This window comes from Martinezella sp. CNPSo 3957 (assembly GCF_057784395.1).
The window spans coordinates 57672-114177 of sequence record NZ_JBXSOU010000006.1 but is presented as its reverse complement, the minus strand read 5'-3'; the positions used below and the strand labels follow the sequence as shown (position 1 = coordinate 114177).

The window sequence follows — 56506 nt, the reverse complement described above, 5'->3', positions numbered from 1 at the left end:
GTCGTGTTTAAACGGCCCCTTCGTTAACGTGCCGAGGGGCAAGGCCGTCCGCTCACGCGCGGACGAACCCTTTGCTGGCGATCATCAGATTGCGCGTATAATCTTCCTTCACGTCGCCTGCCGAAAGCTCCTTTGCCGTCAGCCGCTCGACAACGGCACCATTGCGCATGACGGCCAGACGCTCGCACATGTGGGTAATGACGCCGAGATCGTGGCTCACCATCACGAAGGTCAGATGGCGGTCCTTGCGCACCTGCTCGAGCAGGTTCAGAACTTCGGCCTGCACCGAGGCATCGAGCGCCGAGGTCGGCTCGTCGAGCAGCAGGATCGACGGTTCGACGATCAGCGCGCGGGCAATGGCGACACGCTGGCGTTGGCCGCCGGAGAGCTGGTGCGGGTAGCGGAAGCGGAAGCCCTTTCCGAGGCCGACTTCGTCCAGCGCCCTGGCGATCCGGGTTTCCGTGTCGCCGATCCCATGAATCGATAGAGGCTCCAGCAGCAGCCGATCGATCGTCTGGCGCGGATGCAGGGAGCCATAGGGGTCCTGGAATACCATCTGCACCTGGCGGTAGAAGGCCTTGCTGCGCCTGGCGCCTTTCAGCTGTTCGTCGCCAACCTGGATCTTGCCGTGCGTGACGGGCGCAAGACCGGCAACGGCACGCAGTAGCGTCGATTTGCCGGAACCGGACTCGCCGACCAGACCGAAGGATTCACCCTTGTTCACCTCGACGCCGACGGTATCGAGCGCATAATAGCCGTCATAGACGACGCTGAGATCATCAACTGCGAGTGCTGTCGTCATGCCGCCCACTCCGGCTTGCGATCGAGCACCGGCAGCGGATGCCGGCTTTCCCCGATGACGGGCATGCAGTTCAGCAGGCCGCGCGTATAGGGATGCTGGGCATTGTTCAATTCGGAAGCCTTGAGCTCTTCCACGACCTTACCCGCATACATGACGATCACCCGGTCGCAGAAGGAGGACACCAGCCGCAGATCGTGCGAGACGAAAATCAGCCCCATGCCGCGCTCGGAGACGAGCTTATCCATGATCTTGAGCACGTCCAGCTGCACCGTGACATCGAGCGCCGAGGTCGGCTCGTCTGCGATCAGCAACTCCGGCCCGGCGATCAGCATCATGGCGATCATGACGCGCTGGCCCATGCCGCCCGAGACCTCGTGCGGATGCAGGTCGTAGACACGGCCGGGATCGCGAATCTGCACCGCTTCCAGCATGGCAAGCGCGCGGTCACGCGCTTCGGCCTTGCTCACCTTCTCATGCGTGCGCAGCGTTTCGGTGATCTGCTTGCCAATGGTCATGACCGGGTCGAGCGAATATTTCGGGTCCTGCAGCACCATGGCGATGCGCTTGCCGCGCAGCGACCGGCGTTCCCTGGCCGAAATCGACAGGAGGTTGATGCCGCTGAAATTGAGCGTGTCGGCGGTGACGATGCCATGCGGCGGCGTTAGCCCCATGATGGCGCGGCCGGTCTGCGATTTGCCGGAACCGCTCTCGCCGACAATACCAAGCCGCTCGCGGCCGAGCGTGAAGGAGACGCCGCGCACGGCATCGATGACGCCGGTACGGGTCGGATAGCGAACCATGAGGTTCTCGACGGTCAAAAGTGTCGTCATTGCCCGCTCTCCTTCGGATCGAGCGCATCGCGCAGGCCATCGCCGAGCAGGTTGAAGCCGAGGCTGACGATGAGGATCGCGATACCGGGCATGGCCGCCACCCACCATTGATCGAGATAGTATTTGAAGCCGCTTGCGATCATCACGCCCCACTCCGGCAGCGGCGGCTGCGCGCCGAGACCGAGGAAACCGAGGCCGGCCGCCGTCAGGATGACGCCGGCCATGTCGAGCGTAACGCGGACGATCACCGAGGAGATGCAGAGCGGCATGACATGGCGAAAGATGATACGCAGCGGCGAGGCACCCATAAGCTGCACGGCGGCGATATAGTCCGAACGCCGCACCGTCATCGTCTCGGCCCGCGCCAGGCGCGCATAGGGTGGCCACGAGGTGATGGCGATCGCGATGACGGCGTTCTCGATGCCCGCGCCGAGCGCGCCGGCGAAGGCAAGCGCCAGCACCAGTTTCGGAAAGGCGAGGAAGATATCGGTAATGCGCATCAGAATCACATCGACCCAGCCGCCAAGATAGCCCGACACCATGCCGATGATCAGTCCGATCGGCGCCGAGATGATCGCGACCAGAACGACGATATAAAGCGTCCAGCGCGACCCGTAGATGAGGCGCGAAAGGATATCGCGCCCAAGATCGTCGGTGCCGAGAAGATAGCCTGGCGTCCCGGGGGGCTTCAGATAGGCATTGGTCAGGTCGCCGATAACAGGCGAATGCGGTGCGATGACATCGGCAAGTGCTGCCACCAGCACGAGGGCGATAATGATAAGCAGCCCGATCACGGCCAAACGATTGGCGGAAAACTGCCGCCACGTGACATAGGCGCGCCCAAGTCTCGCCTGCCGGCGCGACTGCGGCCGATCAGAGAGCAGCCAGTCCCTCAAGTTGGGTTGGGTGGTCTCGACAGTCATTTACGTCGCGTCCTTGGGTCGAGCGTCCGATACAGAAGATCGGAAATCAGATTGATGCCGATGAACACTGTGCCGACGACGATCGTGCCGCCGAGAACGGCATTCATGTCGGCATTGCGCAGCGAGCTGGTGATGTAGAAGCCGATGCCCGGCCAGGAGAACACGATCTCCGTCAGCACGGATCCCTCGAGCAGCCCGGCATAGGAAAGCGCGATCACCGTGATCAGCGGCACGGCGGCGCTGCGCAGGGCATGCCCCCAGATTACCCGCGTTTCGGAAAGCCCCTTGGCGCGAGCGGCCACGATATATTCCTGGCCCAGTTCGTTCAGCATGAAGCTGCGGGTCATGCGGCTGATATAGGCAAGCGAGAAATAGCCGAGCAGCGAGGCCGGCAGGATGATGTGGCGGAACACGTCCCAGAAGACATCCCATTGCCCCTGCAGAGCGCTGTCGAGCAGGAAAAAGCCCGTAATCGGCGTGAAACTATATTCATAGGCGATGTCGATGCGGCCGGGATAGGCCACCCAGTTCAGCTTCGCATAGAAAATGACGAGCGAAACCATGGCCAGCCAGAAGACTGGGACGGAATAGCCGACGAGGCCGATCACGCGGACGATCTGGTCGATGAAGCTGTTGCGGCGCACCGCGGCAAGTACGCCGAAGGGAACCCCGAACAGGGCCCCAATGATCGTGCCGACCGTCGCAAGCTCCATTGTCGCTGGAAAGACGCGCCTGATGTCATCCATGACCGGATTGGTTGTCAGAACCGACGTACCGAAATCGCCGCTGAGCGCGCTCACGAGATAATAATAGAACTGCAGATAAAGCGGCTGGTCGAGATGCATCTCGCGCCGCAGGCGCTCCAATATCTGCTGCGGCGCGTGATCGCCGGCAATCGCCAGCGCCGGATCGATCGGTATGACGCGTCCGATGAAGAAGGTGACGGCCAGAAGACCGAGATAGGTGGTGACGGCCACGACCAAAAATCGCAGCAGACCCATGAAGAATGGAGCGGCACGGCCCTTTTTGGGCCGCACCTGCATTTTTCGTTCGACAGTGCTCAAAGACCTAGTCCTGCCGGATCATTACTTGGAGATCGGCCAGACGAAGTTGGTGTCGAAGGTCGGACCGAGCTTGAAGTCCTTCACGTCCTTGCGGTAGCCGGCAACTTCCGTCTGCTGATAGAGGATGACAAAGGGGCTGGCATCCAGGAACTTCTTCTGGATATCCTGGTACATAGCGGCACGCTTGGCGGTATCGACTTCGAAGAGCGCTGCCTTGGTTTCCTTTTCCAGCTCAGGCGATGTCCAGGTGTTGCGCCAGGTAAGCGTCTTGTTGGTGCTGGTATCGGAATTGTCGTCATTGGTCGTGAACGTATCGGCATTGGAATGGGGGTCCCAATAATCGTTGCCCCACTGGCCGAAATAGATGTCGTGATTGCGGGCGCGATACTTCGTCAGCTTCTGCTTGCCATCGCCGGGGATGATCTCCACCTTGATGCCGGCCTGGCCGAGCGTCTGCTGGATCGAGGTCGCCACGCCGGTATCCGGCTCGATGCTGCGCACGTCCATGGTCACGGAGAATCCATCAGGCAGTCCGGCTTTGGCCAGCAGTTCCTTGGCCTTGGCAACATCCAGCTTGAACGGATTTTCATCCAATGCGCCAAGCAGGCCCTTCGGCTCGAAGGTCTGGTGTATCTCGCCGATGCCCTTGATCAGCGTCTTGCCGATGGCGTCGTAATCGACCAGATATTTGAACGCCTGCTGCACTTCCGGCTTGGCAAGGTTCGCATTCTTCTGGTTGAGACTGACGTAGTAGACCGTGCCCTTCGGCGCGCTGGTGGAGGCAAGCGCGGCGTTCTTCTCGATGGCGATGAGATCGTTGGGCGACAGGTTGCGGGCAACGTCGATGTCGCCATTCTCCAACGCCAGGCGTTGCGCCGAGCTTTCCTTCATGAAGCGATAGATGACGCGGTTCAGCTTGGCTTTTTCGCCGTAGTAATTGTCATTGCGCTCCAGCACGACGGCCTCGTTGGCGCGCCATTCACGCAGCTTGAACGGACCGGAACCGGCAAAGCCGGTCTTCAGCCAGCTGTTGCCGAAGTCGTTGTCATATTTGTAATCGGCCGTCGGCGTTGCCGGCTTTACATGCTGCAGAACCAGCTTCTTGTCGACCACTTCGGCGACGGTTGCCGTCAGGCAGTTCAGCACGAAGCTCGGCGCATAGGGCTTGTCGACGGTGAAGGTGAAAGTGTTCGCATCGGTTGCCTTGGCCTTTTCCGTCACGTTGTCGCCCGTGATGCCGAACTGCGTGAGAATGAAGGCCGGGCTCTTGTTGAGCTTGACGACACGCTCGAAGGACCATGCAACGTCTTCTGCCGTGATCGGGTTGCCGGACGCAAACTTCAGGCCTGGCTTCAGCTTGAACGTATAGGTCAGATGATCGTCGGAAACCGACCAGCTTTCGGCGAGATCACCCTGGATCTTGGACGTGTCGTTGATGTCGAGGCGAACCAGCAGGCTATAGGTGTTGCCGGTGATTTCCGCCGCCGACAGTTCATAGGCTTCGGCCGGATCCATGCTCAGAATATCATCGAAGGCAAAGCCCTCGACCAGCGTGTCCTTTGGCGTCGCAGCATATGCGTTCGGCGCCGCCATCAGCAGAAGCGAGAGAGCCACGCCGGCAGACAGCGCGCGCAAACCGCGGTTCATCTTGGTCATCATCATTGTTTTCATTCCCCTTTTTTAAACTCAACGCAATATTCAGGACGCACTCTAACGGCTGCCTTCCTTCCAAGCGGACGCGAGGACGCGAAGCCAGTTCTCCCTGCACAGCTTTACAAGATCGGCCTCACCATAACCAGCGTTGCGAAGGGCTTCAATCAGCTTCTGATTGCCTGCCGCATCGCCGATCTCAGCCGGTATCGTGGCGCCGTCGAAATCCGATCCGAGGCCCACGCAATCGATGCCAAGGCGGCCGACGAGATGATCGACATGCCGCACCATCGCCTCGAGCGACGTATCGGCATCCGAACGCGCATCGTCGCGCAGCATGGCCGTCGCATAGTTGAGGCCGACGATGCCGCGGCTCTCCTTGATGGCATCGAGCTGCTTGTCGGTGAGGTTGCGCGCGACAGGCGTCAGCGCATGCGCATTGGAGTGGCTCGCGACCAGCGGCTGATCCGAGGTCTTCGCCACATCCCAGAAGCCTTTCTCGGTGATGTGGGCGAGATCGACGAGGATGCCGAGTTGGTTGCAGGCGCGGACCAGCGCAAAGCCGGCGTCGGTCAGGCCAGGTCCTGTGTCCGGGGAGCTCGGATAGGCGAAGGGCACACCATGGGCAAAGATGTTGTTGCGGCTCCAGACGGGGCCGAGCGAACGCAGGCCGGCCGCATAGAAGGTTTCAAGTGCGACGAGATCGGCGTCGATCGCTTCGCAGCCTTCCATATGCATCACGGCCGCGAAAATTCTTTTCTCCATGCAATCGCGAATCTCGGCGGTGGAATGGCAGAGCTTCCAGGCGCCGGCGCGGTCGAGCCGGAGCGCGATCGCCGCCATTTCGAGAGCGATATCCAGCGAAGGCGCACGCTCCAGCGGAGCCGCCAAAGGCGTGGCATAGTGGCCATTGCTATCGGGATCGGCAAAGACGAGATCGCCCGACGGGATGTAAATGGCGCAAAGACCTCCGGCGAGGGCGCCCGCACGCGCCCGCGGAGCATCGATATGGCCGCTCGACGTCCCATCCCTGAATTCGGCAACCGGATCGGCGCCATCGCGCGCGTGATGCCAGAGCCTCAAGAGAACGTCGTTGTGACCATCGAATACGGCTTGCATTGTCTATCCCGGATGAAGCGCTCGAGTGAGCGAATGGAAAGCGGCCAGAATAGAAAAGCTGACAGGATTCGCCATACCCAAATGAAAAAAATTTGCATTTGCATGGAACGGCATATTCGAATGGAAAAAGGCGGGGCAAACACCCCGCCTTGAAGGCATGCTTTACGACGCTGATGATGTGTCGGGCATTTCAGCGCTTGGCCCGCTTCTTCTGGCGGTAGACGTCGATGGCAACGGCCGCGACGATGATGAAGCCCTTGGCGATTTCCTGGTAATAGGCATCGACGTTGAGGAAGGTAAAGCCGGAGATCATCACGCCGAGAATGACGGTGCCGATGACGGTGCCGGCGATGCGGCCGACGCCGCCGGTCAGCGACGTGCCGCCGATGACAGCAGCTGCGATCGCATCCAGCTCATAGTTCACACCCATGCCGGCCTGCGCCGTCTGCACACGGGCGGCGGTGATGATGCCGGCAAGGCCCGCCAGAAGCCCGGCTATCGCATAGACCTTGACCAGATGCGCCTCGACATTGATGCCCGAGACGCGCGCCGCCTGCACATTGGCGCCGATCGCGTAGGTGAACTTACCGTAGCGCGTGTAGCGCAGCACGATGTGGAAGAGGACGGCAATGATGAGGAAGACGACGACCGGCCAGATGCCGGAACCGATGAAATTGAACTGGTCGGTGAGGCCCGAAATCGGCTGGCCCTTGGTATAGAGCTTCGACAGGCCACGGGCCGAGACCATCATGCCGAGCGTCGCGATAAAGGGCGGGATCTTCGTCTTGGTGATCAGTTGCCCGTTGATGAAACCGGCAAGGAGGCCGATCAGCAGGCCGATGCCGATCGGCACGAAGAAGGGCATGTCGGTCAGCGCAGGATAGACGGCCCTCGCCCAGGTCGACGACTGGGCGAAGCTCGCGGCGACCATTGCCGTCAGGCCGACGACGGAGCCGGACGAGAGGTCGATACCGCCTGTGATGATGACCTGCGTCACGCCGACCGAGATGATGCCGATGACCGAGACCTGCAGGATCATGATCTTCAGGCGCTGCAGGTTCATCAGGAAGCTCTGGCCGACGAAGATCCAGCCGAGGATTTCGCACAGAAGCGCAATGCCGATCAGCACCAGGAAGATGCCGAGTTCGGGCGGCACGCGGCGACGTCTGGGCCGTGTGACTGCCGGGGCGGTCGCCTCTGCAACTTTGCTAACCATGGTTCAATCCTCCCTTGCGATGATTGGCGGCGTCACTGCGCAGCCAGCTCCATCACCTTCACTTGAGTTGCGTCCGCGCGATCCAGGAATCCCGTGACCCGTCCTTCATGCATCACCATGATGCGGTCGCTCATGCCGAGCACCTCGGGCATTTCCGAGGAGATCATGATGACGGCGACGCCGTTGCGCGCCATTTCGGTGACGAGACGGTGGATTTCCGCCTTGGCGCCGACATCGATGCCGCGCGTGGGCTCATCCAGGATCAGAATGCGGGGATTGGTGAGCATCCACCGGCCGATCAGCGCCTTCTGCTGATTGCCGCCAGACAGGTTTTCGATGCGTTCGTCGAGGTTCGGCGTCTTGACGCGCAGCTTCCTCGCCATCTCCTCGCAGGCCTCTTCGATCGCGCCTTCCTGCACGAAGCCACCCCGCACGAACTGGTCATGCAGCACCGCAACCTGCATGTTCTCCAGCACGCTGAGGATGAGAAGACAGCCCGTATCCTTGCGGTCCTCCGTCAGAAAGGCCATGCCGTGGCGGATGGCGGCGGCCGGCGAGGAAATCTCTGTCTTCACGCCGAAAAGCTCGATGGTGCCGGACGAGGCGGGCGTCACGCCGAAGATGGTCTCCGCGACATTGGACCGGCCCGATCCGACAAGCCCGGCCACGCCGAGAATTTCGCCGGCCCTGACGTCGAAGGACACGTTGGAGAAGACGCCGTCGAGGCTCAAATCCTTGACCGAAAGGACGGTCTCGCCGATCGGCACCTCTTCCTTCGGGAACATCTGCGTGATCTCGCGGCCGACCATCATGCGGATGATATCGTCGCGGGTCACATCGGTCGAAGCGTGCGTGCCGATATATTTGCCGTCGCGGAAAACCGAGAATTCGTCGGCGATCTCGAACAGCTCATTCATCTTGTGGGTGATATAGACGATGCCGATGCCCTGGGCGCGCAGGTCGCGGATGATCTGGAAGAGATGCGCAACCTCACGCTCGGTGAGCGCCGAGGTCGGCTCATCCATGATCAGCACGTCGGAATTATAGGAGACCGCCTTGGCGATTTCGACCATCTGCCGGCTCGCGACCGAAAGCTCGCGTACCTGGATCTCGGGATCGATGGAAATGTTGAGGCGCTGGAAGAGCTCCTCGGTCTTGCGGCTCATCTCCGCGTGATCGACGAGACCGAACCGGTTCTTCGGCTCACGTCGGATCCAGATATTCTCGGCAACGGTCATGAAGGGCATCAGGTTCAGCTCCTGATGGATCATGGCAATACCGTTTTCCAGTGCGTCAAGCGGCGATTTCAGCCGGATCTCGACGCCCTTGAGGCGCACTTCCCCCTGATCGGGAATATAGATGCCGGCAAGGATCTTCATCAGGGTCGATTTGCCCGCACCGTTTTCACCCATCAGCGCATGCACCGTCCCGCGCTTCAGGCGGAAGGAAACGTCGTCGAGGGCGACCACGCCGGGAAATTCCTTGCGAATGCCTTCAGCGCTCAACAGATAGGTGGCATTGGGAACAACGCCGCTGGCGCGCACCGCCGCCATGGTGGATGGGCTCACAACCATTTTTCCCTCCCGGGCAGATCGGATTTCAAAGGATGCGGGCTTTCAAGCCCGCATCCGTCGATCATTTTCGTCCTCAGTTCTTCTTGACGAAGTCCTTGACGTTGGTCGGGGTGACGAGCTGGAAGGGGATATAGACCTTCTTCTCAACCTTATCGCCCTTGGCGAGCTTGAGTGCGGCGTCCACGGCACCCTTGCCCTGACCGGCAGCATCCTGGAACACGGTGACCTTCAGGTCGCCGGCCTGCATGGCGGCAAGCGCGTCCTGCGTCGCATCGACGCCGGCAACGATGATCTTGTCGAGCGACTTGCCGGACGCCTTCAGTGCCTGGATGGCGCCGATCGCCATTTCGTCGTTGTTAGAGATGACGGCATCGAATTCGATGCCGCTGGAGAGCCAGTTGGTCATCAGGTCGGCACCCTGGGTGCGCTGCCAGTTGGCGGTCTGCTCCTGAACGATCTTGATGCCCTTGCACTCATCGGTCGCCACGACATCATGGACGTCCTTGGTGCGCATGCGGGCAGCCTGGTTGGAAAGCTCGCCCATCATAATGACGGCCTTGCCCTTGCCACCCAGCAACCGGCAGACTTCCTTGGCTTCCAGCGTACCGGATTCCTGTTCGTTGGAGGCGACGAAAGCTTGCTTGTCCGGAAGGCTGTCGACGTTTGCCGGCTCGCGGTTGACGTAGACGAGCGGGATCTTGGCATCGGCGGCAAGCTTGGAAATCGCTGCCGTCGCGTCGGTGTCGACCGGATTCACGATGATGGCGTCGACCTTACTGGCGATGAAGTTCTGGATCTGGCTCTGCTGCTTGGCGATATCGTTCTGCGCGTCTTCAACCTGCAGGGTGACGCCCTTATCCTTTGCGTAATCCTGCATGCCGTTGCGCAGAACCGTCAGGAAGTTGTCGTCGAAGAGCGCCATAGAAACGCCGATGGTTTCGGCATGAGCAGCAGTAGACAGCATAAGCGCCATCGCAGAGCCAAGGATAAATTTCTTCATGTTTTCCTCCCAGATACGGTGCCCGGCCACACCCCTCCTGAATGCCGGAGCCCCCGGTTTCGACCGCGGGGCCTTTATTCAATCGGCTGTCACTCCCATGGCAGCCATATCGAAAACGGAACAAACAAACCGTAAAATTCTTTATCCGGAATATTCATTCCATTTTTCAGGACAAAGGTCAACAGCAAATTCTCGCCCCCCGAAAGGGCGCGGGCGACGACGAGTTTCTCGTCTCTGCTGCTGTAAGAAACGGCGGCCAAACGCTACATACGGGCGCCGGCATCGTGGAACGGTTATTCCATCGACATGGGATTGGAATAGAATGTCGGCGAACCAACCGGCCGCGCCGCGGCCCCGCAATGGAGAATAAGCATGCCCTCGATGTACAGTTTCTCGGTCCCGATCTTTCAGCGCGGCCTGCAAAACCTTTCGGTCTATCTCGACAAGATCGAAGCCTATGCGGCAGAAAAAGACGTTGCGACGGAGGAACTCGTTTCCGCGCGGCTGATCGACGACATGCTGCCGCTCTCCGGCCAGTACCAGCGCGCCTCCGATACGGCGAAACTCGCCATCGCCCGTCTTGCCGGCATCGATGCGCCGCGTTTCGAGGACAATGAAGTTACCGTCGCAGACCTGCGCGAACGTCTGAAGAAAACGCAGGATTTCCTGGCGACGATCACCCCTGCCACGATGGAAGGCAGTGACACGCGGGAAGTGACGATCACGCCCGGAGGCAACAAGATCGTTTTCAAAGGTGAAGATTACCTGGCGAAATTTGCGCTGCCGAACTTCTTCTTCCATGTCACGACGGCGCACGACATTCTGCGCAGCCGCGGCTTAGCGGTGGGTAAGATGAACTACCTCGGTGCACTCGGCTAAAATTATTCAGGGCCGGCGCGACACCGGCCCTTTTTCCGTCAGCTCCGTATAGGCAAGCGTCTGGTCCAGATGCTCCGCCCGAAGAGAAAGCAGCTTTTCGGCATAGGCAAGCCTGGTTGCCGTATAGGCGCTGTCATTGGCGACATTGGAAAGCTCGGCCGGATCCTTCGCCAGATCGAAGAGCAGCGGCGGAAGACCGGCGCAATGGACGTATTTGAAATGCTCGTCACGCACGACGGCCAGATTGCAGGCATTGGACCGCAGGCCGAAATGCCGCTCCGGAATGCCTTCGGCGATATCGCGGAAATCCAACTCCCAGAAGGCCGCGTCGCGCCAGTTTTCCGGTTCGGAGCCAGCGAGGAACGGCAGCAGACTTTCGCCATCGACATGGTTTGCCGGCGCGATGCCAAGCCGGTCGCACAGGCTCGGGAAAATATCCGCGGCACTCGTGAAACGCTCCACCTGCCGGCCATGCGTGGCGGATTGGCGGGGATCGCGGATGACGAGCGGCACATGATAGCTGCCATCGAAGAAGCCGCCCTTGCCGAGCATCCAGTGATCGCCCATCATCTCGGCGTGGTCCGAGGTGAAGACGATGACAGTGTCGTCCCAGGCGCCGGCATCCTTCAGGGCCTGCCAGATCCGGCCAAGCTGCGCATCGACTTCGGCGATCATGCCGTAATAAATGGCGCGGATCGCTGAAAAATCCTCAGACGTCCACTCGTTGATGGAGCCTTTGCCGCCATACATGAAGCTGCCCTTGCCGATCAGCGGCAGGCCGAAAGCGAGCAGCGGATGCGCTGCCATTTCTGTCTCACGATCAACGGCACGCGCAAAAGCCGGGCCGTCGGCGGCCGAAAACATGCGGTTATAGGGTTCTGGCACCGAGAAAGGCGGATGCGGCCGCAGGAACGAAACATGCGCGAACCAGGGCTGATCCTGTTCGCCGAGCCAGCGGATGAACTCGCCGGCCAGAAAGGCCGTCTGCGTCTCGTCCTTGGAATAGGCAGGCGCATTGCTCGAAATCTCGCCGGGCGCGGCCCCGACTGGAATATGAATATTGCGGCTGATGGCATTGGCATGGCCGCACGACCGTAGCCAGGAGAGCCATTGTTTCTCATGTTCGGGCAGAAGCTGTCGCGCCGTGAAACCCGGCAATACGCCCTCATAGGTCGTCAGATGCGGATCGTGGGGGTCACGGCCACGCGGATCCGGCGCCGTATCCGTATAGCCGAACAGCGTCGGCTCGTAGCCGGCCCGGCGTGCAGCAAGCGCGACATTGTCGAAACGGGCATCCAGCGGCGAACCATTGCGGCAAACACGATGGTTCATCTGGTAAAGGCCGGTATAGAGCGTCGCCCGCGCCGGCGAACAGGGCGCTGTACCGGCATAGTGCCGCCGAAACAGCACACCTTCCCGCGCCAACGCATCGACATTCGGCGTCTGGACGCATTGATGACCGACGGCGGAGAGGCAATCTCCCCGCCATTGATCGGCTGAGATCAGCAGGACGTTCGGGCGTTTACTCCCAACACCGGCGACAGAACGCCGTTCAGTGCTGGTTGGACTTGGCATGCCAGTTCCAGGCCGATTGGATGATCTCGGTCAGATCATATTGCGGCGACCAGCCGAGAATATCACGAGCTTTGTCGTTATTGGCGACCAGCGTCGTCGAATCGCCCTCGCGGCGGCCGACATATTCGACCGGGAACGGCCGGTTCGAGACAGTCTCGATCGTCCCAAGCAGTTCCTTCACCGTCGTTCCCGTGCCTGTGCCGAGATTGAGCGCGACGGAATCTCCGCCATCAAGCAGATATTGCACGGCGCGCACGTGGGCGTCGGCGAGATCCAGCACATGGATGTAATCGCGGACGCAAGTGCCGTCGCGCGTATCATAATCGCTGCCGAACACCTTGAAGCCCTGACGGCGGCCGAGGGCGGCGTCGATGGCAAGCGGGATTGCATGGGTTTCCGGCGTATGCCATTCGCCGATGCGCCCCTCGAAATCGGCGCCGGCAGCATTGAAATAGCGCAATATGACGGAGCGCAGCCCCTTGTATTGGTCGTAATCGGCCAGCGCCTGCTCGACGATATATTTCGTGCGGCCATAGGGGTTGATCGGCATCTGCTGGTGGCTTTCGTCGAGCGGCACACTCTGTGGCAGGCCGTAGGTCGCGCAGGTCGAGGAAAAGACAAAAGCCTTCACGCCGGCCGCCTGGGCTGCCGAAAGCAGGGTCAGCGTACCGATGACATTGTTCTCATAGAAAGAAACGGGATCCTTGACCGACTCGCCGACCTCGATCAACGCGGCGAAATGCAAGATCGCGGCAGGTTTGTGCTTGGCCAGCACCTCATCGAGGCGGGCCCGATCGCGGATATCGCCTTCCTCGGCCGGACCCCATTTGACGAATTCGCGATGACCGTTGGAGAAATTGTCGTAGACGACCGGCTTGAACCCCTTGTTCGCCAGATCCAGACAAGTGTGCGAACCGATATATCCGGCTCCGCCGACCACAAGCACCGTTTCTCCTGCCATGATCATCCTTTCTTGAGTCACAAGGATTTGCCGCCTCAAACGCGACGGACCTGTTCGGTCCGAGGCGTACACTTAGAGAGCTGTAGCCGACTTGCAAGACGGGAGAAAGGAGCAAGATTGGTCGTATCGAGAACAGGTCAATGCGAAAAGCTAAGCCGGCTTCACCTCCGCCTTGCTGATATGCGTGAGAATTCCGGCAAGCGCCAGAACCGGCGGGACGAGAAAACAGGCCATGCCGACGAGCAGGAAAAGCGCTGCCGCCACGGCACAGCCGAGCGCAAAGCCGCCGACTGCAGCTCCCATGCGGGAAAGCCGCGCCTTCATCGCCGCCCTATCCTCCGGCTTGGCGCCACGCAGCAGATCGGCAATGTCGATCATGATCTGCGTCGTCGTGCCCGTCATCATGGTCGTGGGTGGTGTCGAACCGAGATGAATGCGATGTGCCGTCGTCTGGATGGCCATGGCGGCGACAAGGATCATGCCGGTCAGGATGGCCTGCCAGCCATCCCCATCGCCAAACGGACCGAAGCGCATGGCGAGGATCGCCGCAAGCGCGAGCAGCAGTAATTTCAGCGAGAGGATGATCTGCAACGTCGGCAGATTGCGCCGCGAGAGATCGCCGCCAATGAGACGGGCGAGGATGACGACGACGCAGAAGACCGGCAGCGCCAGAAGCTTGGCCAGCGCACCCGAGGTTCCGAGTGCCAGGGAAGCGCCGAGCGTGACGAAATTGCCTGTCACATGCGCCGTGAACAGGCCATGCAGGGCCAGAAACCCGGCGGTATCCACATAGCCGCCATTGATGCTCAGAAGGGTGGGCAGGCTCGGCTTCATCGCTTTCTCGCTCGCTTTTATCGTCTCCGATCTTATCGCGCCGAATAGCTGCCGTTGTCGAGATGGTTGCGTGGCGGGAAACGAAACATCGCCGTGCAACGCCGATCGGACAGCGGCGGCATACTGCAGATCAAAGTTGCATCCACGTGCCCAACTGGTCGTCTGTCACAAAGACGGTAGGAGGCAGCGCTTCACGATTCCAGCAGTTTTCTCGCGTCTTGTGCACCTCCTCGTCCAAGCCCGTCGGATAAGGGCCGCAGCAGGACTATCGATTCAACTGGGTCGTCGTGGCTTGTTGAACACGTTGAATTTCGCAACCAACTGCGGCGCGGCCTCATAAACACTGTTCATGTGCGCCGAAATTTCACCCAACTTTGCGTTTCATCGTGACCCTGGCTGGATTCCAATATCGCAATTTCGTCAACGGCATCTTCGCGACAGACCGGATCAGCCTCAAATGCAAATCTGGGTCAAGGCATCGCGAAACTGGCAGACCTAAGCACGTTGCGGCATCTTCGTTGGTATCTTTGATTGAGAAATGGGCGGCGTTATACTAGATTTGCAAAATAGTATAACGGAGCTTCCGATGAACCGCCTCGACACAATGTATCAAACGATCCTAGCCGAACTTGGTCAACGGGTTTTCGATGCCAGCTTCGTTTCCGACTTCCCGGCCGACGGCCGTTTTGTCTCCGTCACGGTGAAAGATCGCAAATATTGGTATTTCGATCAACCCGATGGGCAGGGCGGCCAAACTCGCCGCTATGTCGGTCCTGCTGATGATGCCGCGATCACTGAAAGGGTTACGCAATTCAAGGCGCTAAAGAATGATTTCACGTCACGCCGCAAGCTCGTTCGGACGTTGATCCGTGAAGGTGGACTTCCTAGACCTGAGAATAGGGCCGGGGACATCATTGAAGTTCTCGCCAATGCGGGTTTCTTCCGGCTGCGTGGCGTCCTCATCGGCACAGTCGCGTATCAATGCTACTCCGGCCTCCTCGGTGTCCGTCTGCCTTCCGCTTCCATGGTGACGGGTGACGCTGATCTCGCGCAAGATTTTGCAATCTCCAACGAAGTGCAAGACAGCCTTCCCCCTATCCTCGATCTGCTACGATCGGTAGACGAGACATTCCAGCCGATCCCGCATCACTCGGGCTCGCCGCGATCGTCGGCCTTCCGGACGCTGGACGGCTACCGCGTCGAATTCCTGACCGGGAATCGAGGATCAGACGATTATCTGGACAAGCCTGCCGAAATGCCCGCCCTTGGCGGTGCCTCGGCTGATCCGCTCCGGTTTCTCGATTTCCTGATCTACGAGCCGGTGCGGACGGTCTTGCTGCATCAAGCCGGGGTGTCAGTCCTCATACCCGACCCGGCTCGGTATGCCATTCATAAGCTGATCATCGCCACGCGGCGGATTAAGACGGCCGATAGCTTTCTGAAGCAGCAGAAAGACCTCGATCAGGCGACAGCACTGATCGAGGCCATGGCGCAAGTGCGCCGATTCAACGATATGAAGGATGCTCTTCAAGAGGCTTGGGCGAGAGGACCGGCTTGGCGAGAGGCGATTACCGAAGCGCTTTCCATGATCCCCAATGAAACGGCTAATCGGCTGATGAAAGTCATCGATGAAAATGACGCGGGATAGGGGAAAGGGCAGCTGCCGGCTCTGATGGGGACGGCCCCGACGGCATCTGTGTGCCGGAATGGAGACGTTGGTCACCATTTAGAGGAAGCGTCGATGACAGAAGTTAGTATTATCGGACTGGATCTGGCCAAGAATGTGTTTCAGGTCCATTGCTCTGATAGAACTGGCAGCGCGCTTTTGCGCAAGAATCTTCGGCGTGATCAGCTGCTTGGATTTTTTGATCTGAACCGAAAGCGCGGCCCGTCCGTGGCCGGCACTAGGCTTCGATCCTGCCCGAACGAACAGCCGCTCCTAGGCGACAGCTGATGCGCCGGCGCGAAAGGCACCCTCTATTCCACTAGCGCCCGACGCTCCTCCAAAACCCGCATTCAGGTCTGTCGCCATCTCGCCACTACTCATTACCAGCCGAACAACCCGCATCTTCGTTTCTGTTGGACGACCAAAAGGCGGCTCCACGATACGGACTCGGGTATAGCCTGTCGTTTTCCTTTCAAATCTTTGGACGTTCTCAGCGATCAATACCACGGGCACGGTTGATCGTTCGACGTTGGCGCTCAGCGACAATCTCTTCTGTCCTATCTATAGCGACGGCACGCTGGATCGTGCGCAATTGCCCAAGGATGGATTTGAAAACCGTTTGCTGAACGAGAAGTCTTTGCGGCCGAGATCGGCGGGCTTAGTCCGTACCTTGCCGGTCGGTTCTCCGGCCTGCTCGAACGAACGGAGCAGACAGGGCCAGTTCGTTCGTCAGGTGCTTCCGATGGTCGTCGTAGATTGTGGGAGATCACCGGGTAAGCGTCCGAGGGGTAAGGTGGGACCCCACTCGGCTAACTGTCATTGAATGACCAAAATATCGACAGAGGGAGTGCGAATATGTTCTCGCCGAAACTGAGCACGCGCTCCCCCATGTAGATAACGATGCCGACGAAGGGACGGTTCATACCTGGGCCTTCGTCTCGAAACCAGCGCAGATGTTGAAAGTCCTTTGCTTCAACCGTAGTCGATGTCTTCATCTCGAAGCCGATAATCGTTCTGTCTGACTCAGCAAGGATGTCTATCTCGCGCGCCCTTTGCCTCCAATGATAAAGCCGCCATTGACGCATCTGATGGGGGAGCGATTTCCACATTTCATTGAAAACGAAATTTTCGAACAAGCCGCCGAGTGCTGTGGGATTCGCGCCAATATTGAAGCTCTGAGCGTTCATACTCCTCAATGCCGCGACGATCCCAGTATCCACAAGATGGATTTTTGGTTGGCGTATGTCGCGCTTGGACTCTCCAGAGGTCCACGCAGGCAATCGTCGCAATAGAGAGAGCTTAGTTAGAATATCGAGATAGGTCTCGGTGGTATTTCTTTGTAAGCTGATGTTTGAACATAGTTCGTCTATATTCAGCTCGTTTCCGACACGCGTCGCTAGTTGATCGATCATGCGCCTCATGGCGTCTGATTTTCGTATTTTTAAGATGTACGCAACGTCGCGCTCCACGACACTGTCAACGTAGTCTGTGTACCGATTTTGCCTCCAGCGCTCTTCCAGAGTTCGTATCTCGGGGAAACCGCCTGCGACTATCAAGTCGATGTATTGTACCCTGGACAACGTTTCTGGTTTAGGCAGGTCTAGCGGATCGGGATGGTCGTTCATCGATGCCCAGTCGAGAATTTTCGCTGGCCCCATGCGCTTTGTTTCGGCGACACTCATTGGAAGCATCGTCATTGTATGAACCCGGCCCGCCAACGAGTCCGCCACGTGCGCGGAAATGAAAACGTTGGATGAGCCTGTCAGGACGAACTGACCCATTGCTCGGTTTTCGTCCACGATTCTCTTCAACGCCAAAGCTAATTTCGTTGATCGTTGGGCTTCGTCGATAATGAGGGGGCCTGCTTTCGTCTCAGCCAAAAGGGCATCCAGCTGTCCTTTTGGATCAGCCTCAATAGCAGCAAGCACACCTTCGTCATCTAAGGTGATAAATTTTCCAACGGTCAGTAGATCACGTACCAGTGTCGTCTTTCCGACCTGACGCGGTCCAATAATATTTACCACCCGCGCCGATGTAAGTGCGGCTCTAAGTTGGGGCTGCAGATGACGCGGGAGAAGACTCTCGTCCATAACGCTTCTTTTTCTCAGTGAACCGATACGGCGAAAGTTGTAATAGCGTAATGGCAAAAGTGTCAATAGATATCTGGTGAAAGTATCAATATGGCCATGGTAAAAATATCAATAGGATGCTGGTGGAATCGTCGATAGTGCCATGGTGGAGTTGTCTGTACGCGTTGGACTTCTCGGTCCAGACTTGCGCCTCGATGCGCTCTGCCGCGCCCTGCCAGTAGCCGCACAGGTTCTCCGACGTCGTGCGGTGGGTGACGGTGCACAGCACGTCGGCAAGCTGCCAATGCAACCCTATATAGCGAGTGGCCTCCTTCCAGGCGACCATGGCCATGTACCAGGTACTTCACCGAAAAAAGGTAGTGAATGCCTACATACGAGCGCTCCGCGCGGGAGAAGAAGCTTTCGATCAGGTTTGTGTCGATCCCGTCCTCGGCATAATAGGCCCTGCTATGGTTTACCCGTCGGGGATCGCCAATCCTGAGCTTGTCGTTTCCCTTTAAAATCTCTGGACATTCTTAACGATCAACACCACGGGCGCGGTTGATCGTTCGACGTTGGCGCTCAGCGATAATCTCTTCTGTCCTATCTATAGCGACGGCACGCTGGATTGTGCGCAATTGGCCGAGGATGGATTTGAAGACAGTTTGCTGAGACTTCAGGACCATGTTGGCAACATCAGCCTCGTTGCGCAAAATTGCACCCGGTCCGAAGCGAGCATCAAGTGCCTTACTGACCACAGAAAATTCGCGTCGGACATCTGGCGACAAAGACCGGACCAATCGTGCCAGCTCGCGCGGGTTCTTCTCAGCCTCAGACGTGATGTGCCGCAGCTCATTCTGGGCAATTCTCGTCAACCCAGGAATAGCTATTGCCATCCGTTGCCGCTCGATGACGACCGCCGATTTTTCGGTCTCAAAAGCGCTCAGGTAATATCGACCAAGAGAGTGAATGTCGGCACCAACAGCGTTAACCGCCTGCAGTGCTTTCCTGCGCTCCCGGCCACCAGCGAGCAGCCTGTCCATCGTTCTGCCGCTACCGCGCAAAGGGCCATAGGCCGTTGGCTCTGTGGCGACGGCACGCCCAATACGCTCAGGGTCGATCTGCTTGCGCACCAGATCTTCGATCATCGTCACGGCGGCCGCGGGATCGCGCCAGATCACGGATCCCGTCGCGGCGAGTGCTGCTCTTTTTTGTTTGTAATGCTCAGTCTCGGTCACGCGCATTCGCGCCTCCTCGTCGAGGCTTGCATTGAATTTCGTGACCGCCGGCAACATCGCAGGAGATGCGAGTTGGGCGAGACGCCCATCTTCCGCAATTGATCGGCTAAAGGATTTCCCAGCGGGCAATAGACTAGAAGCATCTGCGACTGACGCGGGCAACGCGTCTTTGTCGTGGGTTGCGTGAATAGCAGCATTCCGCCCTGAAGTTTCGACTGCGACCCGGAAGGGCACGTTCGCCCGTTGCCAGAGCCGCGCCACCTGATCACGTTGTACGGTGAACCAATTGGATAGGCGCTCCGCCTGTGCCTCGACGGCGTGACTATAATCCGCGATAGCGTCGATGCCGCGCCGCCTTGCGAAATCGAAAGCCACGGATCGATAAGACGGCTCATTCTCGAAATCGAGCGTCGTCGTCTTTTCGCCGGGGCGCGACAGCCTCACAATCAGTTGCGCAAAGAGCGTCGGGGGGCGATGTTCGGCGGCAAGTTGATCCATCCGAGCCTCGGTCTTATCAATTGAATATGCCGTCCAAATATTGCGGTCGACAACACGATCCTCAAGGTGCCTCGCGCCCCTTTCCTCATCCATAACAGGCACTTTCACGGTAACTTTTTCAGTCCCCTCCTTGCGCATGGTCACTTTATCCCCGACACCGACGCCAGCCGCCTCAATCGCCTTTGGCAGATTGACGCCCCAAAGGCGATGCGTGGTTCCATCGTTCGTTCTGACGTCAACATACGGAGAAGGATCAGCGTCGTCCCGCTTGCGAAACTTCGCAAGTCCGATTTCAACAAGCTCGCCGGTAATGCCAACGGCATGTTCGGCGCGTGCCGTCTTGCCCCATTCGAACCTGGGCTGAAAATCTTCCCTTGTCGCATAAAGATCGACACGCTCGCGATGACGCGTCATGGCAACATATGTCAGGTGTCGGTCCATCATGCCGGTTGCCAGCACGAAAGTGCGGTCGAAGGTCGATCCTTGGGTCTTGTGAATCGTTGCGGCGTAGCCATGGTCGACATTGCGATAAGTGTCTTCGGAGAACAGGACATCCCGACCACTGTCCAACCGAACAAAAAGAAATGGTTCCCCTCCTCGACCCGCTGTCGATATGACCGTTCCAAACATGCCGTTCTTGACATGCTGAACGGTAAGGTGAGGGGCTTTGGGTTCGACGAACCGCGCATTTTCCAGGAAGATGATCCGGTCTCCCTCGCTAAACTCACGCATGCCGCGCTCTGTGCGAAACGACCTACCCTCCCCAAGCGCATCCTGGTGCAACATGACCGCACGGACCGCATCGTTGAGGCGTCTCACATCGCTATTGGTGTGGGCGAGAACCATCAACTCGTCGCCACGCAACTTACGGCCTTCGACTTCAGCCTTTGCAATGGCATCAAGGCGAGCGCTGGCCCAATCGGAGACGATGCGCTGAACTGCATCATTGCGCGTGTCACTTTCTCGGAGATGGCCATGGGCGCGATAGGCCCTCAAGGCTTCCTCAACATTTCCACGGGCAAACAGACGGGACGCCTCTCGCGCCCATTCGTGTCTCTGGCGGCGAACGCCGACCAATTCGGCAAAGCCGATGCGCTCAACGATGGCACGGAAGGAAGCCCCCGCCTGAATCGGCTGAAGTTGCATCGCGTCGCCGACAAGAACCGCTTTCGCGCCGGCATCCTCGACGCGTTTGAGAAGACGCGCCATCTGTTCCGACGAAACCATGCCAGCTTCGTCCAGAACCAGCACGTCGCCCTTCCGAAGCAGGTCATAGTCGTTTTTCCAGGCAAGCTCCCAAGCGGCAATCGTACGCGAACGGATCCCGGAACTATCAGTCAATGCCTCCGCCGCCTTGCCGGCGAGCGCTGCTCCGAGAACGCGCCTGCCGTCTCCTTCCCAGGCGAGACGTGCCACACTCAGCAATGTCGATTTGCCAGCGCCCGCAATACCGACGACTGCGGCAATGCCGCTATCGGCCGTGATATGTCGAACCGCATCGACCTGCTCAGGGTCGAGGCGAATGGCCTTGTCTGGCGCTGCCTCAATCTCACCTATCGCAGCATCAACCTGGGATGACGATACCGCGAAGCCACCTATGTTCGAGAGATTGAATGCTGACCGCGCCATGTGAAATTCGGTTCTGATCGTCGCGCGCGTCGTGAAGACTGCCGGCAGCTCGACCCCACCAGTTTCCGCACTGACCTGCTGCGGTCGCAGCGTTACCAAATCATCCGACGCCATCAGTTTCGCGCGGATATTGGCAAAGACGATTGGATCATCAACGTGGCGGTGGAGCGCACGGGCGATCTCGGCCTCATCGAAAGTCGAGCGCTCGTTGCTGAGTTGCCTAAGCAATAGACCGGGGTCGGCAGCGAGGCGATCCGCAGCCTCGTAACGCTGCGCCAATGCCGCAGGGGCGAAATGGATATCGGCACCTTTGCGTAGAAGGGCCGTGCGTGCAGGACCGACATGGCGCTGCCCCATTCCCCGCAACCCCTGCTCCTCGTAGGAGCGACCGTCTATGCGAATATCGTGACCGGCAAGCGCTAGGTGGTGCGTTACCGTTTCAGCCCAGGCAAGTTTCCACTCCTCCATCGTTTCCTTGTTGCCTGCCCACGGACGGTAAACAATTGCTCCTTTCGGCCTATCGGGGGTTTTGAGGCGCAGCGGCTCACCCCGGTCGTCGACGACAGCGACGTGCTTTGGCCCAAATCCTTCCGCGGTCAGTGGACGCAGCGTGGTCATAACATGGACGTGCGGATTGCCCTTCTTGTCGTGATAGACCCAGTCTGCCACCATTCCACGCGACAGCAGGTTCTCGCGAACGAAGTCGCGCACGAGAGCGATATTCTCCTTACTGCTGAGCTCGTTTGGAAGCGCAAGGATGATCTCGCGGGCTAACTGTGCATCACGCCGGTTCTCGAAACAATCGACAGCATTCCAGAGCGCTTCGCTGGCGCCGGCAACCGATCGTCCGTCAATTAAAACTCGCAACCATGCCGGCGTATCGTCGGGCAGAGCGAGTTCCTCATGGATAAGTTCGTCCGCCCTTGCCGAGTAGCGGAATTTAATCCCCACCTGCTCATCCATCATCTTGGTCCGATGACGATAGGCCGCAGCCGAGACAATGCTCTGCCCCGCTCCGCGGCTGATCAATTTCGCTCTCAAAAACATAATAGCCAAATTTGACTCTATCCTTTCTGGCACCTCGGTACCGGGCAGATATCAAGACACTTGGCGAAAAGGCCTCGAAAGAGACCCATTTTCCGAGGTGAATTCCACTTTCCTATATTATTTCAGCCGATTTGACTACCGTATTTAATTCAGTATAAAAGGTGCCGGCGGACTCGACTCTGATGAAAGGAAGGGCAGGTATGCGTGCAAGAACCACAGTCTCCGAGATCGGCACACAGATCGAGCTGCTCAGAGAGAAACGAAAGAACATGGTCGCCAAGGCCAATGAACGTTTCGCTAGCGCGGCACGGAGGGCCGGTCTCGCCGAACTGGACATTTCCGACGCCGAGCTCAATGAGGTTCTCGCCGAGATCACAGCGCGATTTCGCGACGGCGAAAAAAGGACAGCGGGCGAATCCGCTTAAGAGGCTCGATCAGCGGATTATGCTTCTCGAACGAAGGCGGCAGCGCGATATGACAAACGATCGCAAGCGCGAATCGCGCGAAAAGATGATCTTCGGCGGATTGATCATCAAGGCTGGCTTGAGAAAAGCCGATCGCGCGTTCCTGCTCGGCGCCTTGATCGAGGCCAGCCGGATCCCGCCAGATACTGCGCAGTATCGCGAGCTTCACAAGATTGGTATGGAAGCGTTCCGAGCCGATGCACGCATGAATAATTCGGAGAGCAAGGATCTAGATGTTTGACCCAGGCTTTGATCCCGCCGACGATACCCCCTCTGACATGTTCATCTTTACATCGAGGCCTTCAGCGTCACGGAATTTCGCGATTACCAACGTCGAAGGCAACAAGGAGCAAACAAAGAAGCGGCTGCGTACGGATGTTGCTCGTCTCCTGCAATTTATACATTGCGTAACTAAACTACGACTGAATGATCGATCCGTGGGAGCCGTTTGACGGACAGATCTCATCAATAATCGTGGCCAAGAATTGTCACTAAGCCACTTCTCGCGTCAGGAACTGATCAAACAGCGGGGCGGGAGTGGCTCTCTTGCGAAACCACCGATTTGTGCGGTTTTGGCCATCAAAGCCTCCTGATGCGCATTTGGCGGACGCGATGGATTTAATGCCTACCCTTGTCGGAAGGCGCGCTCTATGGCTCTCGGTTTTGATCGTAAAACACTTTGAGAACCGCTTGTAAGCCGAAAGATATGTCGATAAATTTGCATTTCATCGACATAATTTGCCAATGTGTCGATGCCGTCGACATATTACCCGCTGCATGTCGATGAAATGAGGAATCATCGACATGACGTTTCGCCCTGACCGCCCTTACAACGATCTTCCCGCATTGCCCCCGCGTTCAGACGTTGAAACGAAGGAAATACTCAAGGCCTGCATCGCCGCTCGAGCCGCTCTCGCGGAATTGCGGGTGTCAGGACAGCTTATTCCCAACCAGTCGATCCTGATCAACTCGATCCCGCTACTCGAGGCGCAAGCAAGCTCCGAAATCGAGAACATCGTCACCACAACAGACAGGCTCTTCCGTTTTGCAAACGAAGTCGGCAATCACGCCGACCCGGCGACAAAGGAAGCGCTTCGTTATCGCACGGCTCTCAGCGAAGGATTTCAATCGCTCCGGAACCGGCCGGTCTCGACGTCTACTGCAGTTGCTGTCTGCCGAACGATCAAGGGCGTCGATCTCGACATTCGGTCAACGCCAGGCACGGCCCTAATGAACGAGATAACCGGCGCAGTAATTTACACGCCCCCTGAAGGGCAGGCGCTGCTACGCGAAAAGCTCAGCAACTGGGAGCGCTACATCCACGAGGCCGAGGATATCGATCCGCTGATCCGCCTTGCGGTAATGCACTATCAGTTCGAAGCAATTCACCCATTTACCGATGGCAATGGCCGCACCGGACGCGTTTTGAACCTGCTCTATCTCGTCGACAAAGGACTACTCGACATCCCAGTGCTCTACCTTAGCCGCTACATCATTGGCAATAAAAGAGCCTATTATGACCGGCTATTGGCCGTGACAACGGAGGGCGCCTGGGAGGACTGGATACTCTATATGCTGGAAGCAGTTCGCGACACAGCGGAATGGTCGACAGCTCGCATTCGTGCTATTCGCGATCTTCTCAACGAGACGGCAGAAAGCATTCGGCGGGATATACCGAGGATTTATTCGCGAGAACTCGCAGAAGTAATCTTTGTGAACCCTTATTGCCGGATCGGCGACCTCGTTGAGGCGCAGATCGCCAAGCGGCAATCCGCATCAGTCTATCTTAAGCTTCTCGTCGAAGCCGGCCTACTCCAAGAAATCAAAGCCGGACGAGAAAATCTCTATATCAATCCGGCGTTACTCGCCCTCCTCCGTGATCAAGCCATAGCACGGCATGATCAATGAGGCACAGGAACGGCAAGTTTCCCCTGATCGGCTATCTAGCGTTTCCACAGGAGAGCAGACAACGGATGCCCAAGAAGTTGAACTGCGCTCGGCCGGCTGCGAGATCATTGTTCAAGAACAGGGTTCAGTCCAATCCCTTGCCCGGGCGGCACTACCCTGGCAAAGCGCCTGCGCAACGTTGATACCGGAGACGCGCTCGTTGCCGTACGCCTCAATCGTTCGGCTCATTCGCTGAGCCATCTATTCGAGGTCATCGAGGATCTCTCGGTCGGAGGGGGCGCATTTCCGATTGCTACAAGATCCGATCGACAGTTCTACAACGCAGCGCATGTTTTCGCGCCAAGTGCTTGGCGGCGTTGCGCAGCTCGAACGCGCGCTGATCTCCGAACGAGCAAAAGGCATCAAGGCCGCGAGAACAAAGGGCGGACTTCCAGTCGACCCCGCCTCCGAGAAAGAACCCGGAGGCCTTACCAAAAATGACTGCGGTGCGGAAAGCGGCTATTGCCAAAGCCCATGCCGAGTGGCGTCGTCATATGGTTACGTGGCAAAACGCGTAGCCAAGCATGCGGTCGAAACGCTAGCGCGAGATCGGCAACTGTTGTGGGATCGAGCTTCACAGTTTCAGCCGAAATCACGCTCGGCCGCGGCAAGGACCTCGTCCAGACGGCCGCTTTTCATGATATTCAGCGGCGAGCCGCCTATATCAGGCTTTGTCTGGATCAACCACTGCCATGCAACACGGGAATTGCGGATGATCCGCGTCACCTGAGCCATGCCCTCCACCGGGCGTCCATCGACAAACTGCGCCAATGGAAAGACATGCTTGCGCTCGCCCTTCAGCAGGCCAATCACCGCGCCACGTCTCTGCCAGTCGTGCAGGGTCGACCGTTTCGTACCAAATGTCTTTTCGATCTCGGCAGGTCCCGCGACAGGCCCGGCCCAGTCTTCGAGACGTGTCGGCTCGGCAAAAGCTGCGAGGCGGCGCCTTCCTTCATCGAGATTGATGGGCGCGGGAAGACCGGCACCCTGGCTAGCCTCGACGGACTTGCCAACTGCAAGCGGCGCGAGGCGGACGCCAGGTTCCGCGACGAGGCCAGCGACCGCGATCTCGACAGCTTGCGCCAGCTCGCGTTCGTCGGCAACGATCCGGCGTTGCTGGTCGGCGGCAAGACGTGCGGTTGCTGCGATGACTGCGGCGACGACACGCCCCGTCGCGGCAAGCGCCGTCTTGGAAAGACGTGGATTATGACGGGCGAGGACCTCGACGACATCGGCAATGGCCGCCGGGTTCAACCCGGACAGAGAGGCTGCTGACGACTTTCTGACGGATGTAACCACGTTCTTGCTCCTATCATCCGCGGTGATAGATAGTACAGATTGTCCAGATTGTCCAGATTGCTGGATATATTAAAACACTGCAAAACAGGTCCGCGGCACTGAAGCCGATGAGCCGAAATGAACGCGACTTTCGCTTTCTCACGAGTCGTGCACGGCAGCATTAAAACTTCCGAGAACATTGTGTCAGCGGTCGTGACAGGCGAAGACAAAACCGGCAAGAATCGCCGCCACCGGCTTTGCTATTTTGTAAGCGTTAAAACCGATCCGGACAGCTCGAGGCAGCTCGAACCTGCCGCGCGCAAATCTTACTCCCCGCGCTCGGCCTCGAGAGCCGCAATCTCGTCTGAGATTTCCTCGATCCGTTGCCGGAGCTCCGCTTCGGTACCGTCGTCCACCTCGCCTTCGCCGAAACAATAGCGCGCTATATGCAGCTCAAGCCTGGCTTCGAGCTGCTCGCGCTGGGTGCGCAGTTGTTTAAGATAGCTGTTTCGCATCGCGAGCCACGCTTTCAGAGAAATTGGGTCTTACCCTGATAAATGGGATCGAAGCCCGAAAATTTCGATAGGCATCCCCTGCATCTGCGCCAACGCTGCGGCCAAACCTGCGACAAGGCCGTATTTCGGGCCATTGCAAGGTGGCTAATCGGTCATCACATTCATGGGATTCACACCTGAAATGATCCGCAAGGCAAATATTAGGCGCTGACATCGGCTTGGAATTCGGGCTAATTCAGGCGGAATGTTCGAGGTAATGTTGTGTTGAACGAAAAAATTGCCGTTATCGGCCTCGGTTATGTGGGCCTGCCTGTCGCGATTGCGCTTGCCGAAAAATTCCAGGATGTGGTCGGCTTTGACATCAAGGCGTCCCGCGTCGCCGCGCTGAAAGCAGGCGAGGACGATACCCGGGAGGTTTCTGCCGAGAGGCTACGGTCAAGCGGGTTGCGCATCAGCAGCGAGATCGAGGATATTCGCGATCGCGATATCTTTATCGTCGCCGTGCCGACGCCAATCGACCGAAACCGTCAGCCGGATCTCAGGCCGATGATTTCCGCCTCCCGTGCGGTCGGTAAGGTTTTGCGCAAAGGTTCGATCGTCGTCTATGAATCGACGGTCTATCCGGGCGTCACCGAAGAGGTCTGCGGCCCAGTGCTGGCGGAGGTTTCCGGACTGCGCCAGGGCAACGATTTCCATGTCGGCTATTCGCCGGAACGCATCAATCCCGGCGACAAGGAGCACACCTTCGAGCGCATCGTGAAGGTCGTCGCCGGCGATGATGCGGAAACGCTGGAAAGGATCGCCGCCATCTATGGCGCCGTAGTCGAGGCCGGCATCCACCGTGCCCCCAGCATCAAGGTGGCCGAAGCCGCCAAGGTGATCGAAAATACCCAGCGCGACGTCAATATTGCATTGATGAACGAGCTTTCGATCATTTTCGAGAAAATGGATATCCGCACGGCCGACGTGCTGAAGGCAGCGCGGACGAAATGGAACTTCCTGCCCTTCACCCCGGGCCTTGTCGGCGGCCACTGCATCGGCGTCGACCCCTATTATCTAACGGCCAAGGCTGAAGAGCTCGGCTATCACCCGGAAGTCATCCTCTCCGGCCGCCGCATCAATGATGGGATGGGCGCTTTCATTGCCCAGAAGCTCATCAAGATGCTGGTCGCGGCGAAAAAGCCGATCAATGGCGCCCGGATCGGCATATTCGGCCTGACCTTCAAGGAAAACGTGCCCGACCTGCGCAACAGCCGCGTTCCCGACATTATAAGCGAACTGCACCAATTCGGCCTGGAACCGCTGGTGCACGACCCGATGGCGAGCACCTCGGAGGCGGAGGGGGAATACGGCATAAAGCTCAGGGAATTGCAGGACTTCGGCAAGCTTGATGCCGTCGTGCTTGCCGTTCCTCACCAAGCCTATCTGGCCGAAGGTGCCGCAGAGATCCTCGATCTCTTGAGCGAAAACGGCGTCGTCATCGACGTGAAGGCAGCTCTCGATCGGAGCAATCCTCTGCTGGAAGGTCATTCGGTCTGGAGCCTATAAGGCCGAAAGGCCAGCTCAACTCGCCCCCGCACCAGCGACCGTGGCCGCCAATCCTTCTTCGACCGAGTAAGGCGGCGACCAGCCGGTGAGCGCCCGCGTCTCGCCGATATCGACCTGAAGCGAGCCAAGCAACCGCTGCGCGGCGGCTCGGCGTCCCAGAAGTGCGGCAAGTCCTTCGAGCAGCGCAGGCGGCACCGGCAGCATCCAAGCATTGCGCCCGGCGGCCAGAGATAGTTTGGCGATCAGCTGGCCGATCGAAAGATCTTCGCCGTCGCTGATCAGGAATATGCGGTTTCCAACGGATGAATGGTTGGCGCAGAGCAGCATGAAATCGACCAGATTGCCGACATAAACGAGCGACCTGCGGTTTCGAACCGCCCCAAACGGCCAGGGAAGCGGCCGCGCAGCCCACCTCATCAGGCTTGCGAAATTCGCCTTGACGCCGGGACCATAGACGAGAGGCGGCCGGATGATGACGACCTCCATGCCCGTTTCCGCTGATATCGCGAACAAGGCCGCCTCCGCCTCCAGTTTCGAGCGGCCATAGGCATCTTCCGGATGCGGCACGTCCGAGGCCCTGAAGGGCTTACCCACCGACGTCCCTTCGCCGTTGACCTTGATCGAACTCAGGAAAATGAAGCGTTTCACGCCCGCAGCCGCTGCCTGCCGCGCCAGGTTTACCGTTGCATCCACATTGACGGCGCGAAACGCGGCCAATGGATCGGCGGCGCTCTCGTTCATAACGTGGACACGGGCGGCAAGATGCATGACGACATCGATGCCGGCAAGCGCATCGGACCAGTCCGTCTGGCTATCCATCGCCCCGATGGCAACGAAGCCCGGGCGGAAGCTACGGCTGACCGGGCGATAATCCATCCGCCGGCGGGAAAGCTCCGCGCACAGAGCCTGTCCGACAAAACCCGTCGCACCCGTTACCAGGATCATCCGCGCACTGCCTCCGCTTTTTCCGCACCATGATTAGCTGAGACATGCTTTGCACGGGATATCCGCTCGGAACAAGGGCGGGGAATCTTGTCGCGGATGGTTGTGCTTGAAATCGCGATATGAGATGGACGGAGCATTGACGACCTTGATCACCCTCAGAACAGAGGGCGATGCAACGATAAGAGACGATGCTTTATACGATCGCCAAGCGCCTTTTCGATTTTCTCGCCGCTCTAGCCGCGACCATCGTCTTTTTTATTCCGATCCTGATCGTTGCTCTGGCAGTGCGCCTGACCTCGCCAGGTCCGATCCTCTATTGGTCCGATCGGATCGGCCGGAAAAATAAGATCTTCCGCATGCCGAAATTCCGCAGCATGCGCACCGACACGCCGGCGGTCGCGACCCATCTGCTGAAGGACCCGAATATCTATCTGACGCCGATCGGCTCCTTCCTGCGCAAATCGAGCCTCGACGAGCTGCCGCAGCTTTGGTGCATCCTCAAGGGTGAGATGAGCATCGTCGGCCCGCGCCCTGCCCTTTTTAATCAGCACGACCTCATAGCCCTGCGCACGGAGCGCGGCGTCGATGCTTTGCAGCCTGGCCTAACCGGCTGGGCGCAGGTCAACGGCCGCGACGAACTGCCGATCCCCCAGAAGGTAGCGCTGGACGAAGAGTATATGCGTCGACGCTCTTTTTTCTTCGACTTAAAGGTTATTTTCCTGACGGCATTGAAAGTGGTCAAACGCGACGGAGTTGCGCATTAACAAACATTCGGCGAAATCGACATTATCGACACAACGGCGTGGGAGAATTGCCGTATATCCGCCCCTTTGCGACCATAGGGGCCGTGGTGGGAGCGAGAGATGCCGGATGATGAACCGAACCTGGACGAAGGCCGACGACATTGGATGACTCGCGCATGAACAAGCCCCATGGTGACCTTGCAGCCGAACCGATCGGCGTCATGAAGGCAGGAAGCAGCATGACGAAACCGGTCGCCATCATCGGCGGCATTCTCTGGCTGCTGGTTGCCTCCCCGACCGTGGTCGAGAGCGACGCCTATCGCTATGCGACGGCGCTTCTCTCCCTGATCGCCCTCTATTATTACATGAAGGCGCCCATACGGCCGCGCACGGACTGGATCGGCTGGCTCTGCATGGGATGGGCCTTTTATGTCATGGCGCGATTCTTCATCACCTTCTGGCTGACGCCACAACACGATATCGGCGCCTCGGACTGGCTCTACGCCTTTCCCTTCTTCTTTCCTATCATGGGCGTCGCCTTCCTGCTCTATGAAGAGCTGATGGAGAAGATCGTCGCGGCTTATTTCGCGGTAGTCCTCATCATGCTGGTCGCCACCCAGCATCTGCGCGAGGTCTTTGCCGGCGAGACCATCCGGCCCTTGATCATGAACAACCAGATCCACGGCGCCGTCGCCTGCGGCATGATCGTTATCTTCACCCTGTTCTGGCTCTTGCATTACCTGACGGACAAATCCAGTGACCGCCGGATCGCCCGCTTCGCCTATATCGCTTCGCCCTTCATCTTCGCGCTCTGTTTCATCGCCATTTACGGCGCCAAATCGAAAGGCGTCTGGCTGGCACTCGGCATAACACTGCCGGTGCTGGCGCTGATCACGCTCACCTACCTGCGCCTGAAGAGCGGCGTGATCATCATCATCGCCGTCGCAGCCCTGTTGATCGCGGGTATCTATGGCGTCAGGCACAATCTCGACAAGACGGCTGGCCCGACTTTGTCGGCAGCCATTTCCATGGTCGAAAATGTGGCCAACGGCCATGAGATGGGCGGCGTGGTTTCGAACGCCATCAGTTCCAGCAATACGCCGGTATCGATGGACGAACGCCTGCAGCTCTGGTCGAACAGCTGGGAGGTCTTTTCCTCGGCGCCGATCTTCGGCTGGGGCAACCGGTGGCTCGAACGCTGGGCCGAGACGCGTTACTCGCATGTCCAGTACACGCTGCTGCACAACGGCTACCTGGAAATCCTGGTGCGCTACGGCCTGTTCGGTGCGGCAATCATGGGCTTCATGCTCGCCACCTTCATCCGCGCCGTCTGGCGCGCCCGCAAGGCCGGCATCATCCCGCGCGCGGCATGGCACGCCTATATCGCCTGCCTGTTCTTCTTCTCATTGACGCTCCTCAGCAACTCCAACAACCGCCTGGCGATCGGCGAAAGCCTTGCCTTCGCAAGCTCCGCCTTCGCCTGCTGGTGCCACATGCGACTGAAGGGGGAGTATTTGGCGATGTCGAAGGTGGAAAGGAAAGAAGCGGAGTTGAGAGCGCGATCATGATAGTTGCACGACCTCGATAGCAACAAAGAGAACCCCACGATCGAATCTAGGATGGTTTGTCCTTCCTGAAGCATTGATTGTGATGTTCGTCGTTTCGAAGGATGAGTGCGACCGTTGTATGCAAGTAGACCGCACGACGCTCGCTCAATGCCTGACCAAGCGCTATAAGCCAGCGTAGCACCGAACCCCGACAGAGGGTTTGGTTCGTCCCCCCTCGCACAACTGGCGGGGCAAGGCGTATGCAACGTGCCTACAGAAAGGACATATTGCCGCTATCGGGGGCTGTCGAGCCTATTTTCTTCGGACTGATCGCCACCCTCATTCGACAGGCCGATGTCGAAGGCGTCGCGAACCACCGCCTCCACTGACTTTACCTCCTCGTCGGTCATCTTTTCGAACTCACGGCCGCGCCGTTTCTTGGAAAGCGCACCATTGTTCTGACGGATGAAATTAACGAGGCTGGAGATCATCGCGTCCGGCATCTCAAGGAAATCCTGAATGCGTCGCTTCGCCTCATCGAAACGCGAGAGGTAATCGATCTCGTTTGGCAGGTCGTGCCTGATCGTCTGTACGACGCAAGCATAGAGAAATTCGGTCAACTCCGTGTAATCTCCAAACCTGTAGAGATCGGTGGTGTCGTTGACGACACGCACGTTTTTCTCCGGTGTCGGCACCCATTCGATAAAGGGCAACAGCGATCCGGTGTAACTACGCAAGCGCGCGCCATACTCCTCCTGGCGTTCAAGAAGTACAGAAGAAATGGGAAAGATCATACCGGCGGGCGTATATCCGCGCTCGGACAGAACATGGTGTATGAGGTACCGATGCAGGCGTCCGTTTCCGTCTTCGAAGGGATGGACGAACACGAAGGCGAAGGCCATGACGGAGGCTTGAAGTACGGCATCGACCCCACTCGATGCCATCCTGCTTCCTGCGGCTATGATCCCTCCGAGAAGATCGTTAATGTCTTCGTGCCGGGCTGAAACGAATTCTGGGAGAGGATCGTCGTTCCAGTCGCGATCGCCAATAAAGCCGCCGGCGTCTCGCAACCCGCGCTTGATGAACCGGTTCTCCTCGATGACAATGTGCTGGAGACGCACGAGTTCGTCCACTGTGATCGGCCGCTTTCCAGATTGGGCGACGGCCCTCATCCAACGCTCGAGGCGGCTTCGCGGCGGGCGCTCGCCTTCGATCTGATAGGATGCCTGGCTATCCGACAGAAGGAGGAAGCTTGCCGCTCGGGCGATGATCCCTTTTCCGATCCTTCCGATGAGCTCTTTGGCTTCGGCGTCCCAGCGGCGGGTGACCGTTTCGACAAGGTATTCGGTACGCCTTAAAACAGGGCAGAATGTGGGTGTGCCGAGAAGATTGTCTCGCACGCGGTGGCGGGGTGAATTCACAGGGATCGATGTGAAGTAGCTCGCAGTGTCAAGCGCTTCAACATAGTTCCCCCGTTCCGCGTCTGGAATGTCAAGGCGTGTACCTGTCAGCCATTCATAGAAGAACCAGATCCGGCGCGTCGCGCTGCTCGTCGGCTCGGCTTCGATCAGCGCCGTGATCTCACTTGCTGGAACGATTTGAAATAGCCTTTTTAGGATCAACAGATCGATTGTCTCGTGCCTCAGCGCGAAAGTCAGATGTCCAAGCAAGCTGTCTTCTGGGGCAAAGCGCTTGTCGAAGATCGTCCAATCCTCATGTGCTCTCCTCGAGCCATAGACGAAGCCCTTCGCGACACACGAGGGGAGACGAACAGGGGCGGCAATCCCGTATTTCTGGACGAGAGTTGCATACCCAACGGGAACCGTATCCGTTGGCACGATACGCTCTTGGAAGACCGCCGGATTTGCGGGATTGACTGTCATGCCCAGCTTCCTTCCTCATCGAAAAACAAGTTACATCATCGAAGGACGATTATTTTCGAGACATGATATCGAAAATCGCTTACATCGGAAATCAATTATCTTTATCGAAAATCGCTTATACAAGATTGATCATATCGAAAATTGATTAATAGTAGGCACAGCCTCATCGAAACGGCAAGTTTCGCATCGAAAATCGATTAGTGACGGAAGCCGATATAGAAAACCAATTAGAATCCCTCATCGACCCGACGAAATCGCCTTTTCGCTCAACAATGCGCTAAATGCGTCATTGCCAAGTTGATGACGCTGCGACCAACCGGTCCACCACCGCGAAATTCAAATATTTGTACGCCGATGCTCTCTATTTTCGTCGCATAATCCACGGGCAACTACGAGGCCGCGCGACGAAGGACGGCATGCGGCCCTGGAGAGCGCTTACGTACCCCGAATTTCGCATTCACATCGGCCATTTTCCGGCTCAGTTTTCCGATGAACGAGGCGGTTCGCCCGAAGCCGAGGAAGACGAAGCACCGGATAAATCTGGCTAGACCTGTTTTCCGTTTACAAGAAACCTCGGCTGAAGCGAACAAAGCAAAATACAGGAACTAATCATTTCTCCGCTCGATCACGGCTTAAAATAAATCTCGCTCACCCGAAACCGCCCATCAATCCGCTTGCACTGGACAATGATATCGATCGCGACGTCGAGCAAACTACGAATATCGCTGCGCTCAAGGTCACGACCACCTTCCGACTCTTTCACGAGCAATGTCAGTTGCTCAAATGCCAGCGCCGCAGAATCGGCATGCACCGTTGTGATCGATCCGGGGTGTCCTGAATTGACATTCCGGATGTAGTAGAAGGCCGAACCGTCGCGCAGCTCCTGTAGAAGAATGCGATCGGGTCGCATCCTTAAGCACGATTCGAGCAAATCTTTCGCGCTGATTTTCGCCAGCCCCTGTTCTCCTTTCGAATAGAAAAGCCTGACGTGATTAGGCTGCGAGATGACCAGCTCCGGCGTATCCTCGATCGATATTATCCGCTCATGCTCCGGGATATGCCGGATCAATGCCTTCGACAGGGTTGTCTTGCCCGATCCGGTCGCGCCTGAGATGATGATGTTTTTGCGCGCAAGAACCGCCGCACGCAGAAACGTCGCGTAATTGCCTGCCTTAAGGATCTTGTCCAACCTCGTATCCGAGGGTTCGACATCACAGTTCGGCGAGGAGACATTGGAAAATAATCCACCCCTTTCGAGATCATCCAACGTCAGCATCACCGACGACGGCTTTCTGATTGTGATGCTGACCGTGCCCTTGGTCGTTGCCGGCGGAACAACGATCTGAATCCGCTCTTCATCTGGCAAAGAGGCCGACAAGACCGGCCGGACCTCATCGATTGCCTGGTTCGAATAGCTTGCAATGGCCCGGGCCAGACGCATCAGCTTCTCGAAACTAAGATCCGGCAGTGCATGATGCTGCCATCCCTCCGTTCCCTCAGTCAGCACTTCACCCGGGCGGTTGACGACGATCTCATAGAGCGACGTATCCTTCAGGAAGCGAGATAGCGGCATAAGCAATTCACGCACGACACCAGCATCTGAAGCTTCCGCCATCTTCCGCCCTACTTCGTCACGTGCGTCGATCGAGGCCTGAAATCTCCCGACACCGCCCGATCGAGGATCCTGTTGCGGGGTTCGGTGACACGCAGACTATAGACGTCGGAAAATTCGAGATCGCGGGCTACAAAAATTGAGACGAGTTCGCCCTGATGCTTTGTCAATGTCGGCACAATATTGATGGATTGCTCGACGGCGATCGCTGCTGCCTGCTGGCCAGCGGTCGTCGTATTCTGCGCCTGAACGTCACTATCCTGCAGCCGGCTGCCGGCATAGGTCGTCGCGTCGCCAACGATGGAGAGCAGGATGGCGCTGCCGAAACGCTCCCACCAATGCGTGTCGACATAGCCATCCATGCCCGCCCGCCCTAGTGCGTCGGTTGCGGGTGAGGCGAGTGTAATAATCACACCTTTTGGCGTCTTTGCCCGGTTCCAAAGCACGAATAGACGCTTCTGGCCCCGGTTTAAGCCGCCTCGATATTCTCCAACGATCTGAGTTCCTTTCTCCATCAGAACGACGCGGCCATTGTCCGAGAGCACATCGCGGTTGATGACGCAGCTGGCGAAGCCCCGCTGATCGGAGGCGAGCGCCGTCTCCAGCACACAGGGAATCGAAGTTCCCATCGCCACGATGAAGTCGCGATTGCCGAGCGTGCCGGCGCGTGATCCTTCCAGATGGGTCGGCGTCAACATCCTGTTGAAGCGCTGATCCTCAGTTTCAGGTTGGGCACTCCCAAGGCTGCCTGGAACAGGGAGATAGTTGGAGGCAGCGTCTTGCGACATGGCGGCTGGTATGTCGCGGCGTTGCGACGAGGACTGCTGTCCATTATAGGCCATCACCGGCGCGCGGCGGGCAGAATCCAACAAAGTGTCCTCGGCAGGTGTGACCTGCTCCTTTGGCGCAGGCGTCGGTAGCAGCACCTCGGGAAGCGGTGCAGGCGGCTTTACCTCTTCCTTCGCTGGCTCGAAGTCAGCCGTCTGGCGAATAACGACCTGGTCGGGCCTTGTCGTCTCTGTCTTTTGCCGGTCACGCATCGACCACAACGAAAACCCAACAAAAGCAACCATCGCCAGAACCACGGCACCACGCTTCAGGAATGGACTGGCCTCGGTTCGCGAATTGACATCAGTCTCGGCGCGCTCACCTGGAATACGGTCTTCCACCTCATCGGCCATCGGCTCCTCCCGCTGCGGCACTTCTCGCCGACACTTTCATGACGCGCTCAACCGAAGGCGATGTGGTGTTGGTGTTCGGATCGATACCGGTCGGATCGTAGGCTTCGTTAAAGATGCAGAGCACGTCGCCTCCCCGCCGCAGGATGAATTTGCGGCCGATCGCATGAACGAGCACGAGATCACCGGCCACCGACTTAGGTACCAGGCTCTCGGTGCCGTCAGAGTTTTCCATATAGATTGCCGGGATTTCCTGATTACCGGTGAAGGCAATGGTCGTGATCTTGCCGTTGTCATAAACGGCGTTCGGTTCCAAGGCTCCTGATCCCTGTGCGGAATAGTGCCAGTTGCGTGGTCCGTATTGCTCATGCAAAGCCAGCACTGAGTCGGCTTGTCCAGCTTGTGCTGCCTGGGTTCGCGCGAGCGCCTCCTGACGACGGCGTTCCGCATCATCGGCCGGATAGCGATACTTGACATAGAAGTAAGTGTCCTGGCCGGCGGCAACCGGACCGTCACGGACCGTCAACTCCATCTGGTAACTGCGCGTCGAACCATCACGACGTGTCGTGACCACGGAGATGTTCGTGACCGGCTGGTTCTCTCGCGCCTTCAGGAAGAGGATATTGCCGGCCGGCGCCACTTCCCAGGCGACCGTGTTACCAAGCGCCACATGGGCAATTTCCTCGTCGGCGGCAAACTCCACCTGGACGGAGGAACGCAGCGAGCCCACGATCCTGGTAATATTGTAAGGCTGATAGTCGACGAAGCGGACCCGACTGTCCTGGGACGCGCCGCGCGGCGTTTCCAGCGCAAGGGCTGCCCATGGCCAGCTAGCAGTCAGGAGCAGTGCAATCAAACAATGATGTTTCAGATGTTTCAATTGATGGCCTCCGGATCGGATCGATAGTCGCTGACGGCGAAGCCGAGCGGATTTATCAGCCGATCGGTCGAGGACATTGGAGCATTCACATAGGAGAAGGTAAGCGTTGCCACCCAATGGGTCGTATGGGTCTCGTCTCCGCGGGTGATGGTACGCATATAGCGGACAGACAGTACATTGGCGTTGATCAGCGAGATGGAAACGATGTTGATCCGCGATGCGGCGCCGCGACCGTAGATATTTTGCGGGGAATCCGGATTGCCGCCGCGATAAATAGCAGCAAAGCGGGTCTGTTCCGGGGCTGTTGAGAGCAGCGAGACCGTGCGAAAATTCTCCTCTGCCTCGCTCCAGACATAACCCTCGCGAGCACGAACATAGCGGGCGGCAAAATATTTAGTCACCGCTTCGTCGTAGGTGCCAGCAGTCGAGGTGAGTGCCGAAACGACATCGACAATACCGGTGGAATTATCGACTCTCACGACAAAAGGCTCGACCGTCTTTAGCGGTGTCAAGCCTACGATGGCGACGATCGAAATTGCCGCAAGCACGCCGGCCGCAGTGGCTACGAACCAGGCAATCCGCGCCGAACGTTCCATCTGGATCATGCGGTCCTGATCGAAGCGCCTGGCCTTATCGAAATAATCCTTGAGACTGTCCCTCGTCACCATCACCGCGGCCCTCCGCATCGGCGATAGGAGTAGCCGACATCAAAATGCACGAAGGCGGCGGGAACGATATCGGGCTTTACCTCGACATAGGCGGGCGGCTCGCCACCGGACTGTGCCGGTGAGGAGGGAGGAGCTTGCGGCGTCGACCGGCTGTCGCCGTCCCTTTGCCACATGGCGCGATTGAGCGGCCGGCGCGAATAGCCGTCGCATTTGGGTGGGGGATAGGAATGTGACGCGCAGCCACCGAGCGTTGATACTACACAAAAAAACACGAATATTCGGATCATCGTGAACCAGCCATCTTGTTTTTGTTTGAAGTTCCACATCAGCCGGTTCTTTCGGAACGAAAGTTGCGGCCAATGGCCCGCGCACTCCGACCAGTCGCTCGCGCCATGTAGGTAGCACCTCGGGCAAGCGTGCCTTCATGCGCGTCGCGTGCCGCGCCATAGCCGTAGGTGAGCGAAGCTCCGCCCGCGGCAAGTGCCGAAGCGATGCCCGGAAGCTGGTAAAAGACGTAGAGGGAGGCAAGGCAAATGGCGCCGAGCGCAACGGGTCGCATCAGTACTTCCCTGTAGCTCTCGATCACTGTGAAGGTGGAATCGATACAGGTAATAAGCAGAGAGCCGACCGCCACAACCAGTACCTGCAGGATCACGAAGTTGGCGAGTTGCCCGATCCACGCTTCGGTGAAGCGGCGTGTCGAGCGGAACATAGCGAGCGCTACGAAAATCGGGCCGATAGCGAGCACGATCGCCAGCGCTAGGCGGGCATAGAGCGAAACGATATAACCGATCGCGGCAACCACGAAGCTTGCTAGGATGACCAGCATGCCACCGAGACCGGTAACGATATCGACACCCCATGAGGCACGCGACCAGATCTCTTTCGCGCATTTCTGGCCTTTATCCAGTAGGCTGTCGAAGGTCGAGGCGCTTGGTATCGTACCGGAGTTCAACGCCTGTGAAATCTCCTTGGGCAAGGTGTCGAAGAAGATGCTGCCGATATAAGTCTGGTACTCGCGAGCATTCGTGACCAGCATCAGGATGATGGCAAGTTTCATTGCCCGAAAGGCGAAATCCATGATCGGTTCGTCGACTGATCCACGCAGGATCAAGAAGCCGTAGAGAATGACATAAAGGGTCAATGCCGCCGTCAATGGCCCCGTAACCCAACTGGCGATATTCGACGTACCTGACGATATGAAATTCTCCAGCGGCGCCTTGAACTGCCCATCGACGAAGGCAAAGATCTGATACATGCCTCAGCCTCCGAGTGCTTTGCCCATGCGTTCCATGCGCGATTTCCAATCAGCCGCCTCGGCATTCACGCAATTCGGCGTCGCTCGCAATTCGCCGGGATTGCTTTTGCACTTGGCGATGAGATCCGACAGCAGCGTCTGGTTTGCCATCAGCTCGTCGACCGAATAGGTGCGTTCGGGCTGCTTCGAGCAGCCGAACAAGGAGACACCAAGTGTGAGGAGAACAAGAAACTTCATTGAAGGGCCGCTCCCATTGTATCCATGCGCTTGCGCCAATCCTCGGCCCTGCGCTGCTCATCGACCTGAACCTGGGCCTGCTGCACCATCTGCAACCCCTGCATCCTGAGCATATCGGTCTGGAGAAAGGCCGTTTCGGCTTGCAGCCGCGCCTGCAGATCGGCGATGTCCTTGGCGTCGCTCGCCGAAGAGATTTGCCGGCGTAATTGATCAATCCCGTCAATCCGTTTGGTCGCAGCGTCGTAGATTTGCTGGCCGAGGCTCATCTGCCCGGCATTCTTGTTCTGAAGACGCGACAGTTCCTGAGCGTAAAAGTCATTGGCGCTCGTTTTGTAGGTCGAATTGTCGGTCAAGAACTTTGAGGCGGCATCGCCAATCGCGCCTGAACCTGAGCCCTTGAGCAGGCTTTCGACGGCAGAAAAGTCCCCTGGCAATGCCTTGCGGATCGCCGGATCGTTCAACAGGCTGGCGACGTCGGCCATATTGGTCAGCTTGTTTAGCGAGCCGTAGAGCTGCTGGGCCTGCTGGAGTTGCTGGTTCAGCGCGCCAAGCTGCGATTTCAGTTGGGTTATGCTTTCGATCTGCTTGGCAATCGCCGTCTGGTCGATAACAGGGATACCCTGTGCGTCGGCTGCATACGAAGAAAGGAACAGTACTAACGCTGTCATAGGAAGCATTCTGCTCTGCGCCATCAGCTTGCACTCCTTGTCTGTTGGAATATCCGCAGCCATTCGTCCCGGTCATCGCCAAGCTCCGCCCGGATCGCCTCGGCAAGTTCCACGTTTGCCGTTCGCCCCGACAGGATTGCGAGCTCATCGTCGAAACCGTTGAGATTGAGTTCGGCGACAACACTGTTGTGACCCTGTTTAACAATGAAGCGCCGGCTTTCAGCGGAGAGCTCGCGGGCAACCAACTCGAATTCGCGTTCGGTGAGCTTGAAGCCACCGACATAGTCGTCTCGATTACCGCGGGAATTCGGCAGGAAAACCTGTGTTGGGCACTGCTCGATGATCGTATGCGCGATTGGTGAGTTAATGGCGTCGCGCGGGCTTTGCGTGGCAAACAGCATCAAGCCGTTCTGCTTGCGAATGGTCTTGAGCTTGTTCTGGGCAAGGTCAAGAAAGCTCTCGTCCTGCAACGCCTTCCAGAACTCGTCGATGACGATGATAATCCGTCGGCCATCGATCAATTGTTCGACGCGATAGAAAAGATAAGCCATCAAGGGATTACGGATTTCCTCATTGTCGAGAAAATCGGTCATATCGTAGCCGAGAAATTTAGCGCCGATACCGATCTCATCGGCCTCGTTGTCGAAGACCCAACCAAGCGGTCCGCCTCTTTCCCACCGACGCAGGCGCGCGGCGATCCCTTCCGGATCGGTATTGTTGAGAAAGGTGCGCAAAGCGCCGATCGTGCGCTGCTCTTTCGGAAGATCGGCAAGACCATCGATCGCCAGCGCGATATCGCTGACATCGCTGACCGAAAAATTACGCACCGCCGTACCGGCTAGCTTGGCGATAAATCGTGCCAGGAATATCTTGTTCTCCGGTGTCAGCTCTAAGGCTTTCAGCGGTGCACATCCGGTCGGAAGCCCGTTCTTCAGCGGCAAATAGGTCCCGCCGGCAGCACGGACGAAGAGGTCGGCGCCGCGATCCTTGTCGAAGAAGACCATGTGCGGGTCATGCTTTTCGAGTTGCGACAGCATGAAATTGAGAAGTACGGTCTTGCCAGCACCCGACGGACCGCAGACGAAGGTGTTGCCGAGATCGCCATAGTGGAAATTGAAATAGAACGGCGAGCCCGACGCCGTCTTCAGCATGGCGACGGCTGGTCCCCATTCGTTGCCGTCCTTCCTACCCATAGGATAGGAATGAAACGGAGAAAGTGCTGCAAAATTCCGCGAGGTGATCGCACCGGAACGGGCCCGATACCGAAAATTACCGGGCAATTGTGCCCACCATGCAGCTTCGAGCCCTAGATCCTCGCGCGCCACGACAGCGCCACCATTGGTCAGATGTGAGCGCGCCTTCGCGAGATTGTCAGCAAGGCCTTTGACAGATGAAGCGAAGACCCCGAGGGTCAGATGGTGCTCGCCGAGCACGAAACGGTTCGATTCCAGCTCGTCCATTGCCGCATCGAGCTCTTCTATCTGAGAGGCCGCCTTGTCGACCGCACTCACCATTTGGTTCTGCTTGCGGCCCATGACGGTGCGGGCATCGGTTTTGGACCTGAACGCGAAGGACTGAGTGAGGATCAGTTCGAAAGGTGCCGTCAGAATGCCGTCCAGCATACCGCCGCGTGTTCGTGCCGGATATTCCTTGAAACCGAACATGCCGGCGTAACGGCTTGTCCCTTCATCGCGGATCTCGACGGTCTCGCGCCCGAAGATCACACGATCAGAATAGATCGCCGAGGAGATCTTGCCTTCAGTCAATGGTACGGGTTCTCGGCGGCCGCCGATCAACTGATGCAGCACCTCGCTCGGTTCGGAAAACAGGATGCCGTTCTGATCGTAAAGCGACAGCACGCGCGGCGCAAAGCGTCTCAGTCCCGCAATGACATCGGTTACCTTGTCCCGGAGATGCTTCAGACTGTCCTCATCGAGCTCGACTGCGGCTCGTTGGGCCTTGCGAAGTCGTGACAGCAGATTTGCGAGCCGTTCAGCCGGATCGCGTCCGGGATGCCAAAGCAGGGTGAGATAGAGATCGTTGCGGAACAGGTCCTCGCTCACCATCCGCTCGCGATACTTGCCATTCAACGTTGCCGAGAAGGAATTGGTGAACTCGCCGTCGGGATAAGAGTTGTCGCGCCGGCGGATGAGATGGGTCCAGATTGCCAGACGCTCGTCCGCAATGTTGCGGTAGAGCGTGTTGAGATCGCGCTGCAGACTGTTCAGATCGATAGCATCGATTGTCTCGAACGATACGCCCTCCAAAGCGATCATCGCTAGCAACGCCCGGGAATCGAGTGCGATCACGGTCTCATCCACGTGGCGGACATAGGGGATGAACGTTTCCGGCTCGAGTTCACGGAATTTGAGACGGGACACATTAGGCATGGCCAAGGTCCCTTTCGTCATAGTGTCGCACTAGCCTCAACGGTGTCAGCGAAGCACCACTCCAGTAGGCGCCGTTGCGCGAACGACCACGGGTTTCGATCCAGGCCAGCAGAATGCGGAACATGTTGTGGTCATGCTTGACGAGCGAGCGAAAAATGAAATGAAAGACCACACCGACAAGCCCATAGGCAATCGAGCCAGCTACAATGTAGAGGATGGTCGTCAGTATAATGTTGACGCCCATGGCCTCCATCGTCACCCCGGCGATCATTGCTGGCCGGGTGCAGGCCAGGAAAAGGGTGTCTTCCTCAAGCGAAACCTTCTCCAGCATCATCTTCAACCCCCGGAAATCGTGCTGACGATCTGCGAGGCGCCAAAGAGAATGCCGATACCAAGCACGACATAGGCGGCCTTGCGAAGATCGAGGTAACCGAACATCCAGGCGATGCCGACGATGATGACAGCGATCGTTGCCAAGAGCTTCGCGACGTTGCCGGTGAGCAAGGTGACGATATTCTGCAGAACCGTCTCGATCCCGCCGGCGCCCTGTGCGAAGGCTGGCTCGATCATGGCGGTCGAAAGGACAATTGCCATCGCAACGGCGACGCCAAATGCACGAATATTTATCCTCGACATCATTCAGACTGCTCCGGTTGATCATTTTGGAAGACCAGCGCAGATGATTGCCGCGCTGCGTGGAAGACATCCCAAGGCGGTGGTTTCGCCGACAGGTCGGGCAAAGGCCTTTCTTCACCGTTCAAGGATGGATCATTGGTCTGGGGTTCGGGTACCGTCGGCCGCCCGACGCTCTGCCCTATCGCAATGGCGGATAGCGTTTTCGAAAGCCGTTTGGCCTCGCTTTGGACCTGATCGTCATACTGCGCCATCTTTCCGACTGAAGGATCGGACCGCCCGTAGTAGGATTGCAGCATCACGCGCTCCGCTTGCTGCAATGTCGCGCCGGCATGCACGGCCAAACGATAATAACCATCGAGCAGTGTCGCCGTTGCCTTGAGGTTGAGGCATGGATCGAAGGCGTCTGAGATGCTGAGATCAAACTTGCGCAATTCGGCGATGCCAATGCCGCCAAGCCCTAGCTGGACATCTTTATGCTCCGCCATCAGCGACGTTGCGGTTTCGATCGCCTCAGCCTTGCTCTTCGGCTGCTCATGAAGAGATGAGCTCCCCCGCACGCGAATATCAAAAGGCTGGAACTGGCTTTCGAGACTGACAACCGCTGCAAGCGTTTCGATCGCGATCGCCGGCGCACAGGTCTGGGCAAGATCGGTGAAGGAGACGGCCATGATCAGTACCACACGCGCTGGCTTCCCGCGCCGTCGATGGTCACATCGACATAATGGGGTTGTGATCGCACATTCGGCCGCGCCGTCGGATAACCCATGCACTGCATGTGGCGGCCATCCCGTTGCCAGCGCGCCGATACCACCAGCCCATCGTCTCTAGCGCCACTATTACGACCGGAGGCGCAATAGCCGCCGTCAACCTTGGAAAGGGTTCGCGAAACGCAGGTCTGCTGTTGGCCGCGCTCGCCATAACGTGTCGTCAGGCGATAGCTGCCACTGCAGAAATAGGGCTCGTAACCAGGACGCGATGCCCGGAAGCCGACACCGCTGCAGGTGGGAAAGGAATGCCCCTTTGCAAGCTCCTGCCAGAGCTTGCTGATAGGCGGACGGCAAGCAGCATATTGTGTAGGTCCACCCGGATTGGAAAGACACAGGATAACCTGACATCCCCAGTCATCGGCGCGCGCATACCGCTCGGAAATGAGGTATAAAGGGATGCAGCCGGTAATGGCTAAGATTGTTCCAACCAGAAGGCGTTTCATCAGCATGATCCTTCGATGTGGCGATATCAAACGATCCGTTCGGCGACGAATCTGGCGCTGCTCGTAATTTATACTGATTTATATAATGCAGTTAAAAAGATGACAAGTACCCTAACCACCCAGTGGAACAGTCTTTCGTTTGCAGCATTCATCCTGCATGAGATCATGGATCATCCGCAGGAGGACGAGACACCGCAATCCCGGCTAAAACAGGTCGGCATGATGAGTGTTCTTTACATCATGAACCAAGCTCATCAGGCACTAACTATCTCAAATATAGTTGAAATTACGAAGCTCACGCGTATGGGCGTGACGGAGACAATCGAACCGTTGTTGAAACGTGGGATCCTGACGGAGACGTTCGTGAAAAATTCGATGGGCCGCGGTAAGGCCCGTCAATTTGAGATCGCGCCGGAGATTTTCGAGAAGCTTAGGAGCTTTCAGGCGCGGTGATCGATCATCTCAGCGGCCGAATCAAACTGAATTAAAATAACCAATAAAAACCCAGAAGCGCGCAAACAGAGCGACTATGCTAATGTCCTTGAGCCACTCTTTCGCAAGCCCAGTGGCTTGAACACATAACCAGCTGCATGGACGGTGCGAATGGCAGCACGACATCCGGGCAATTCTCCCAGCGCCTTGCGTAAGCGGCCAATGTGAACGTCCACCGTTCGCGGCGTGACTTCGGCGGAAGCCGGCCAAGCCGAGGCAATGAGCTCGGACCGGCTGCAGAGCTGTCCCTGCCTGTTCATCAGATGACATAAAATATTGAACTCGATTGGCGGCAGCGCAAAATCGCGACCGTTGCATTGTATTCGGCGGCTGTCGACGTCGACTTCCAGGTCGGCAAAACCCAGCGACGCAGCCATTTTAGAGTTGGCCGTTTCCATGACTTGTCCCGTCGCCTGCCTGAGAGATGTCAGCAACTTCTCCGGTGAAAGCGGCCTGAAGAGGAAGTCATCAACACCGGCTTGCAGCAAGGCCAGATGAAGCGGCTGCGCGTCGCCTCGCAAGAGCGCAATCAGACGGACCTCGTTGTCATGTGTGGTGGATCGCCTGATTTCGCCACATATGGAAACGGCATCCTGGGTTTCCTGAGTGCAATCGAAAAGGACTGCACGCGGTAAGCGGTTCGCGCAGGAAGCCAGAACATCCTTGGCGCTGCAAGCCAAAGAGGGGATAAAGCCTTCCGTCTTCAGAATATAGCTAAACGGCAGGAACAGCTCTGCATCGGAGGTCCAGATAATGACTTCGTTGCAGGCCACCACTTCGCGCTTCACTGCCGCGTGGGAGCGCTTGAAGTTGGACGCGCCGGACCGTGTGAGGGCTCTAGGCTGGCGCATATTCGCCCCCGTTGATATCGAGGATAGCCCCATTCACGAAACCCGCCTCCTCCGACGCCAGGAAGGCAACGGCAGCAGCAATGTCCTCCGGCGTCCCCAATCTGGCAGAAGGAATGCGTGCAACCGCTTCCCGATTGGCTGGCGTATTGGGATCCCCAATCAAGGGCGTCAAGATCCTGCCGGGCGCCACGAGATTAACCGTTATGCCGAAAGGACCGCACGACCCGACAAGCGCTCGCATCAGGCCGGCCAGTGCTGCCTTGCTGGCGGCGTAAGCGCCACCGGCGATGCGAGGGCGTGTGCGCCCAGCGAGCGATCCGATCAAAATGATGCGTCCGAATCCCGCCTGTCGCATTCCTCGAAGGACCGCCTGACAACATAACATGGTGCCGGTCAGATTAACGGCTAGCACTTCGTTCCATTCCTCCAGCGCGATATCCTCGAACTGCCGAGGACCAGCGAGGCCTTTGGGCGATATCCCCGCATTGCAGACGAGAATTTCGGCATCTCCCCAGCTGGATGAGAGCTCTTCGAAGAAGTTGGCAACAGCCACAGGATCCGACAGATCGACCACTCGGCCCGAGACGCGTCCAGATCCGAACTCCGCGGATAGCGTGGCAGTTGCGTCAGTCACAGTTTTAGCGCTGTGACTGAAGACGGCGACGCGATGCCCAGCCGCCAGTAGCTTTCGCGCCGTCGCCAATCCGATACCGCTCGTCCCTCCTGTCACGACGGCGATGCGAGACGGCTCTGGCATCATGCAGCCTCATCCAGGCCGGTAAACAAGGACAACGCGGGATGAGCCTCAGGATCTGTCGTGACCTCGATAAACAGCGGTCCCTTGCCTGCCAGTCCACCCTGTAGATGAGCCGTGAGCTCGGCTGGATCCTCAACGCGCACTGCCGGGCATCCGCAGGCTTGAGCGATCTTCATATGATCGACAGGCGCAAAATGGCACGCCGATGTGAAGCGCCCGAACTTCACGGTCTCGGCATCCCGCTGGAAACCGAGGATACCGTTATTGAGAAGGATGATGGTTACGGGAAGATCGGAGCGAACCATGGTTTCCATCTCCGCCCAGCTATGGGCGAACCCGCCGTCGCCAATGATGGCGACCACCGGATGCTCGGGTCTAGCTGCCTTTGCGCCAAGAGCCAGGGGCAGGCCCCATCCCAGCCCCGCAAGACCGCGCGGCGTCAGGAACCGCATTCCTGAAGCAAGCGATCGCAGTTGGCCAACAACCCACATCGACGAATAGCTTGCATCCGCAACGACGGTCGTCTGCGGTGTCAATGCTGCCTGCAGTTCTGCCATGATGCGTTCCGGTCGGATCGGCGACGCGGTGGCATGGATGAGCTGATGCCGATCCTCATCGAACCGCCGCCAGCACTCGGCTATGCGGCTGGTAACAGCAGCCCGTTGGTCCCGGCGTTGGGATAGATCTTGCCCGTTCAGGGCATGAACAAGCTCTCTAAGCGTCTCACGCGCGTCCCCGACCAGGCGCAGCGCTTGATAATTGCGGCCGATTTCCTGAGGGTCGACATCGATGTGGATCACCTGAGCACCAGTAGGAATTTGCCGCCAGCTATCCGTGCCGTTCTGATTGGTTCGCGTTCCAATCAGAATGACAAGGTCCGCGTCAGCGACCAGAGCAGCCGTGTGGCGCCCGAGTGACCGCGGACCCACGAGTGATCCTAAGACGCCGGCCGAAAGCGGATGATATTCATTAACCGCACCCTTGCCCATGTTGGTGGTCAAAATTGGGAGTACAGCCAGATCCTGCAACATGGCCAGTTCATGGCAGGCATCGCTGCCGAGGACACCCCCACCCGCGATTGCCACGGGAGTGTGGGCGTTCGCGATCAACTGCGCTGCCTTTTGCAAACTCACGCGATCAGGGGACGACCGATCAAGCGGCCAATGGCCAAGATTCAAAGATCGTGATGGCGTTTTGAGACCAAGCTCCGAGCGCAACAGATCGGCAGGTAACAGCAACGCAACCGGCCCGGGTCGACCGGAGGCAGCGGCGGTGAAGGCGGCATCAACATAGTCCTCGATTCGCTCCGGGACCATGATCCTGCGCACCCATTTCGTGCAAGATTGGAAGAGGGCGATATGATCGAGCTCCTGGAACGCGTTCCGATCCATCTGATCGCGCTCGACCTCCTGCACAAGTGCCACGACCGGAACGCTCGCCTTGAGCGCTTCGGCCATGGGGGGCACCAGCAGCGTGGCAGCCGGACCATTCTGGGCAGCCACCACGCCGATCTTTCCGGATCGTCGAGCATAGCCATCAGCCATGGCGCCGCCCATATTCTCCTGCCGGTAAGCGATCTGGCGAATGCCTGCCGCTTCGGCAGCCAGGATGAGGGCTGATGGTAAGCTCTGGGCAAATATATGGGTGACGTCATGGCGCACCAGCGAGCGAGCTAGGCATTCGGCGACAGTTTCCAGGGAATTCGTGCTCATGCGATTGCTCCAGCAAAATCGGCTTCGTAGGTTTCGAGGAAATCGCCGAAGACTTCGACGATCAAATCAAGATCGGTATTCGTCATGGCCGTGGAGAGGCAGGCAGCGGCGCCAAAGGGCAGGAGGATATCGAGCTGACGAAAATGGCTTGTCAGATTGGTCATCCAACTGTTCTGTTCCGGTGTCGGGAAAGCCTGCCGATAGTCACGGGGCACCTGCCGCTTGGGGTGGATGCGAAAAAGCGAAGCCGATCCGGTGACGACAAATGGAGCGTTATGACGCGCGATGGCAGCAGAAAGGCCGTCGCGCACATGCGCACCCATCTCATCAAGACGCTCGAAGCTTGCCGATGTCAGTGCCTCCATAGCCACCCTTCCCGCGACCATCGACACAGGATTGGCCGAAAAGGTGCCGCCCTGTGGCACCGCCGGCCTTGCGCCCGAGCCTGAAAACACCCCCATCACCTCCTTGCGGCCACCAACCGCGCCGACCGGAAAGCCGCCGCCGATGATCTTTCCGGCAGCAATAAGATCCGGCACGAGCCCGAAACGCGCCGATGCACCGCGATATCCCTGTCGAAGATTCAGCACTTCATCGGCTACGACGAGAATGCCATATTGTCGGGCCAGATCGGAAACGGCTTCGATGAAGGCTGGCTCAGGGGTGAGCAAACCCGCCCTGCTTGGCATGGGATCAATTAAGATGCAGGCAAGGTCGCCACCCGACGCGGCCAATCTTCGCTCCAGGCCTTCAACATCGTTGAAACGGATCACATCGACCTCATCGGCAACACTTTTGGGCGCGCCGGCATAAGAGGTTGTGGATGCAGGGCCGTCGGCTGGTCCCCAGGATGCAGGCGACGCGCCCTGGCTTACCTCGGCCCAATCATAGGCGCCGTGATAGGCTCCTTCGACGCGGGCAATGCGCGACCGCCCTGTAAAGGCGCGTGCCGCCTTGATAGCGAACATGACGGCCTCAGTGCCGCTATTGACGAAGCGAATCTGCTCGATCGCGGGAATGCGCTGCACGAGCAATTCCGCCAATCCAAGCTCGTGCTCCGTTGGATTGGAAAAGCAGGTTCCTTTCTGCAGGAGATCTGCGATCGCGTCGGCAACGGGCAGGTAACCGTGACCATGAATCAGGGTCGTGAAATTGTTATTGAGGTCGAGGAGCCGATTGCCATCGACATCAATCAGATAGGCACCCTCGCCACGGGAAATATACGTCGGCAGGGGATCGCGTTCGACGGTGACACGCGTGGTTCCATCGGGGAACACGATCTGCCCTCGCTCGAAAAAATACTGCGAGCGCGATCTGAGCGCTGCGCGCCGAAATGATGGAAAATCCTGATGAAGCATGCCTTGCCCTCTCCATGCAGAGATGCGCGTTCGCATCCCGTTCACATTTTTGTTGCAACAAAAAAACACGGAGAGAAGGAAAGTGCAACATAATTATTCAGCGACGGGAGAGATTCCTTTGATCGCGGTCTGCGTTGATTTTTTTCATCTGCCGAAATCCGTCGCGAATGTCGTTCTCGATAGCGGCGCGGGCAGCGGCGGCATCCTTTTCAACAAGTGCCTCTATCGCGGCACGATGATTGCGAGCACCGTGGCGCGTCTCGGAAAATTCTGGGTAGAGGCCATTAAATGACGCCCCAACGCGCAGCCACAGTGTCTCGATCACCTGTAAGAGATGGGGCATACCGCTCAGACGGTAAATCGTAAAATGGAACTCCTTATTATGCCAAAGGGCGTCAAAATACCGCTTTTCATCCAATGCAGCATCAATTTTCGCCTGAAGTAGCTCAAGCTCTTCGATCGTCGCCTCACCTGCGCCCTTGACGGAGAGCGCGGCCGCAAGTCCTTCCAAGGCCAGGCGCATCTGCGTAATCTCCTCGAGATCCGACAATCTTAAATGGGGTACGATGACGGTTTTGGGGCCTGAATAAATCAGCGCCCCGTCGATCACCAGGCGATTGATGGCATCACGAGCGGGCGTGGTGCTGACATCGAGCATTTCCGAAACCGCGCGAATTGTCAGCTTGTCTCCAGGCGAAAAAGTGCCTCGGATCAGTCGCTCCTTCATGTTGCGATACGCCATTTCGCCCAATCGATTGGGCTGATGCTGCTGGTGTTCTTCGTCTTCCGGTGCCGTTTCCATTAAAAATTTCTCCAATTTCCTTTGACAAGCGCGTATTTTGTTGCAACAAAAATGAAAAGCGACGTGCTTGCAAACATTATGTGACATTAAAAGTCATAGCACTTTCGCAAATTTCCGTCTTCCCAAAGTTCAACTCGGGAACCGGACCAGAAGCCAAGCGATCGGTGAACAACTCGCTACGCCGTCGCAAACGACCACGTTTCATAACGACAACAATAAGGAGAGGAACTTTGATTGGTGAAGCACTCACGCTGCAAGGACTTGAAAAGCGATATGACACGTCGCTGGCCGTGGATGGGATTTCATTGGCCATCCGGGCGGGTGAATTCCTGTCGATCCTTGGTCCTTCGGGCTCCGGCAAGACGACGCTACTGACGATGATCGCCGGCTTCGAGAGCCCGAGCAACGGCCAGATCATGATCGGCCGTCGCGACGTCACCTACATGGCGCCAAACAGGCGTAACATCGGTATGGTGTTCCAGCGCTATGCCCTTTTTCCGCATCTCACGGTGGCGGCCAACATCGCTTTTCCGTTACGCATGCGCCGAATGGATAAAGATCTCATCAGCCGCAAGGTCGAGGCGGTACTGGCGCAGGTACATCTCGACGGCTATGGCGATCGATATCCCCATCAACTCTCCGGAGGTCAGCAGCAACGCGTCGCCGTCGCTCGGGCAATCGTCTTCGAGCCGCCCGTTCTCTTGATGGACGAACCACTTGGGGCCCTGGACAAGAAACTGCGCGAGGCGCTGCAATTGGAAATCAAGAGCTTGCAGCAACGCCTTGGGGCGACCGTCGTCTATGTGACGCATGATCAGGAGGAAGCACTCACCATGTCTGATCGCGTTGCGGTGGTGGCAGAAGGCCGGCTGGCTCAAGTGGGATCGCCGCTCGATCTTTACCGTTCGCCAGCCTCAGCCTTTGTCGGAGACTTCATTGGTCGCATGAACTTTCTCGACGGCGAATATCTTGGTCAAGATAACGGGAAGTACATGGTACGGCCAAAAGGCGGCAACATCATTGCCACGGCGGCTGCCGAAGACGGGGACAGTCCCGTTGCCTCTCGCCAAGCTGTCACTATCGCGGTTCGCCCCGAACGGTTGTCGCTAGCGCCTCATGGTCGCGACCGCGGCGCCATTCTGACGGGCACCATAGATGCAACCGTTTTCGCCGGTTCGTTTTTCCTCTTCTTCGTGCGAACCCAGAACAGCGATGACCGTTTGGTCCAGATCCAGATGCCCGTCGGGAATGTGGCGGCAGGCCTTCATCAGGGAGACTTGGTTGACGTCATCCCAGAGGCGAACTCCTTGCGGCTGTTTGCAAAAGCGGAGATCTAATCCATGGCATCATCCCTCGCGAGACAATCGATCAGCACTTTCCGCAACTGGATCCTCACAGGATCGAGCCAACATTATTCGCCACTATTGGCCATCTTGCTGATCCTGCCACTGCTCCTCCTCTTGGCGGGAGGCTTCGTCTATCCGGTGGTCAGGCTTGTCGGCATCAGCCTTTCCGGGGAAGTTCCGCTTGCCCCCTACCAGCGTGTCTTCGACAGTCCACTTTATATTCAAGTCCTGCTCAGAACCTTCCGCATCGCGGCGATCGTAACCGTTGCCTGTTTTGCAATCGGATATCCGACCGCCTATGCGATCGCGCGCATGCGCGGCAAGTTTCTAAAGCTCGGAACGGCGTGCTTATTCATTCCGCTATGGACCTCGGTGCTTGTCCGCTCCTATGCCTGGATCGTGCTGCTAGGTCGAAACGGCATCATCAACGACGGGCTGATCCAGCTCGGTGTTATCTCGACACCCTTGAAAATGCTCTATACGGAGGGCGCTGTCATTCTCGCGATGACGCATGTGCTGATGCCCTTCATGATCCTGCCGATCCATTCGGCCTTGCGTTCGGTGCCGAGCGCGTATGAGCAGGCCGCACGAAATCTCGGCGCCAGCCGGATCGTCGCCTTTTGGCGCGTGACCTTTCCACTCAGCCTATCCGGCGTCTTCGCCGGCTGTGTGATCTGCTTCATTCTCGCCATTGGTTTTTACATCACGCCCGCCCTAGTCGGTGGACCCGGCGCGCTGATGATGGCGACCCTGATCGGCCAGCAGACGATCGTCCTTCTGGATTGGCCATTTGCGGCCGCCCTGTCAGTCATCCTGCTTACCGCGACGTTGCTGCTGGTGCTTCTCTTTCGTCGCGCACTTTCTTTCAGCAAAGGTTTGAACAGTGTCCATTGAATCTGAACCCTTTACGCAGCGATTGGCAACACCGTCGTCCGAGGTTCGCCGGTATCGTTCAGTCTGGCCATGGATGGCACGACATGCATCCAATCTAGTGATTGCGGCGGTGCTGTTCTTTCTCGTCCTTCCGACGCTGCTGGTGATACCGCTGGCACTCAGCGACGCCTCCTATATCACCTTCCCGCCGCAGGGACTGACCCTACGCTGGTTCGAGGCGTATCTGTCCGATCCCGACTGGCTGCGCTCGACGATTTTCAGCCTGCAGATCGCCGCACTAACCACTGTGATAGCGACGATCATCGGGACGATGGCGGCGGTTGCTCTTGTACGTGGCAAACTACCGGGCAAGGCACTCTTGCAGGCCCTCTGCCTGGGGCCGATGATCGTGCCGGCAATCGTCTTCGGCGTGGCGCTCTATCTGGTCTTCTCGCCTTTGCAACTGACAGGAAATCTGACGGGATTCGTCCTTGCCCATTCGGTACTGGCGGTACCTTTTGTCGTCATCATCGTTTCCGCAGCATTGGAAAGAATGGACCCGTTGCTGGAACTGGCGGCCTTGAGCTGCGGAGCGGGGCGGCTCAGAGCCTTCTTTGCCGTGACACTTCCAAATCTGGCGCCGGCCGTCGCGACCGCCGCGGTCTTTGCTTTCCTGACCTCCTTCGACGAAGCGACCGTGGCATTCTTCATCTCTGATACCGGCGGGAAGACGATCAGCCGGAAAATGTTTGAGGACATCGATTTTAACCTGACGCCTGTCATTGCCGCCGTCTCGGTCATCATTGTTGCCGTTTCGCTGCTTTTGATGGGCTCTATACATCTCCTGAACAGCCGCCGGGAGCAGCACTAGCGGCGAAAACACCCGCTGCAGGCGGGACAAAATGAGGGAAACATTGATGACAATAAGAGCAGCCATCCGGCTGAGCGGCGTTGCTATGTTTTGCGCAGCCATTCTTCTGGGAGAAACGCCCAATCCAGCACTTGCCAGTGAGCAGGTCGTAATCGCCACGACTGGCGGCGCCTATGATGCGGCGCTACGCAAATGGTGGTTCGAGCCGTTCACGGCTAAGACTGGTATCCAGGTCGTTTCCGTGGCAGCAACCAACGCGGAGATGCGCGCCAAGGCGACCGCGATGGTGAAAACCGGCAATGTCAGCTGGGATCTCTACCCCGATGGAGAAATCCAGGTGAGCTCAAAGGATCATCTTGCGATTTCCGAACCGCTTGACAGTTTTTGCACACAATTTAGGGATCGTCAGGATCTCGTTTCCGATGCCTGCATCCCGGCCGGCGTGCGGCTGTTTTCGACAGCCACATTGATGGCCTACGATCCGCAAGCCTTCAAAGGCAACCAGCCCGTGACCTGGGCGGATATGTGGGATACTTCAAAGTTTCCGGGCGGACGCTCGTTTCCGAATTTCGACGATCCGTGGCGTGTCATGGCGGCTGCCCTTTTGGCAGATGGGGTCAAGCGCGAGAACCTGTTTCCGCTCGACGTCGATCGCGCCCTTAAGAAACTTGACGCATTGCGGCCGTCCATCTCGCTCTGGTGGAAAACCGGAGATCAAAGCGTCCAGGGGTTTCGTGAGAACGACTACAGCATTGGGCAGATCTGGCTAACGAGGGCAAGCGCGCTCAAGGCAGAAGGACGCTCGATCGCCTGGTCGAACAAGGCGGCATTTCTGGTGGGCGATCGTCTCACGGTTATCAAAGGGGCGCCCAATCGCGACAATGCTCTGAAGCTCATCGCCTTCTGGTTGGATTCCCCAGACATTCAGGCCAAGGTGTGCGAGGCATTATTGTGCACGCCGCCTAGCAGCAAGGCGATTATGATTATGCCGCAGGCAGTTCGCGACCAGATGCCGAGCGCCGAAGAGGTGCGCGACAGTATCGTCATTCCAGATGCCAAATGGATAAACGAGCATGCCTCGGAGCTGTTGGAGCGGTGGAACAGCTGGGTTCGCTAAAGCAGGATGACGACGTGAAAACATCGTGCATGATCATAGGGTGCCATTACGTTTGGAAGATGAGTGTTCAGCGATCGTTCACTGAATGAACGCTTGACGCCGACGCACCCCAATACACCTCCGTAGGAGGTCCGCCTGCGAGCAGAAATGCTCGAAGTTGAGGCGGGCCTCTCTTACCCCATGAGGGCTCAGAAGGATGCAGAAATTGCCCCTTAGCCGCGCGCCGCTATCTTCTCGTTTGGGATTTGCGTTTATCCAAGGGCGCGGCTTGCGATCGGGAGGGCCTCCGGACACGACAAACGAAGATATTGAAGATTGGAATTTCGCTGATCGTTGCCTCGATCGCGTTGACGACGCCTGCGATGCAGCGGTTGAAATCCCACGACTAAACGCCTCCGCCCGTGGAGCCTTGAGACAATCCATCAGTGGTTGCCGAAAAACTAGAAGACTCGTCGAATGGACATTTCGCAAAGGCATTGGCGCCTGCAGCCTCTGAGGGGGAATGTCCGCAAGCTAATTGGTGTAAATCGGCGGTATATAATGAGACGAACCACTACCTTAATGCTCTGAAATCAAACTTGACTTATCAGTTGCTTTACAAGAACATAAAGGGAACATGCGCAGTTCACTGTGATCTATGCAGAGCAAGTTATTGAACAGGCGCCATCGAATCCAAATTCGACTTAAGGGCTGAAAAGTCTCCTCTGCTCCGCCATCCGGCTGGCATAGATTTGATATCGGACTGGCATTGTAACCGGATCGTACCTAGAACTGGAATCATCAGAAAGGGTCCCGCTCTCCATGAAGTTCAGCCTCGATCATCTGCCAGAACGCAAACGACTCGAATTGTCGCGAATTGTCGAGATTGTGCATGAGGAGTTCGAGGATGCGCTGAAGGAAGGCACGGCCGATTTCAAGAAGAAGGGTCGCATCCTCAAGATTATTCTTTTCGGCTCCTATGCTCGTGGCAATTGGGTCGATGAAGAGCATACCGGTAAAGGCTATAAGTCTGACTACGATCTGCTGGTGATCGTCAACAATCGCAAGCTTACCGACTTCGGTTCATACTGGCGCAAGGCGGCCGACCGTTTTCCACGCATCGTCAAGCCGCCGGTGAGCCTTGCCGTGCATTCGCTGCGTGAGGTCAACACAGCACTGAAGCTCGGCAATTATTTCTTCAGCGAAATCCGTCGCGACGGTATCGTTCTTTACGAACTCGACGACGAGGAACTTGCCGAGCCAAAGCCGCTCACACCGGCGGAAGAATATCGTGCGGCTCAACAGCATTTTAAGAGATTTCACAAAAGCGAGAAATTTCTTAAAGTTGCTCGCTTTTCCGCAAGCGAAGGCGACACGGACGAAGCAGCATTCCTCCTCCATCAAGCGATTGAACAGGCGTATTCGACGTTACTGCTGACATTGACGAATTACAGCCCTGCCTCACACAACCTCAACCATTTGAGGACACTTGCCGAAGGCCGCGATCAGCGGCTTGCTGAGATCTGGCCACAAGATGGGCAACGCCGCCATACTGCCTGGTTCAACATTATCAACCAAGCCTATGTGAAAGCCCGCTATTCCGAGCATTTCAAGATCACCGAAGAAGCGCTGGTCTGGCTTGGCGACCATACGGACGCGCTGCAACAACTGGTAAATGCGATTTGTGAGGAGCACATCGAAAAGCTGCGGAAAAAGCTCTGAGCGCTGTGCGCAGTCGGCGGCTGAGCTTCCTAACCGCGGGCGGCCATGTCGCCCTTTTTCTCCGGGCAGTCGGCACTTGCCGGATCACCATAACACAAGCTCAGCCATACTCGGAAACTCCCGCTATCTTCAATCTGGTCGCTTAGCGCCGGCTGATACCCGCGTGGTGGGACGTTACCGAAAATTATGAAGATATATCGGTTTTGCCCCACCAGTTATGACCACGGGAAACCCAGACTAATGCGGTTTTCCATCCCAGTTGATAGAGTCCGCGCCACTCCAAAAGCCCGTGGCCGGCATTTCACCGCTACGCAGCAAGCAAAAAACCTCGAACCAGAAATGGGCGTCGGTAGCGCGTCCATCCACCTTCGCGCCTAAGGCGCACCAAGCCACAGCGAGCGTGGCATCGGGACCATAGGCTGCCTTCGCGACCCGGGCTGCCACC

General features: G+C 57.7%; 52 protein-coding genes and 4 pseudogenes (1 of these 56 running past the window's edge). 17 read left to right on the top strand and 39 right to left on the bottom strand.

Annotation, left to right across the window (positions count from 1 at the left end; translation table 11 throughout):
• Positions 1-52 precede the first annotated feature (52 nt).
• The 9 genes from AC13QE_RS16345 to AC13QE_RS16305 all read right to left on the bottom strand — a co-directional run bounded on the left by AC13QE_RS16345 (position 53) and on the right by AC13QE_RS16305 (position 10178).
• Complete coding sequence (locus AC13QE_RS16345; RefSeq protein ID WP_488484441.1) at positions 53-802, bottom strand: ABC transporter ATP-binding protein; 750 nt, start codon at positions 800-802, stop codon at positions 53-55.
• Positions 799-1632 (bottom strand): ABC transporter ATP-binding protein, encoded by an 834-nt coding sequence (locus tag AC13QE_RS16340; protein WP_488484440.1) that lies wholly within the window; start codon positions 1630-1632, stop codon positions 799-801. The genes AC13QE_RS16345 and AC13QE_RS16340 overlap by 4 nt, the downstream gene beginning before the upstream one ends.
• Positions 1629-2555 (bottom strand): ABC transporter permease, encoded by a 927-nt coding sequence (locus AC13QE_RS16335; protein ID WP_488484439.1) that lies wholly within the window; start codon positions 2553-2555, stop codon positions 1629-1631. Before AC13QE_RS16335 ends, AC13QE_RS16340 begins: the two co-directional genes overlap by 4 nt.
• On the bottom strand, positions 2552-3598 hold the full coding sequence (locus AC13QE_RS16330) for an ABC transporter permease (RefSeq protein ID WP_488484576.1): 1047 nt from the start codon (positions 3596-3598) through the stop codon (positions 2552-2554). Before AC13QE_RS16330 ends, AC13QE_RS16335 begins: the two co-directional genes overlap by 4 nt.
• A 42-nt stretch (positions 3599-3640) precedes the next feature.
• Positions 3641-5281 carry an ABC transporter substrate-binding protein gene (locus AC13QE_RS16325; protein ID WP_488484438.1) on the bottom strand — a complete coding sequence of 547 codons (1641 nt, stop codon included), beginning with the start codon at positions 5279-5281 and terminating at the stop codon, positions 3641-3643.
• A gap of 48 nt (positions 5282-5329) precedes the next feature.
• Positions 5330-6388 carry a dipeptidase gene (locus AC13QE_RS16320; protein WP_488484437.1) on the bottom strand — a complete coding sequence of 353 codons (1059 nt, stop codon included), beginning with the start codon at positions 6386-6388 and terminating at the stop codon, positions 5330-5332.
• Between the two features lie 190 nt (positions 6389-6578).
• Entirely contained in the window at positions 6579-7604 is a 1026-nt protein-coding gene (locus AC13QE_RS16315; RefSeq protein WP_132719817.1) for an ABC transporter permease, read from the bottom strand.
• Between the two features lie 32 nt (positions 7605-7636).
• Complete coding sequence (locus AC13QE_RS16310) at positions 7637-9178, bottom strand: sugar ABC transporter ATP-binding protein (RefSeq protein WP_488484436.1); 1542 nt, start codon at positions 9176-9178, stop codon at positions 7637-7639.
• A gap of 73 nt (positions 9179-9251) precedes the next feature.
• Positions 9252-10178 carry a sugar ABC transporter substrate-binding protein gene (locus AC13QE_RS16305; RefSeq protein WP_488484435.1) on the bottom strand — a complete coding sequence of 309 codons (927 nt, stop codon included), beginning with the start codon at positions 10176-10178 and terminating at the stop codon, positions 9252-9254.
• A 372-nt stretch (positions 10179-10550) separates the two neighbouring features.
• On the opposite strand from AC13QE_RS16305, the gene AC13QE_RS16300 reads away from it, so the two are divergent.
• A complete protein-coding gene (locus tag AC13QE_RS16300) occupies positions 10551-11057 on the top strand; it encodes a DUF1993 domain-containing protein (protein WP_488484434.1) in 507 nt (168 codons plus the stop codon).
• A 6-nt stretch (positions 11058-11063) separates the two neighbouring features.
• On the opposite strand, the gene AC13QE_RS16295 is transcribed toward AC13QE_RS16300, so the two are convergent.
• From AC13QE_RS16295 to AC13QE_RS16285, 3 genes are all read right to left on the bottom strand, one after another.
• Positions 11064-12632, bottom strand: a complete 1569-nt coding sequence (locus AC13QE_RS16295) for an alkaline phosphatase family protein (RefSeq protein ID WP_488484433.1) — start codon at positions 12630-12632, stop codon at positions 11064-11066.
• Positions 12610-13593: a UDP-glucose 4-epimerase GalE gene (gene galE, locus AC13QE_RS16290; protein WP_488484432.1), complete on the bottom strand. Its 984-nt coding sequence runs from the start codon at positions 13591-13593 to the stop codon at positions 12610-12612. Before galE ends, AC13QE_RS16295 begins: the two co-directional genes overlap by 23 nt.
• Before the next feature lie 150 nt (positions 13594-13743).
• Entirely contained in the window at positions 13744-14427 is a 684-nt protein-coding gene (locus AC13QE_RS16285) for a YoaK family protein (protein ID WP_488484431.1), read from the bottom strand.
• A 586-nt stretch (positions 14428-15013) separates the two neighbouring features.
• Here AC13QE_RS16285 and AC13QE_RS16280 point away from each other — a divergent pair.
• Both AC13QE_RS16280 and AC13QE_RS16275 read left to right on the top strand, forming a co-directional pair.
• Positions 15014-16075, top strand: coding sequence for a nucleotidyltransferase family protein (locus AC13QE_RS16280; RefSeq protein WP_488484430.1), 1062 nt, complete (start codon positions 15014-15016; stop codon positions 16073-16075).
• 93 nt (positions 16076-16168) lie between these two features.
• Positions 16169-16294: pseudogene (locus tag AC13QE_RS16275) on the top strand (IS110 family transposase); the annotation flags it as partial.
• Between the two features lie 608 nt (positions 16295-16902).
• On the opposite strand, the gene AC13QE_RS16270 reads toward AC13QE_RS16275, so the two are convergent.
• The 4 genes and pseudogenes from AC13QE_RS16270 to traA form a co-directional block, all read right to left on the bottom strand.
• On the bottom strand, positions 16903-18183 hold the full coding sequence (locus AC13QE_RS16270) for an ATP-binding protein (RefSeq protein ID WP_488484429.1): 1281 nt from the start codon (positions 18181-18183) through the stop codon (positions 16903-16905).
• Between the two features lie 85 nt (positions 18184-18268).
• Positions 18269-18514: a hypothetical protein gene (locus tag AC13QE_RS16265; protein ID WP_488484428.1), complete on the bottom strand. Its 246-nt coding sequence runs from the start codon at positions 18512-18514 to the stop codon at positions 18269-18271.
• 16 nt (positions 18515-18530) lie between these two features.
• A pseudogene (locus AC13QE_RS16260) lies at positions 18531-18659 on the bottom strand (transposase); the annotation flags it as partial.
• Positions 18660-18698: 39 nt separating this feature from the next.
• Positions 18699-22583 carry a Ti-type conjugative transfer relaxase TraA gene (gene traA / locus AC13QE_RS16255; RefSeq protein WP_488484427.1) on the bottom strand — a complete coding sequence of 1295 codons (3885 nt, stop codon included), beginning with the start codon at positions 22581-22583 and terminating at the stop codon, positions 18699-18701.
• A gap of 191 nt (positions 22584-22774) precedes the next feature.
• On the opposite strand from traA, the gene AC13QE_RS16250 reads away from it, so the two are divergent.
• The 5 genes and pseudogenes from AC13QE_RS16250 to AC13QE_RS16230 form a co-directional block, all read left to right on the top strand.
• Entirely contained in the window at positions 22775-22999 is a 225-nt protein-coding gene (locus AC13QE_RS16250; protein ID WP_488484426.1) for a TraC family protein, read from the top strand.
• Between the two features lie 49 nt (positions 23000-23048).
• Positions 23049-23279, top strand: coding sequence for a conjugal transfer protein TraD (locus AC13QE_RS16245; RefSeq protein WP_349958979.1), 231 nt, complete (start codon positions 23049-23051; stop codon positions 23277-23279).
• A gap of 23 nt (positions 23280-23302) precedes the next feature.
• Positions 23303-23398, top strand: a pseudogene (locus tag AC13QE_RS16240) (IS481 family transposase); the annotation flags it as partial.
• Between the two features lie 444 nt (positions 23399-23842).
• The gene (gene fic / locus AC13QE_RS16235) at positions 23843-24946 is read left to right on the top strand and encodes a protein adenylyltransferase Fic (protein ID WP_488484425.1); all 1104 of its coding nucleotides are present in this window, start codon (positions 23843-23845) and stop codon (positions 24944-24946) included.
• Positions 24936-25446 (top strand): annotated as a pseudogene (locus AC13QE_RS16230) (recombinase family protein); the annotation flags it as partial. The gene fic and the pseudogene AC13QE_RS16230, both read left to right, overlap by 11 nt.
• Before the next feature lie 121 nt (positions 25447-25567).
• On the opposite strand, the gene AC13QE_RS16225 reads toward AC13QE_RS16230, so the two are convergent.
• Both AC13QE_RS16225 and AC13QE_RS16220 read right to left on the bottom strand, forming a co-directional pair.
• Complete coding sequence (locus tag AC13QE_RS16225; protein ID WP_488484424.1) at positions 25568-26284, bottom strand: antitoxin Xre/MbcA/ParS-like domain-containing protein; 717 nt, start codon at positions 26282-26284, stop codon at positions 25568-25570.
• A gap of 305 nt (positions 26285-26589) precedes the next feature.
• The gene (locus AC13QE_RS16220; RefSeq protein ID WP_112410931.1) at positions 26590-26778 is read right to left on the bottom strand and encodes a hypothetical protein; all 189 of its coding nucleotides are present in this window, start codon (positions 26776-26778) and stop codon (positions 26590-26592) included.
• Between the two features lie 261 nt (positions 26779-27039).
• Between AC13QE_RS16220 and AC13QE_RS16215 the strand changes: the two genes are divergently transcribed.
• Entirely contained in the window at positions 27040-28326 is a 1287-nt protein-coding gene (locus AC13QE_RS16215; protein WP_488484423.1) for a nucleotide sugar dehydrogenase, read from the top strand.
• 15 nt (positions 28327-28341) lie between these two features.
• Here the strand turns inward: AC13QE_RS16215 and AC13QE_RS16210 are convergent, their stop codons facing one another.
• Complete coding sequence (locus AC13QE_RS16210; protein ID WP_488484422.1) at positions 28342-29271, bottom strand: UDP-glucose 4-epimerase family protein; 930 nt, start codon at positions 29269-29271, stop codon at positions 28342-28344.
• Positions 29272-29459: 188 nt separating this feature from the next.
• Here AC13QE_RS16210 and AC13QE_RS16205 point away from each other — a divergent pair, with 188 nt between their 5' ends.
• On the top strand, positions 29460-30035 hold the full coding sequence (locus tag AC13QE_RS16205) for a sugar transferase (protein ID WP_488484421.1): 576 nt from the start codon (positions 29460-29462) through the stop codon (positions 30033-30035).
• 155 nt (positions 30036-30190) lie between these two features.
• A complete protein-coding gene (locus AC13QE_RS16200; RefSeq protein WP_488484420.1) occupies positions 30191-31582 on the top strand; it encodes an O-antigen ligase family protein in 1392 nt (463 codons plus the stop codon).
• A 272-nt stretch (positions 31583-31854) separates the two neighbouring features.
• On the opposite strand, the gene AC13QE_RS16195 is transcribed toward AC13QE_RS16200, so the two are convergent.
• The 14 genes from AC13QE_RS16195 to AC13QE_RS16130 all read right to left on the bottom strand — a co-directional run bounded on the left by AC13QE_RS16195 (position 31855) and on the right by AC13QE_RS16130 (position 44181).
• Complete coding sequence (locus AC13QE_RS16195) at positions 31855-33444, bottom strand: Fic family protein (protein WP_488484419.1); 1590 nt, start codon at positions 33442-33444, stop codon at positions 31855-31857.
• Positions 33445-34069: 625 nt separating this feature from the next.
• On the bottom strand, positions 34070-35059 hold the full coding sequence (gene virB11, locus AC13QE_RS16190) for a P-type DNA transfer ATPase VirB11 (protein ID WP_488484418.1): 990 nt from the start codon (positions 35057-35059) through the stop codon (positions 34070-34072).
• Between the two features lie 8 nt (positions 35060-35067).
• Entirely contained in the window at positions 35068-36237 is a 1170-nt protein-coding gene (virB10, locus tag AC13QE_RS16185; protein WP_488484417.1) for a type IV secretion system protein VirB10, read from the bottom strand.
• Positions 36227-37105, bottom strand: coding sequence for a P-type conjugative transfer protein VirB9 (gene virB9, locus AC13QE_RS16180; RefSeq protein ID WP_488484575.1), 879 nt, complete (start codon positions 37103-37105; stop codon positions 36227-36229). Before virB9 ends, virB10 begins: the two co-directional genes overlap by 11 nt.
• A gap of 5 nt (positions 37106-37110) precedes the next feature.
• Positions 37111-37782: a VirB8 family type IV secretion system protein gene (locus AC13QE_RS16175; RefSeq protein ID WP_488484574.1), complete on the bottom strand. Its 672-nt coding sequence runs from the start codon at positions 37780-37782 to the stop codon at positions 37111-37113.
• Positions 37782-38069, bottom strand: a complete 288-nt coding sequence (locus AC13QE_RS16170; RefSeq protein ID WP_488484573.1) for a hypothetical protein — start codon at positions 38067-38069, stop codon at positions 37782-37784. The genes AC13QE_RS16175 and AC13QE_RS16170 overlap by 1 nt, the downstream gene beginning before the upstream one ends.
• Positions 38070-38107: 38 nt before the next feature.
• Positions 38108-39040, bottom strand: coding sequence for a TrbL/VirB6 family protein (locus AC13QE_RS16165; protein WP_488484416.1), 933 nt, complete (start codon positions 39038-39040; stop codon positions 38108-38110).
• 3 nt (positions 39041-39043) lie between these two features.
• On the bottom strand, positions 39044-39277 hold the full coding sequence (locus AC13QE_RS16160; RefSeq protein WP_095433288.1) for an EexN family lipoprotein: 234 nt from the start codon (positions 39275-39277) through the stop codon (positions 39044-39046).
• Positions 39274-39969, bottom strand: a complete 696-nt coding sequence (gene virB5 / locus AC13QE_RS16155; protein ID WP_488484415.1) for a P-type DNA transfer protein VirB5 — start codon at positions 39967-39969, stop codon at positions 39274-39276. The genes AC13QE_RS16160 and virB5 overlap by 4 nt, the downstream gene beginning before the upstream one ends.
• Positions 39969-42335, bottom strand: a complete 2367-nt coding sequence (locus tag AC13QE_RS16150) for a VirB4 family type IV secretion/conjugal transfer ATPase (protein ID WP_488484414.1) — start codon at positions 42333-42335, stop codon at positions 39969-39971. Before AC13QE_RS16150 ends, virB5 begins: the two co-directional genes overlap by 1 nt.
• Positions 42328-42666, bottom strand: coding sequence for a VirB3 family type IV secretion system protein (locus AC13QE_RS16145; RefSeq protein ID WP_349958986.1), 339 nt, complete (start codon positions 42664-42666; stop codon positions 42328-42330). The genes AC13QE_RS16150 and AC13QE_RS16145 overlap by 8 nt, the downstream gene beginning before the upstream one ends.
• 5 nt (positions 42667-42671) lie before the next feature.
• Complete coding sequence (locus tag AC13QE_RS16140; protein WP_488484413.1) at positions 42672-42974, bottom strand: TrbC/VirB2 family type IV secretion system protein; 303 nt, start codon at positions 42972-42974, stop codon at positions 42672-42674.
• Positions 42971-43639, bottom strand: coding sequence for a lytic transglycosylase domain-containing protein (locus AC13QE_RS16135; RefSeq protein WP_488484572.1), 669 nt, complete (start codon positions 43637-43639; stop codon positions 42971-42973). The genes AC13QE_RS16140 and AC13QE_RS16135 overlap by 4 nt, the downstream gene beginning before the upstream one ends.
• Before the next feature lie 2 nt (positions 43640-43641).
• Positions 43642-44181: a hypothetical protein gene (locus tag AC13QE_RS16130; RefSeq protein WP_488484412.1), complete on the bottom strand. Its 540-nt coding sequence runs from the start codon at positions 44179-44181 to the stop codon at positions 43642-43644.
• A gap of 99 nt (positions 44182-44280) precedes the next feature.
• Between AC13QE_RS16130 and AC13QE_RS16125 the strand changes: the two genes are divergently transcribed.
• Positions 44281-44634 (top strand): MarR family transcriptional regulator, encoded by a 354-nt coding sequence (locus AC13QE_RS16125; protein ID WP_488484571.1) that lies wholly within the window; start codon positions 44281-44283, stop codon positions 44632-44634.
• 74 nt (positions 44635-44708) lie between these two features.
• Here AC13QE_RS16125 and AC13QE_RS16120 read toward each other — a convergent pair whose 3' ends face one another.
• The 5 genes from AC13QE_RS16120 to AC13QE_RS16100 form a co-directional block, all read right to left on the bottom strand.
• Complete coding sequence (locus tag AC13QE_RS16120; protein ID WP_488484411.1) at positions 44709-45524, bottom strand: winged helix-turn-helix transcriptional regulator; 816 nt, start codon at positions 45522-45524, stop codon at positions 44709-44711.
• Positions 45511-46284, bottom strand: a complete 774-nt coding sequence (gene fabG / locus AC13QE_RS16115) for a 3-oxoacyl-ACP reductase FabG (protein WP_488484410.1) — start codon at positions 46282-46284, stop codon at positions 45511-45513. The genes AC13QE_RS16120 and fabG overlap by 14 nt, the downstream gene beginning before the upstream one ends.
• Positions 46281-47993 (bottom strand): acetolactate synthase catalytic subunit, encoded by a 1713-nt coding sequence (locus AC13QE_RS16110; RefSeq protein ID WP_488484409.1) that lies wholly within the window; start codon positions 47991-47993, stop codon positions 46281-46283. The genes fabG and AC13QE_RS16110 overlap by 4 nt, the downstream gene beginning before the upstream one ends.
• A complete protein-coding gene (locus AC13QE_RS16105; protein WP_488484408.1) occupies positions 47990-49351 on the bottom strand; it encodes an aspartate aminotransferase family protein in 1362 nt (453 codons plus the stop codon). The genes AC13QE_RS16110 and AC13QE_RS16105 overlap by 4 nt, the downstream gene beginning before the upstream one ends.
• Before the next feature lie 97 nt (positions 49352-49448).
• On the bottom strand, positions 49449-50153 hold the full coding sequence (locus AC13QE_RS16100; protein WP_488484407.1) for a GntR family transcriptional regulator: 705 nt from the start codon (positions 50151-50153) through the stop codon (positions 49449-49451).
• A 230-nt stretch (positions 50154-50383) separates the two neighbouring features.
• Here AC13QE_RS16100 and AC13QE_RS16095 point away from each other — a divergent pair, with 230 nt between their 5' ends.
• The 5 genes from AC13QE_RS16095 (at position 50384) to AC13QE_RS16075 (ending at position 56061) form a co-directional block, all read left to right on the top strand.
• On the top strand, positions 50384-51490 hold the full coding sequence (locus AC13QE_RS16095; protein ID WP_488484570.1) for an ABC transporter ATP-binding protein: 1107 nt from the start codon (positions 50384-50386) through the stop codon (positions 51488-51490).
• 3 nt (positions 51491-51493) lie between these two features.
• Positions 51494-52393, top strand: coding sequence for an ABC transporter permease (locus AC13QE_RS16090; RefSeq protein ID WP_488484406.1), 900 nt, complete (start codon positions 51494-51496; stop codon positions 52391-52393).
• A gap of 73 nt (positions 52394-52466) precedes the next feature.
• A complete protein-coding gene (locus AC13QE_RS16085; protein ID WP_488484405.1) occupies positions 52467-53243 on the top strand; it encodes an ABC transporter permease in 777 nt (258 codons plus the stop codon).
• Between the two features lie 85 nt (positions 53244-53328).
• Positions 53329-54360, top strand: coding sequence for an extracellular solute-binding protein (locus AC13QE_RS16080; RefSeq protein ID WP_488484569.1), 1032 nt, complete (start codon positions 53329-53331; stop codon positions 54358-54360).
• 801 nt (positions 54361-55161) lie between these two features.
• The gene (locus tag AC13QE_RS16075; protein WP_488484404.1) at positions 55162-56061 is read left to right on the top strand and encodes a nucleotidyltransferase and HEPN domain-containing protein; all 900 of its coding nucleotides are present in this window, start codon (positions 55162-55164) and stop codon (positions 56059-56061) included.
• A gap of 237 nt (positions 56062-56298) precedes the next feature.
• On the opposite strand, the gene AC13QE_RS16070 is transcribed toward AC13QE_RS16075, so the two are convergent.
• Positions 56299-56506, bottom strand: the 3' portion of a protein-coding gene (locus AC13QE_RS16070; protein WP_488484403.1) for a hypothetical protein. It continues 83 nt past the right edge of the window; 208 of the gene's 291 nt are visible here — the last part of the coding sequence; its start codon lies beyond the right edge, outside the window — the gene reads right to left on this strand; its stop codon occupies positions 56299-56301.

What these genes read in the sequence shown, in the direction of transcription:
- galE (WP_488484432.1), bottom strand. Translation starts at nt 13,593, where the DNA reads ATGGCAGGAGAAACGGTGCTTGTGGTCGGCGGAGCCGGATATATCGGT.
- AC13QE_RS16145 (WP_349958986.1), bottom strand. Translation starts at nt 42,666, where the DNA reads ATGCTGGAGAAGGTTTCGCTTGAGGAAGACACCCTTTTCCTGGCCTGC.
- AC13QE_RS16080 (WP_488484569.1), top strand. Translation starts at nt 53,329, where the DNA reads ATGTTTTGCGCAGCCATTCTTCTGGGAGAAACGCCCAATCCAGCACTT.
- AC13QE_RS16265 (WP_488484428.1), bottom strand. Translation starts at nt 18,514, where the DNA reads ATGGCCATGGTCGCCTGGAAGGAGGCCACTCGCTATATAGGGTTGCAT.
- AC13QE_RS16220 (WP_112410931.1), bottom strand. Translation starts at nt 26,778, where the DNA reads ATGCGAAACAGCTATCTTAAACAACTGCGCACCCAGCGCGAGCAGCTC.
- AC13QE_RS16105 (WP_488484408.1), bottom strand. Translation starts at nt 49,351, where the DNA reads ATGCTTCATCAGGATTTTCCATCATTTCGGCGCGCAGCGCTCAGATCG.
- AC13QE_RS16125 (WP_488484571.1), top strand. Translation starts at nt 44,281, where the DNA reads ATGACAAGTACCCTAACCACCCAGTGGAACAGTCTTTCGTTTGCAGCA.
- AC13QE_RS16320 (WP_488484437.1), bottom strand. Translation starts at nt 6,388, where the DNA reads ATGCAAGCCGTATTCGATGGTCACAACGACGTTCTCTTGAGGCTCTGG.
- AC13QE_RS16285 (WP_488484431.1), bottom strand. Translation starts at nt 14,427, where the DNA reads ATGAAGCCGAGCCTGCCCACCCTTCTGAGCATCAATGGCGGCTATGTG.
- AC13QE_RS16335 (WP_488484439.1), bottom strand. Translation starts at nt 2,555, where the DNA reads ATGACTGTCGAGACCACCCAACCCAACTTGAGGGACTGGCTGCTCTCT.
- AC13QE_RS16090 (WP_488484406.1), top strand. Translation starts at nt 51,494, where the DNA reads ATGGCATCATCCCTCGCGAGACAATCGATCAGCACTTTCCGCAACTGG.
- AC13QE_RS16170 (WP_488484573.1), bottom strand. Translation starts at nt 38,069, where the DNA reads ATGATCCGAATATTCGTGTTTTTTTGTGTAGTATCAACGCTCGGTGGC.
- AC13QE_RS16315 (WP_132719817.1), bottom strand. Translation starts at nt 7,604, where the DNA reads ATGGTTAGCAAAGTTGCAGAGGCGACCGCCCCGGCAGTCACACGGCCC.
- AC13QE_RS16310 (WP_488484436.1), bottom strand. Translation starts at nt 9,178, where the DNA reads ATGGTTGTGAGCCCATCCACCATGGCGGCGGTGCGCGCCAGCGGCGTT.
- AC13QE_RS16200 (WP_488484420.1), top strand. Translation starts at nt 30,191, where the DNA reads ATGAACAAGCCCCATGGTGACCTTGCAGCCGAACCGATCGGCGTCATG.
- AC13QE_RS16305 (WP_488484435.1), bottom strand. Translation starts at nt 10,178, where the DNA reads ATGAAGAAATTTATCCTTGGCTCTGCGATGGCGCTTATGCTGTCTACT.
- AC13QE_RS16195 (WP_488484419.1), bottom strand. Translation starts at nt 33,444, where the DNA reads ATGACAGTCAATCCCGCAAATCCGGCGGTCTTCCAAGAGCGTATCGTG.
- virB11 (WP_488484418.1), bottom strand. Translation starts at nt 35,059, where the DNA reads ATGGCGGAAGCTTCAGATGCTGGTGTCGTGCGTGAATTGCTTATGCCG.
- AC13QE_RS16160 (WP_095433288.1), bottom strand. Translation starts at nt 39,277, where the DNA reads ATGAAGTTTCTTGTTCTCCTCACACTTGGTGTCTCCTTGTTCGGCTGC.
- AC13QE_RS16075 (WP_488484404.1), top strand. Translation starts at nt 55,162, where the DNA reads ATGAAGTTCAGCCTCGATCATCTGCCAGAACGCAAACGACTCGAATTG.
- virB10 (WP_488484417.1), bottom strand. Translation starts at nt 36,237, where the DNA reads ATGGCCGATGAGGTGGAAGACCGTATTCCAGGTGAGCGCGCCGAGACT.
- virB5 (WP_488484415.1), bottom strand. Translation starts at nt 39,969, where the DNA reads ATGGCGCAGAGCAGAATGCTTCCTATGACAGCGTTAGTACTGTTCCTT.
- fabG (WP_488484410.1), bottom strand. Translation starts at nt 46,284, where the DNA reads ATGATGCCAGAGCCGTCTCGCATCGCCGTCGTGACAGGAGGGACGAGC.
- AC13QE_RS16140 (WP_488484413.1), bottom strand. Translation starts at nt 42,974, where the DNA reads ATGATGTCGAGGATAAATATTCGTGCATTTGGCGTCGCCGTTGCGATG.
- fic (WP_488484425.1), top strand. Translation starts at nt 23,843, where the DNA reads ATGACGTTTCGCCCTGACCGCCCTTACAACGATCTTCCCGCATTGCCC.
- AC13QE_RS16345 (WP_488484441.1), bottom strand. Translation starts at nt 802, where the DNA reads ATGACGACAGCACTCGCAGTTGATGATCTCAGCGTCGTCTATGACGGC.
- AC13QE_RS16210 (WP_488484422.1), bottom strand. Translation starts at nt 29,271, where the DNA reads ATGATCCTGGTAACGGGTGCGACGGGTTTTGTCGGACAGGCTCTGTGC.
- AC13QE_RS16270 (WP_488484429.1), bottom strand. Translation starts at nt 18,183, where the DNA reads ATGGACGAGAGTCTTCTCCCGCGTCATCTGCAGCCCCAACTTAGAGCC.
- AC13QE_RS16150 (WP_488484414.1), bottom strand. Translation starts at nt 42,335, where the DNA reads ATGCCTAATGTGTCCCGTCTCAAATTCCGTGAACTCGAGCCGGAAACG.
- AC13QE_RS16165 (WP_488484416.1), bottom strand. Translation starts at nt 39,040, where the DNA reads ATGTATCAGATCTTTGCCTTCGTCGATGGGCAGTTCAAGGCGCCGCTG.
- AC13QE_RS16325 (WP_488484438.1), bottom strand. Translation starts at nt 5,281, where the DNA reads ATGATGATGACCAAGATGAACCGCGGTTTGCGCGCGCTGTCTGCCGGC.
- AC13QE_RS16330 (WP_488484576.1), bottom strand. Translation starts at nt 3,598, where the DNA reads ATGCAGGTGCGGCCCAAAAAGGGCCGTGCCGCTCCATTCTTCATGGGT.
- AC13QE_RS16085 (WP_488484405.1), top strand. Translation starts at nt 52,467, where the DNA reads ATGGCACGACATGCATCCAATCTAGTGATTGCGGCGGTGCTGTTCTTT.
- AC13QE_RS16205 (WP_488484421.1), top strand. Translation starts at nt 29,460, where the DNA reads ATGCTTTATACGATCGCCAAGCGCCTTTTCGATTTTCTCGCCGCTCTA.
- AC13QE_RS16110 (WP_488484409.1), bottom strand. Translation starts at nt 47,993, where the DNA reads ATGAGCACGAATTCCCTGGAAACTGTCGCCGAATGCCTAGCTCGCTCG.
- AC13QE_RS16295 (WP_488484433.1), bottom strand. Translation starts at nt 12,632, where the DNA reads ATGCCAAGTCCAACCAGCACTGAACGGCGTTCTGTCGCCGGTGTTGGG.
- AC13QE_RS16300 (WP_488484434.1), top strand. Translation starts at nt 10,551, where the DNA reads ATGCCCTCGATGTACAGTTTCTCGGTCCCGATCTTTCAGCGCGGCCTG.
- AC13QE_RS16250 (WP_488484426.1), top strand. Translation starts at nt 22,775, where the DNA reads ATGCGTGCAAGAACCACAGTCTCCGAGATCGGCACACAGATCGAGCTG.
- AC13QE_RS16280 (WP_488484430.1), top strand. Translation starts at nt 15,014, where the DNA reads ATGAACCGCCTCGACACAATGTATCAAACGATCCTAGCCGAACTTGGT.
- AC13QE_RS16245 (WP_349958979.1), top strand. Translation starts at nt 23,049, where the DNA reads ATGACAAACGATCGCAAGCGCGAATCGCGCGAAAAGATGATCTTCGGC.
- AC13QE_RS16175 (WP_488484574.1), bottom strand. Translation starts at nt 37,782, where the DNA reads ATGGTGACGAGGGACAGTCTCAAGGATTATTTCGATAAGGCCAGGCGC.
- AC13QE_RS16130 (WP_488484412.1), bottom strand. Translation starts at nt 44,181, where the DNA reads ATGAAACGCCTTCTGGTTGGAACAATCTTAGCCATTACCGGCTGCATC.
- AC13QE_RS16135 (WP_488484572.1), bottom strand. Translation starts at nt 43,639, where the DNA reads ATGGCCGTCTCCTTCACCGATCTTGCCCAGACCTGTGCGCCGGCGATC.
- AC13QE_RS16340 (WP_488484440.1), bottom strand. Translation starts at nt 1,632, where the DNA reads ATGACGACACTTTTGACCGTCGAGAACCTCATGGTTCGCTATCCGACC.
- AC13QE_RS16100 (WP_488484407.1), bottom strand. Translation starts at nt 50,153, where the DNA reads ATGGAAACGGCACCGGAAGACGAAGAACACCAGCAGCATCAGCCCAAT.
- AC13QE_RS16120 (WP_488484411.1), bottom strand. Translation starts at nt 45,524, where the DNA reads ATGCGCCAGCCTAGAGCCCTCACACGGTCCGGCGCGTCCAACTTCAAG.